The sequence below is a fragment of the Bacteroides ihuae genome (assembly GCF_900104585.1).
In the GTDB taxonomy this organism is placed as follows: domain Bacteria; phylum Bacteroidota; class Bacteroidia; order Bacteroidales; family Bacteroidaceae; genus Bacteroides; species Bacteroides ihuae.
Genome location: NZ_FNVX01000005.1, coordinates 922747 through 980417 on the forward strand (window position 1 = coordinate 922747; position 57671 = coordinate 980417).

Sequence of the window (57671 nt, forward strand, 5' to 3'; positions counted from 1 at the left end):
GTGATAAATGGTAGATCGAGTATTTTGTGATAGATTGGTAAAGATTTAATCCATGTTTGTTCACTCCATTTCATAGGGCTAATATTTATTTAATTCAGTTCTTAATATATGGGCAGCTTCAAATGGATTTGTTGCTGACATGATTTCGGATACTACGGCTATCCCGTCTGCTCCCGCATTGTAAATGGCGGCAGCATTATTGGCATGAATACCTCCGATGGCCACTGCTTTGTGTTTACATATTTGTTTAACTTGCTGGATACCTTCTATTCCAAAGGGTAGGAGAGTATCCGTTTTAGTGGGAGTACTAAATATTGGTGATATGCCGATGTAATCAACATCCAATGCATTGGCAAGCTTTGCCTGTTCCAGCGTTTCAATTGAAAGTCCAATGATCTTATCATAACCCAGCATTTGGCGGGCAACATCGTAAGGCATATCACTCTGGCCGATGTGTACTCCATCAGCATTACAGGCAATCGCAATGTCCAATCTGTCGTTAATAATCAGAGGTACTTTGTACGGAGCAAGTAATTGCTTCATGCGTACTGACAGTTGGTAAAAATCAAGAGTTGAACAATCTTTTTCTCGCAATTGCACCATGGTAACCCCACCTTTTACGGCTTCCTCTACCACTTCTTCGAGCGATCTGCCAAGCGACAGTCGTCGATCAGTAACCAAATATAGAGATAAATCGAATATCGGCATAGCTTATTGTTTTAGGTTTGTAGAAAGCACCTCCGTGTTGAGGTTACAAAGTTCATCCAAAAAGAACAGTTGCATGCTGCCATTGCCATGAGCTTTATCAGCAGCAATCTCTCCAGCTATACTCATCACTGCCATAGCGTGCGTTGCTGCTTCCAGGTAATTGCTGTTAATTGCAGCAAAGGCAGCTGTAATAGCTGTGGCTGTACATCCCATTCCCGTTACGCGAGCCATTAGCGGGCTACCATTGGTTACTACCTCGGTGTCTTTTCCATTGGTCATATAATCAGTAGGTCCACTTATAACAACTACTGCTCCGGTTTCTGTAGCAAGTTGGATGGCCGATTGCAGAGCACTATCCGACGAATCTCGGCTATCTACACCTTTGGTGCTGACAGTCTCATTTACCAAAGCCATAATCTCCGAAGCATTGCCTCTGATGATAGACGGTTTTACTATTTCAATGAGTTGCTTGCATACCCGTGTTCGATAAGAAGTAGCGCCAGCGCCAACCGGATCGAGTACAATAGGAATACCTTTTTGCTTGGCTGCTATCCCAGCCGTTATCATGCTTTCTACCCAATCGGCATTTAATGTGCCGATGTTAATGACTAATGCCGATGCTATTTGCACCATTTCTTCCACTTCCTCAATAGCGTGAGCCATTACAGGTGATGCTCCTATTGCCAATAATGCATTTGCCGTATTATTCATCACCACAAAGTTGGTTATGTTGTGTATCAGTGGAGATTGTTGCCGAACCAGGTCAAAATCTCTCTGTAAATTTTGAATGTTTATCATCTCATTGTTTTTTTTAATTATAAATAAAAAGGCCGTTTCGTGATTATACAACGAAACGGCCTATATCTTATCATACATTGATAACTTAACTATTACCGAATTCCTACGCTGTTATTACACATTTCAGGTTCAATGGGTATAATCTCAGCTCGCTGTAGCAACGAGCACCCCCACAGTATATTGCAAATGTACTTAATATTATCGGCAATGCGTCAAGTGAAAACATGAAATCTAGTACTATTTTTCCAGCATAAGATATGCGGGTTGATGAAAAACCAAATTAGACTCACAAATCGAGAAGAAATAATAATCTAGTTTGCTATTATTCAAGATTAATGAATAATTTTCAGATCTTTCTGTAATAATCTTATTTATATCACGACTATATTACAAAAGATATATATATGAAGTCAATTCAAGAAGATTTTCTTAAGATCGTATCCGATTATCAAGGAATCATACATAAAGTAAATTTGATCTACTTTAGAGTCATTGTCGATAGAGAAGATAATTTTCAGGAAATTCTCCTTCAACTTTGGAGATCATTTCCGCAGTTGAAAGATAGGACAAAGATCGGATCGTGGATATATACCGTTGCCATTAACACCTCCATATCAAAGATCAGAAAAGATAGCAAGCTCGTGTTTCAGGAGTTGACTGATTCAGCTCTTGAAATGAGTTTGATAGAGGATAATGCAGGTTCTTTTGAAGTCGATTTTAACTTTCAAAAGCTTATTGAGGCATTACATCAACTCAATCAAATAGATCGTTCTATCATGCTACTTTATTTAGAAGAGCTAGATTATAATGAGATAGCAGAGATTATGGGTATTACCAGCACAAATGTTGGTGTTAGAATAAATCGCTCAAAAAAACAATTAAAGAAATATTTAAATAAATAGAAACATGGAAAAAGATAACTTGAAACTCATCTGGAAAATGGGAGTTAATGAAGACATTAACTTGTATTCTGATCAAGAATTGAATAACATGATCATTAAATGTGCTAGAAAATCAATGCGAAAAATTCATCCTGGATGGATATTACGTACCATCGTTATATTAGTCGTAGCTTTGCTGCTTTGGCAGATAAGTACAGCAGATGGAAACATCCGTATAACTATTTTGCGGTTCATTATATTATTTATATTGATAGGCTCGATGGGAGCTATGGAGTGGTCAGCCCGAAAAATGAATAAATACCATTTTAATATGGGGGTAAAGGAATGGTTGAAATCACGTATAGACAAACTAGAAAAAAGCATTCAACTTCAACGTAAATATGACATTGCTATCTATATTGGTTCATTCCTATTAGGTTTCGGCACCTATTTTATGTACAATTATTTAATGAATGTATCATTCAATTTGCTGACCTATATTGCTATATTCTTTGGTTTTATTCTATACCTATTGGGATGCAGAATGATAGTAAGGAAACATCATCAGAAAGTACTTCGCCATCTACAAGAGTTATATAATAAATTGAGAGATTGAAACAATAAAATCTATATTAGCGGCACGGATAATGCCGCTAATATTATCGTGTAAGGTACCTATGAAGTGCAATCCTCTACTTAAAAGATGGAAAAAGAAATTATCTGAATGTGAGAAAGATTGCAAATTAGCTAACCCGCTAAAATGAAAAGGGCATAGATCTTCTGCTCTATTAAAATGGAATACTTAATGAGGTGATATGCTTTATTTCACCCAACACAAATGAGCTTTGCATTTTAACTATACCGTAAACCTTCGTTAGTTTTTCGAATGCAAAACGGTTATAGTCGTCAAGGTCTCTGAGCACAACTTTCAACAGGAAGTCATAGACTCCACCGGTAGAATAGCATTCCATTATTTCATCTATATCTTTTATCTCTTTCTGAAATCGTTGGATATGCTCATCGTCATGAACGGCTAAAGAGACGTTACAAAAGACGATTAAAGGTAATCCAACCTTTTTATTGTCAACCAAAGCCACATATCCCTTGATATACCCTTCGTTTTCGAGGCGTTTAATTCGTTCGTAAATAGGTGTTTTAGATATATGCAGCCTGTCAGACAGTTCTTTCATATTGATTTTTGCATCATTTTGTAACGCACTAAGAATATCTATATCTGTTTTATCCAACTTTGTCATGGTCTTTTTTCCTGTTTATAATGAATTAATATTCCAAGACTAGGAATATTGAATATATATACTTGCAAATATAGGATTATTTCCTGTTTTTCACAATGTATGCAGTAATAATTTCTATTATTCGTAACTTTGCAGAAATATAAATATTAAGAAGTATGGAAGATATAAAGACTATTGCCGAAACAAAAAAGTGTGTTCTAATAATAGACAAAGCACAGCCAATAGGCATTATTGCTAATACAGCAAGTGTATTATCGATTACATTGGGAAAACAAATTGAAGGAATTGTAAGCCACGACGTTTACGATAAACAAGGAGATAAACACCTTGGTATTACGCAAATGCCCATTCCTGTATTGGGAGCGTCTGATGATAAGATAAAGGAGATTCGACACAAGCTGCTTTCTCTTGATTTGGAGGAATTAGTGATGGTAGATTTCTCTAATATTGCCCAGCAATCTAAAACATACGACAACTATGAGAAGGTGATGCTTATGACGGAAGAAAATGACATTCGGTACATTGGCATTGGTATTTGTGGAGATAAAAAAGTGATAAATAAAGCTACAGGGAATTTGAGTTTGATACGATAATATGAATATGAAATAAAACGATATATAATAGTCTGTTTATAACTATTACAGAGATATAAACAGACTATACAAATTAAAACAGCGAGAGGTTAATTCCATGTGTCATTTTTTCGTCTCTTTTTCATCGGAGAAAAGGGGCACAAAAAAACCTATAAATCAAGGATTTATAGGTTTTTTCCTGTAGTTATCTGGTTTTGTTCATACCTTTTTGCGGAAAGAGTGGGATTCAAACCCACGGTACAGCAAAGCCGCACAACGGATTTCGAGTCCGTCCCGATCGATCACTCTGGCATCTTTCCTTTATTTCGTTGCAAATATACTTGTTTTTGAGATTCGTTGTTCTGCTTGCACACTGAAAAACAATAATATTTTGCATTTACAAACAAAATATGTATTATATTTGCAAAATGCGGCATAGACAAGCTGCGGCTATATTGGCCTAATTGAAGAATCAATTAAACTGAGAATAAAAAAAACGAAAATGAAGACTTTAAGCTATGTGAAGATTGTATTGCTACTTGTATTGACTATAAGTATTAGTTCTTGTGAAATAGATGATGGTTATAATAGCGATGAGCGGTTATGTAGCAAATACTGGACTGAAACGTATTACACACAAGGAGGCGAATTTTGCACGCATGAGTTAATCTTCTATTTAGATGGTGGTGGAGAGGAAAACTTTGTTTATCAACTCGATGACTCGTATGGTAAAGTACTAAGCGAAGTCAAACAAACTTTTACTTGGGACTGGACTTATACTATGAGAGGGTTGGTTCTAGAATATGCTCCTAATGATTTCCTTTATTTTGATAATGTTATCGTTGAAGACCATGAACTATCAGGCGTTTTTGATGGAACAGCAGTTACATTTTGGGATTAGTAATGATATTAAATAGAAAAGCTTCTCACTGACATTAAAGGCGGTGAGAAGCTTTTTTATTTAGGCTAATAATGTTGAGTTACCCTTCTATTGCAACTTTCTCCTCTTTTACTTTTAGCATAAGCTTCTTAAAAGCAGCAGGGTAGGGCGTTTCAAACTTCAGCAAGTCGCCCGTAATGGGATGGTGAAAATACAATCTAAATGCATGCAGTGCCAAGCGTCCTATTGGATCGATGCCGTTACCATACTTGATGTCGCCTAACACGGGGTGTTGCATATCTTGCATGTGCACACGTATTTGATTTTTCTTACCTGTCTCTAATTCTAATTCCACCAACGTATAATTGTTGGCTCGCTTAATGGTTTTGTAATGGGTGATAGCTTTTTCACCACCATTATTGGTCATGCTAGAGTAAGTTACATAAACTTTGTTGTCTTTTAACCATGAAGTGATGGTACCATTATCTTTTTCCAGTTCTCCAGACACAACAGCCACATAGCGACGGTCTTTAACGATCTCGTCCCAATAGTCTTGCAAGGTAAACTTCGTCTTTTCATCCTTAGCAAACACCATTAGCCCCGATGTATCTTTATCTAGTCGGTGCACGATGTACACCCGATTTTGCTTGCCCGATCGTTGCACATATTCGTTCAATATTGTGTGAGCCGTGCGATCTTTTTGCGAATCAGTGCCCATCGAAAGAAGACCTTCACGCTTGTTGACTACCAACAAATAAGCATCTTCATACACTATTTTTATTACACTACTGTTGAATTCCTTTTGCCCTTTTTCCTTGCTCACCTGCACTTTCATGCCCTGCTTCAGCATAAAGTTATATTGAGTAGTAATAACATTATCTACCAATACCTGTCTCTTCGATAACAAAGATTTCGCCGTCGTACGGCTAATGCCAGACATTATCTTCATCAGAAAATCCATCAACTCTCCTGCTTCTTTCACCGGGAATACCGTGAATTTTGATTTAGCACGAGCTACAGGTTTTTCTTTCTTCTCTTTTTTCTTGTTAGGGATCATATTTGCTTCCTTCAATTGCGCACGCATTCTATTGTTGACGTGCTTATTTTTTTTCTAATAATACCACGTTCTCTACGTGATGTGTATGTGGAAACATATCTACCGGTTGCACAGCGGTCACTCTATATTTCACGTCGAGTAGAGCAAGATCTCGTGCTTGTGTAGCCGGATTACAGCTCACGTAGACAATGCGTTTAGGTTCAGCAAATAGGATAACATCTATTACATCTTGGTGCATACCAGCTCGTGGAGGATCTGTGATGATTACATCCGGACGTCCATATTCGTTGATGAAATCTTGCGTCAGCATATCTTTCATATCTCCGGCAAAGAAAAGCGTATTCTTTATGCCATTGATGTCAGCATTCACTTTGGCGTCTTCTATCGCTTCAGGTACGTACTCTATCCCAATAACCTGACGAGCTTGTTTGGCTACAAAGTTGGCTATTGTGCCTGTACCTGTGTAAAGGTCATAAACCAATTCATTGCCTGACAACCCCGCAAAATTGCGCGTTATCTTATATAGATTGTAAGCTTGTTCCGAATTTGTCTGATAAAAAGATTTTGGTCCTATTTTGAAACGCAAACCTTCCATCTCTTCAAAGATATGATCGTTTCCTTTAAATACAAGCACATCCAAATCCGTAATAGTATCGTTGCGCTTGTTATTAATAATATATAAGAGCGAAGTAATTTCAGGGAACTTGTCGGCTATGTATTGCAGCAACTGCTTGAATAACCCCATTTCTTTTTCTTCATTCTCTTCCTCAATCTTGCAAATAAGGATGACCATCAACTCTCCCGTAGTGGATGTGCGAACAATCATGTTACGAAGCATTCCCTCTTGCGAGCGAAGATTGATGAAAGTATAATCGTGCTCGTAAGCATAATCGCGTACAGCATTGCGTATGCGATTAGATATATCATCTTGCAACCAGCATTTCTCAATAGCCAATACCTTGTCAAAAGCATTAGGGATGTGGAAACCAACAGCGTTCATCTGTTCATAAACCACATTTTCCTTCACCTCTTCGTTGGTTAACCAACGCTTATTTGAGAAAGTAAATTCTAATTTGTTGCGATAGAACTGTATTTTTTCCGAGCCCAGAATAGGAGATATTTCAGGCAACTCTATTTTTCCGATGCGGGTAAGATTGTCTGTAACCTGCTTTTGTTTGTATTTGATCTGTTCAGAGTAAGGAAGTACTTGCCATTTACATCCACCGCACACCCCATAGTGTTCGCAGAAAGGTACGGCTCGTACAGGAGAGTATTCGTGAAATTTCACGGCTTCTGCCTCTGCATATTTGTTTTTTTTCCTTTTAACTTGTAAGTCTACCACGTCGCCCGGTACCACATAGGGTACGAATACTACCAGGTCGTCAACTTTCGCAATGGCTTTCCCTTCGGCTGCCACATCTGTAATTGTTACCTTCTCCAATAAGGGAAGTTCTTTTTTATTTCGCGCCACTTTTATACCAATCTAATAAATTATTCTGCAAAAGTAAGCATTTTCGTGAGATTTCTTCCTATAAGCGAGGATATTAAATATTGCAAAGCATAAAATGCATTTTATGTGAACATTTATTCATAAAAAGTTTTGCGATTTCTAAAATATAATTAGTTTTGCGATATCGAAAACACACCTTTATAACTTTAAACAATATACTTATGAATAAAAAAAGAGTCTATACCTTTGGTAATGGTCAGGCTGAAGGCAAAGCCGACATGAAAAATCTACTAGGTGGTAAGGGGGCCAACCTTGCCGAAATGAATTTAATTGGTGTTCCTGTTCCTCCCGGATTCACCATTACAACAGAGGTCTGCATAGAATACTACGAATTAGGACAAGATAAAGTTGTTGCTTTATTAAAAGATGAAGTCGAAAAAGCCATAAAACTTATTGAAACATTGATGCGTTCCAAATTTGGTGACGTAGAAAATCCATTACTCGTTTCCGTTCGTTCCGGTGCCCGTGCTTCCATGCCAGGCATGATGGATACCATCTTAAATCTCGGATTGAATGACGAAGTGGTAGAAGGTCTGACCCGTAAGACCGGCAATGCTCGTTTTGCATGGGACTCATATCGTCGTTTTGTGCAGATGTATGGTGATGTGGTGCTAGGAATGAAGCCTACCAATAAAGAAGATATTGATCCGTTTGAAGCTATCATTGAAGAGATAAAGCATGCCAAAGGAGTCAAGTTGGACAACGAACTTGAAGTGGCAGATCTGAAAGAACTCGTACAGAAATTCAAGATTGCTGTTAAAGAACGTACAGGTAAAGACTTCCCGACTTCTGCTTACGAACAGTTATGGGGTGCTATTTGTGCCGTATTTAATTCATGGATGAATGAACGTGCCATTCTTTATCGTAAGATGGAAAGTATTCCTGATGAATGGGGAACGGCTGTTAGCGTACAAGCGATGGTCTTTGGCAATATGGGCGAGACTTCTGCTACCGGAGTTTGTTTCTCTCGAGATGCCGGAACGGGTGAAGACCTCTTCAATGGTGAATATTTAATCAATGCTCAGGGTGAAGATGTAGTGGCTGGTATTCGTACTCCGCAGCAGATCACAGAACTAGGTTCGCAACGTTGGGCTGCTCTTGCAGGAATAACTGAGGAAGTGCGTGCATCCAAATATCCATCGATGGAAGAAGCCATGCCCGAAATTTATCAAGAGTTAGATCGATTGCAGACAAAGCTTGAAAATCACTATAGAGATATGCAAGACATGGAGTTTACCGTTCAAGAAGGCAAACTCTGGTTTCTCCAAACACGTAATGGTAAGCGTACCGGTGGGGCAATGGTGAAGATTGCCATGGACTTACTTCATCAGGGTATGATTGATGAAAAGACAGCTTTACTCCGTGTGGAACCTAATAAGCTCGATGAGCTTCTTCATCCAGTGTTCGATACAGTAGCGCTTAGTCAGGCCACGGTCCTTACTCGCGGGCTACCAGCTTCTCCGGGAGCAGCAACGGGACAAATTGTTTTTTTTGCTGATGATGCCGCCCAGTGGCACGTTGATGGGAAGAAAGTTATCATGGTACGTATTGAGACTTCGCCCGAAGACCTTGCAGGCATGCAAGTTGCACAAGGTATACTGACGGCTCGTGGCGGAATGACTTCACACGCGGCTGTTGTAGCTCGTGGCATGGGCAAATGTTGTGTTTCCGGTGCCGGAGCACTGAATATCGATTATAAAGCCCGTACGGTAGAAATTGATGGAACAGTGTTGAAAGAAGGTGATTTTATATCGCTGAATGGTAGCACAGGAGAAGTTTATGAAGGTAAAGTAGAAACCATAGCTGCAGAACTCTCAGGAGATTTTGGTGAATTGATGTGCTTAGCAGATAAATACACGAAGCTTCAAGTGCGCACTAATGCTGATACTCCTCACGATGCAGAAGTAGCACGTAAGTTTGGTGCGATTGGTATCGGCCTGTGTCGCACGGAGCACATGTTTTTCGAAGGAGAGAAGATTAAAGCCATGCGCGAGATGATTTTAGCCAAAGATGCTGAAGGGCGTCGCAAAGCATTGGCAAAAATTCTGCCTTATCAGAAAGAAGATTTTAAAGGTATTTTCCGGGCAATGGATGGTTATCCCGTTACCGTTCGCCTGCTCGATCCTCCTTTGCATGAGTTCGTTCCGCACGATTTGAAAGGACAACAAGAGATGGCCGATGCCATGGGTGTTACTTTGGCTTACATACAGCAACGGGTGGAATCACTTTGCGAACACAACCCGATGCTTGGTCATCGTGGATGTCGTTTGGGTAATACTTATCCTGAAATCACACAGATGCAGACCCGTGCTATACTTGCTGCAGCTCTCGAGCTGAAGAAAGAAGGAATCGATACACATCCTGAAATAATGGTGCCACTCACCGGTATTCTTTATGAGTTTAAGGAACAAGAAAACGTGATTCGTGCAGAAGCTAAAGCTGTTTTTGCAGAAATGAACGATTCTATTGACTTCAAGGTAGGTACAATGATTGAGATTCCTCGTGCTGCATTAACAGCCGATCGTATTGCTTCTTCTGCCGAATTCTTCTCGTTCGGAACGAACGACCTCACGCAAATGACCTTTGGTTATTCGCGAGATGATATTGCATCCTTCCTTCCTATTTATCTGGAGAAGAAAATTCTGAAAGTAGATCCTTTCCAAGTGCTCGATCAAAAAGGAGTGGGGCAATTGATACGTATGGCTACTGAAAAAGGCCGCTCCATTCGTCCTGATTTGAAGTGTGGCATTTGTGGTGAACATGGTGGTGAACCTTCTTCCGTTAAGTTCTGCCATAAAGTGGGGCTTAATTACGTCAGCTGTTCCCCATTCAGAGTACCGATTGCCAGACTAGCAGCGGCACAAGCTGCTATAGAGGATTAACTGTTTAGGCATACTTTTTAAAAGTCAAAAGCGATAGAACTATTTTACAGTAGTTTTATCGCTTTTTTGCTGGCTTCAATTCTATCAAGTACAATTTGAATAATAATTTATCACTATAGTCATTGAAGATGTATGCGACCGCGCAATTGACGACCAATGGTTCAATTCCATAAGGTACAATTAAAGGATCGGATGTGAAAGAAAAACCGTATATCCGTGACGCAGTTTCAATTCCATAAGGTACAATTAAAGGCCCTATTAGCTCTTTATGTGCCCAAAATTTTCGGCGGTTTCAATTCCATAAGGTACAATTAAAGGAGTCCTGCTGCGTCGTCTCCTACTAACATTCCGAAGTTTCAATTCCATAAGGTACAATTAAAGGAAAAATAAAGGCAATGGCTCGAAAAGCTGGCCAGTAGTTTCAATTCCATAAGGTACAATTAAAGGTATGCAATTAATAAGCACGTTTTACTCCCGTATGAGTTTCAATTCCATAAGGTACAATTAAAGGATAAATTCTTTACGACCTTTTAAAATTGCTTCAAATGTTTCAATTCCATAAGGTACAATTAAAGGGAGATACAAGGGTTTGTTAAACGCTGAAGCTTTCAGTTTCAATTCCATAAGGTACAATTAAAGGAAGTATTATCAAATTTTACAGGTAGAATCGGAATAGAGTTTCAATTCCATAAGGTACAATTAAAGGCAGGATTAGCAACCTGCACTATTTGTTCATGAACACGTTTCAATTCCATAAGGTACAATTAAAGGACGAGTAAAACTCCATTTATAAATAATAATACAAATGTTTCAATTCCATAAGGTACAATTAAAGGACGGGCATAGCTCTGAACCTCTTCTCTATATATATCGTTTCAATTCCATAAGGTACAATTAAAGGTTATTTATTGGTTCATTACTATTAATCTCTATGTTCGTTTCAATTCCATAAGGTACAATTAAAGGTCTGCATTTGCACGGGCTGTGAACCGTCGTTTTATTGTTTCAATTCCATAAGGTACAATTAAAGGTTGATGTCTCAGCCAATCCAAGATGCATGTAGGGGCAGTTTCAATTCCATAAGGTACAATTAAAGGCAGCTCAATGTAGCACATCCATGTTCCAGGATCATGTTTCAATTCCATAAGGTACAATTAAAGGGCTATGTAGATGACAACAATACGTTCAGCTTCCAGAGTTTCAATTCCATAAGGTACAATTAAAGGGCCGTAAAAGCATCTGAGATCATAGCCAATACAGCCGGTTTCAATTCCATAAGGTACAATTAAAGGTCAATATAGATGCCGAGAACCTGCTACTCTACATAGAGTTTCAATTCCATAAGGTACAATTAAAGGTCTTTCAAGATAGTCACATAACCATCCATTACAGCCGGTTTCAATTCCATAAGGTACAATTAAAGGCTCTTCTATCTGAGATTCAAGATGGAGTTGTTCTTGTTTCAATTCCATAAGGTACAATTAAAGGGCGAATTATTGATGCTTGGTTTTTAAACGGATTCAAGTTTCAATTCCATAAGGTACAATTAAAGGATCACCCACGACGGGTGTCCCGGCTTCGTCAAGGTCGTTTCAATTCCATAAGGTACAATTAAAGGTTAGATTCAAATTTAAGTATTCAATACTTACAATTAGGTTTCAATTCCATAAGGTACAATTAAAGGTTTCTACGTTGTTGTATAACCAGAGCGTCATTATCGGTTTCAATTCCATAAGGTACAATTAAAGGTACATCGTGTTACAACGTAATACAAAGTAAGATAATGTTTCAATTCCATAAGGTACAATTAAAGGCTAACTCTTCTTATTCGAAGAGCACGGAAGATGTTGAGTTTCAATTCCATAAGGTACAATTAAAGGAAAAAGGCTTAGTTGCGTACGGTCAGGACAGTTTGTTGTCGTTTCAATTCCATAAGGTACAATTAAAGGCATAGAGCTGTTAGCTAAGTTATACTTAGAAAAAACGTTTCAATTCCATAAGGTACAATTAAAGGCCCGCCGTTGAGGCTTCAAAAACAGGGAAGAAATTCAGTTTCAATTCCATAAGGTACAATTAAAGGTACCATGCGGACGATCTGCTAATACTGAAGCTGGAGTTTCAATTCCATAAGGTACAATTAAAGGTCTCTTTAGCGCAACAAAGCGACCTCGTAGAAATTTGTTTCAATTCCATAAGGTACAATTAAAGGACCCTCCGACATAGCCAAATAAAACTCCTTTCCGTCGTTTCAATTCCATAAGGTACAATTAAAGGACAAAAAGTATTCATAAAGCGAGGGGGTGCAAGATTGTTTCAATTCCATAAGGTACAATTAAAGGACAACTATCTCAGAATACTCTATCGAAGTTCAGCAGGTTTCAATTCCATAAGGTACAATTAAAGGCTTAATTTCTTTGCTAAACGCACAAAGATCTACAGCAGTTTCAATTCCATAAGGTACAATTAAAGGACGTCGGCGGCATCTATGTTGAGAAATGAAAATTTATGTTTCAATTCCATAAGGTACAATTAAAGGACTACAAATAAATAGTGCAAAATATTTAAATATAGAGTTTCAATTCCATAAGGTACAATTAAAGGAGGAGAAGAATAAAAAAGTTTCTGGGGAGTTTGTCAGTTTCAATTCCATAAGGTACAATTAAAGGTTGCGGATGCTGGGGTAGATATAATTCGTGAGTTTCGTTTCAATTCCATAAGGTACAATTAAAGGTGACACGCTTTGTATCTCAACACCCTTGTTTCTAGTTTCAATTCCATAAGGTACAATTAAAGGAAAATAGAATCGCTAACGAGGAGTTAGCGAAAGAGGTTTCAATTCCATAAGGTACAATTAAAGGCGATAAGATCACATTCGATATGTCCGCCCCTGTTTAAGTTTCAATTCCATAAGGTACAATTAAAGGGAAGGGGCGACATCCATTACATTATCAAACACATTGTTTCAATTCCATAAGGTACAATTAAAGGCTCTCTGGTGTTTGGGGCGGCGCTGGTTTCTTGGGGTTTCAATTCCATAAGGTACAATTAAAGGACCAAGGACTTAAAGGCATCTTGCACACCCGTTCCTTGTTTCAATTCCATAAGGTACAATTAAAGGACTGACATATACGCTGTCATGTTTGATTGTCTCTAGTTTCAATTCCATAAGGTACAATTAAAGGAGCGCAAGGCACCTAAGAAGGCACCATGACATGAGCGTTTCAATTCCATAAGGTACAATTAAAGGTTTTAAGCGTTATTAGATACGTGTCTCTTCTATATTGGTTTCAATTCCATAAGGTACAATTAAAGGAGTAGAGTATAAATCAAATTGAGCGGCTTTAGATTTGTTTCAATTCCATAAGGTACAATTAAAGGCGACACTAGTGGAAGCTATCTAATTCAATTAGTATAGTTTCAATTCCATAAGGTACAATTAAAGGTCTGCATTAACACGGGCTTGTAACCGTCGTTTTGTTGTTTCAATTCCATAAGGTACAATTAAAGGAAAACAAAAGATATGGCTACGCTGAAAGAGATACTGTTTCAATTCCATAAGGTACAATTAAAGGTTCGATTGTCGGAGATGAAGCTTCATTCCATTGTTGGTTTCAATTCCATAAGGTACAATTAAAGGGGAGTAGTAAAAGGAGGGTTAGGGTGTAGTATCTCAGTTTCAATTCCATAAGGTACAATTAAAGGTTTTCTCCTCACCCACGCTTCTAGCGCAGCCACGGGGTTTCAATTCCATAAGGTACAATTAAAGGTTGTATTTTTATTCGCTCAGGCACTGGCCGTAATGGGTTTCAATTCCATAAGGTACAATTAAAGGATTGCGACCGAAAAGGCGAGGCTAGAAGGTATTGCGCGTTTCAATTCCATAAGGTACAATTAAAGGAAAAGAAAACAAAAGCGGAAGAGCTTTTTGCTATTGGTTTCAATTCCATAAGGTACAATTAAAGGAGGTTACGAGCATTAAAAGCACATCGGCAGAATAGTTTCAATTCCATAAGGTACAATTAAAGGATATTTGTTTATTATTCATATCAAAGTTTTTTAAAGTTTCAATTCCATAAGGTACAATTAAAGGTATGCTGGTATTAGCATGTCTGATATCGTTCCTGAGTTTCAATTCCATAAGGTACAATTAAAGGCCTCCAATTTCAAAACAGAGAATGCCTGTATATCAAATGGTTAGCGAAAACAAATATAGTGATATTCTTTCTGAAAAATGTCGATCATCAATTATATAAAAATGCCTGATGATCGACATCTATTGTAAGTAGCTGATTTTCAGTAAGTCAAAGAGCGAATATGAGCTATTTAGCATGTAGTGCAAGAAGATTCTAAAGAGATTGACAACTTGCACCAAGAAAATATTGATCTATTTCCTCTAATTTTGCTAAAATTATGAAATACACTTTAAATCCACAAATGTTGGTAGTAATGATTTTTTCATCAAGACTTATTTTAACTATTCCAGTTCAAACCATTGCGATATATTTCAGCCTAAATTTAACCAGAGCAAGGACTAACAATGGCGAACGAATGCTCTAATTCGTGAGAATAGCTCTGCTTGCAGAATGATATTTCGTGCAATCTGTCGATGAAGTCAATTCAGCCAGTTAGTCTCTGGACAGGGCTATGTAGCGGGGCAATAAGGGTTTTGTGCTCATAGACTGCCTCGTCTCGACAGCACACAGCAATAGCGTAAAACCTCTCCAGCAGGCCGTCGTAGTTGTGCGTTTTCATAGCGAAGGCATCGTCGGGAGGAAAAAAATAATCTTCCAATCGATCAACCCTCATCTTCTCGTTGCCTCCTCCGTTTTCGGAGGGGGTATGGGGGAGGTTTATTTCTGTTTTGTTTGCTTTCCCTTTTGTTTTGTTTTCTTTTGTTTGTGGCATTTCTGTAGGCAATAACTGAGTTTCTGTATGCATTAACTCCGTTTCTGTATGCATTAACTCTGATGTCTTTACCACCTTTACTTCTTCAAGAGTACTTGCTGTATGGCTTTTTACAGCTTCTTCAGGAGCTTTGATAGCCTCGGTAGTAGGTTTGTTCTCTTCTTGCTGTTGAGGACACTCTATCAGATTTAGTTCTGGCAATATCCGTGCGGAAGCTCTTCGGGCACAGCAAGCTTTGTAGCGACATTGCACTCCGTTGGAAGTCAGCACGTGTTGAACATTGTAAAGTCCGGCGTGAAAAAGTCCCACTTGCAGGCAAGAGTCCACAATGGTTTGTATCTGTTCCGGACTTTCAGTCCTCAAATCCTCGCAGATGTCGTAGCAAGTATCTTCATCCCACGACAAATAGTAGCCATTATCGTGATAAATTCTGCTATAAAGTTCGATGATGACGACTATTCCGAGAGCCCCATGCTTACGTTTGATGCGTCGCACTTTGATATCTCGCATAAAGTCCACGTCTAAGGGAAAATAATCTAATCCTCTTTTTTCAGGTCTTGCCATGACTATTAGTATCTTATTATTTACAAATCAGCTTCCTATAAGGTATCATATAACTTCAGCGTGGTGAATTAACTAGATCACCACGCTGAAGTAGTTAATTCACCACGCTGATCTAGTTAATTCACCGAAACCCTCTCACAAGGTCTGTAGGGGTAGGTACACTATTTTTACATCCTTATTTAATTCAACGGCAAATTTACATATAATATATCCTTTGTCACCCTACACAGATGTCGGAAAATGATGCTTTTAGGCAATTAATTACTCTTTTATATGGTATAAAGAAAATTAGGTAGAGGAATATCGAATCGATTATTGGTTTAACGAAATTGAATTCGACGAAAAAAGTATATGTAGACAAAGTATAAATGACTTATTTTAATAACAGTTATCCTCTTGCAAGTGAAATTTATTAAAATATTCAGAAAAATTCTTGTTTGTTTCTTCTATAATGTTTTAATTTACATCGAAATTCTATTTCTATTTACACAAATTCTAAAATATAATTGCTTAAAAAAAAAGTTCATGACTAGAACTAATTAATATTATTCATTTTAAAATTGAAAACATGAAAAAAATTGTTTTGTTATTTGCATTGGCTTTTGTCAGCACTCTCTCGTTTGCGCAGGTTAGTTGGAATGTTAAAGGTGGTATGAATATTAGCAATTGGACCAAAGATACCGGTGCTGATGCAAAAGTAGGATATAAGATTGGTGGTGGAATGGAATATGCTTTTGACCAAAGATGGGCCCTCCAAACATCGTTGTTTTTAAGTTCAAAAGGGGTAAAAGGCTCTGGCTATCTTGAGAACAATAGTAGTGCGGATGTTACCGTTAATCAAGTGTATTTGGAAATGCCAATTATGGCTGCATTACGCATACCGGTATGCCAACAGATGAACCTCGTTTTTAGTGCTGGTCCGTATTTAGCTTATGGCATAGCTGGTAAAATAAGTGCAGAAAGTGGCGGTGTAACAGGAAGTGTTGACACATTTGGTGATAGCAGTTTAGACCATTTTGATGCAGGTTTAGCTTATGGCGTTGCCGCAGAATTTGGTAAAATAGTAGTAGGTGCTGAAGGACAATTTGGTTTAGTTAAAATCATGGATGTTGATGGCGCTCCTAAAAATATAAACGTCTCATTAACTGTTGGTTACAAATTCTAATATTGCCACAATATAAAATTAAAAAGCCTGTCTTCTTTGATGAAAAGAAAACAGGCTTTTTAGTGTTATATTCAAAAAATAAGAATCTACTATAAATCTTTATAGTAGATTACTCTGCCATATCCTTTAGCTTTTTGAAGTGTTCAATGATAGAGGTATAATTTTGATCTTTGTAAGTATCAAATTTAGTCCATAAATCACCTAAAACAGCAGCACCACCAAAACCAAAATCTTTAATTTCTGTGAGATTGTCAGGTGTGATACCTCCTAAAGCAATTACTTTATTATCGATAATTTTCTCTTCAGCAGCTTTCCTCAGTTCTTCCGGAGTATAGGGCGAGTTGTATCCTTCTTTAGAAATAGAGTCATAAATAGGACTTAAGAAAACATAATCATATAGATGCTTCTTTATTTTTACTTCTTCTATCGAGTGGCAAGAATAACTTATATGTCCATGATAATCATGTGGCGCTTCCGGATTACGAGTATTCAGATGAATACCCATAAGATTGAATTCATTTTTCAGATAGAAATGTTCATGAGTAACAATTCGATGATGATATCTTTCAGGTATTAACGTTAGGAGCCTTTCAGAATACAAGGCTGGCATTTCAGGCTTTCGTAAGTGAAGAATGTTCAACCCTCCTTCAAAAAGAGCTGTGATAATTTTATCCTCTTCCACGAAAAAATGAGGAGTAGTTACAATGATTAGTTTCATTTCTATATTAAAAGATAAATTTAAGCAAAGTTAGCAGTTTACAGCCTCAGTAGCCAATATTTATAGTGAAAAGATGTTAGTTTGTAAACTCCTTAGGTCTATCGTCCAAAGTTTTCCCGATAAAACAGTATCATAATTATTTATTATCTTAATCACTTCTGTGGCCTCTATGCTTCCTGTGATGGCAGGTGTTACGCCTATTACTCCTTTGGGAGGAGGTGGCATGCTAAGCATTTCTTCTTCACTAGGATATAAATCTCTATAATTTTTGTTTGTACGATAATTAAATACAGCTACCTGTCCTTCAAAACCACAAATAGCACCATACACGTAAGGTTTGCCTAGTTCAACACATACATCATTAATAAGATAACGGGTAGAAAAGTTATCACAACCGTCTACCACAATATCATATTGGCTGATAAGTTCACGCACATTCTTTTCTGTCAATCGTTTCGGATAAGCATTTACACGGATGTCACTGTTAAGCGCTTTTAGTCTCATCGATGCACAAAGAGCTTTCAATTCTCCAGTCTGTGCTTCGGAATACAATATTTGTCGATGCAGATTGGAGATACTCACCACATCATCATCTATCAAACCAATAGTGCCCACTCCGGCACCGGCCAGATAAAGTGCGATGGGAGAACCCAACCCACCTACACCTACTATGAGAACTTTGGCTGCCTTCAGTTTGGCTTGCCCTTCTTCACCTATCTCGAGCAGCATCATTTGCCTGTTATATCTTTCCATCATACTCTAATCGTCTGATCAAACGTTTGGTCCCAATCTTTATAGACTGGTATACGTCCTAGTATGCGTAGCGCAGCATCTACTTCAACCGCTTTGCGTTCATCACTAACATGAAATTGTTCCAACGCTTGCGGATAGCTAAAATAGCCTCCCGGTTCCGTTTTACTTTCAGCACTCATGGTTGTTACCCCAAGCGTAGCCATGTGGTTGCGGAGTTCTGCCGATTCACGGGTAGAATAGGAGATGTCTACATCGTGATCGAAGATACGCATCGCAAAAGTGACTTGTGCTAATTCACGGTCGGTCATCACCACGTTTGGTTGAAAGCCTCCATTTTCCGACGGACGCATACGGGGGAAGTTAACACTATACTTTGTCTTCCAATAATGCTTTTGCAGGTATCGCAAATGATGAGCCATCATCGTTACATCCGTACGCCATTCTTCCAGTCCGATGAGTACACCCATACCGATTTTGTGTACACCAGCTTGCCCCATACGATCAAATCCATTGACACGCCAATCGAATTTAGATTTCATTCCTCTGGGATGATAGAGGTTATAATTTGCTTTATTATATGTCTCTTGAAAACAGATGACTCCATTTAGTCCGGCATGCGTAAGCTGCTCATATTCTCCCGCTTTAAGTGGCATTACCTCTATTTGAAGATTAGAGAAATATGGCTTTGCCAATTGCAGTGCTCTCTCTATATAATCAACGCCTGCTTTGGCCGGATTCTCTCCTGTTACCAGTAACAAATTCTCAAATGGAGCAAGCTTCTTAATCGCTTTGTATTCATTCACCATTTCCTCTTCGGTAAGGATGGTGCGCTTCATCGGGTTGCTATGGTTAAAGCCGCAATAGATGCACGAATTGGTGCATGAGTTCGTGATATAGAGTGGCACAAACATGGAGATTGTTTTGCCAAAACGCTCCAGTGTGTATTTCTGGCTTAATTGAGCCATCACCTCCAGATAAGGCAACGCCGCTGGAGAGATTAAGGCTTTAAAATCTTCTACATCGAGATGCCTTTTGCCTAAAGCGCGACGAACATCTTCGTCCGTTTTGGCATAGATCTCTCGGGTCGTTTCTTCCCAAGAGATCTTTTCTAATTCTTCTGAAAACAACATACTTTATTCTTTTTCTGATTTCATGCAATCTTTCAACTCCCTACTTAACTTCATCGCACAAAAGTTCGGTCCACACATTGTGCAATATTCGCCATCTTCATGATGTCCCTCCTTGAAATACTCCAACGCACGTTCGGGGTCGAGTGATAGGTTAAATTGATCTTTCCAACGAAATTCGTAGCGAGCTTTAGACAAAGCATCGTCTCTTACTTGTGCTCCCGGATGTCCTTTAGCCAAATCGGCTGCATGAGCGGCTATCTTATACGTAATTACTCCTGTGCGTACATCTTCCTGGTTGGGTAGTCCGAGGTGTTCTTTAGGGGTAACATAGCAAAGCATAGCTGTTCCCAGCCAACCAATTTGTGCTGCGCCGATTGCCGAAGTGATATGATCATATCCCGGTGCAATATCCGTTACCAAGGGGCCTAGCGTGTAGAAAGGAGCATCGTGACACGCTTTGATTTGTCTTTCCATATTCTCCTTAATCTTGTGCATAGGCACATGACCTGGTCCTTCAATAAATGCTTGTACGTCTTTTGCCCAAGCACGTTCCACCAGCTCGCCCAGTGTGTCAAGCTCGGCAAACTGCGCTTCATCGTTTGCGTCGTGAATGGAACCCGGACGTAATCCGTCGCCCAACGACACTGCAACATCATACTGAGCTAGTACATCGCAGATATCATCAAAATGCTCATAAAGAAAACTTTCCCTGTTGTGCATCAAACACCATTTGGACATGATACTTCCTCCGCGAGACACAATACCCGTAACCCGCTTGTTGGCCAGATGTACGTTTTTCAGGCGGATGCCGGCATGGATGGTAAAGTAATCTACTCCCTGTTCGCACTGCTCCACCAACGTATCCCGATAGATTTCCCAAGTAAGGTCTTCCACCTTTCCATCCACCTTTTCTAAAGCTTGATAAATAGGCACAGTGCCCACGGGAACGGGACAATTACGGATAATCCACTCACGCGTTTCGTGAATGTTAGGGCCGGTAGATAAATCCATCAGTGTATCTCCACCCCAACGACAGCTCCACACAGCCTTCTCCACTTCTTCTTCAATACTTGATGAAGTAGCTGAATTGCCAATATTTGTATTGATCTTCACCAAGAAGTTACGTCCAATAATCATCGGTTCTGCTTCCGGATGGTTAATGTTAGCCGGGATCACTGCGCGGCCTGCTGCAATTTCATCGCATACAAACTGTGGTGTGATGTGTGTATCTATCCCCAATTGTTCACAACTAGTATTTTCACGAATAGCTACATATTCCATTTCAGGGGTGATAATCCCTTTTTTGGCATAAGCCAATTGGGTAATTCGCTTGCCTTTGATAGCTACGTATGGCGGCGCAATATGCTCAAAACGCAGATGCTTCAATGAATTATCTTGTTGGCGCATGAGGCCGTATTCAGATGTTATATCTTTTAGCTGAACGATTTCAGGGTTGTTTCGGGTAAACAGTTCGCGTGCTCGAGGTAATCCTTTTTTTAGATCAATTTCTACTTCCAAATCAGTGTATGGTCCGCTTGTATCATAGATATAAACGTCTGGATTAGGGGTAAGCACTTTCTGTCCATCTTCGATGCTCACTGTAGGCATCTGATTTACTCTGCGCATCGCTACTTGCAAAGAAGGAAATATGGTTCCGGGAATATATATTTTCTCCGAATTAGGAAAAGGTGTTCGGGTTATTTTATTATTCATCTTTATTTTCAATTAATCATTTAAAAAAGCGGTGAGAGGAGAACTTGCAGCTGCAACCAGGCTCATGCTACCCAGTCCGGCTTCATAAGCACGACGGCCGGCAATTGTTGCTTCGCGGAAGGCAATAGCCATCTCTGCAGGATTGACTGCCACTGCAATGGCTGTATTTACCAAAACGGCTGAAGCGCCCATTTCCATTGCTTCTGCTGCATGGCTGGGAGCACCAATGCCTGCATCTACCACCACAGGAATGTTTGCCTGCTCAATGATAATACGTAAGAAATCCCTTGTCTGCAATCCTTTATTGGTGCCAATTGGAGCACCTAGCGGCATTACTGCAGCAGCACCGGCCTCTTCCAATCGTTTACATAAAACCGGATCGGCCTGACAATAGGGGAGTACCACAAAACCGAGTTTTACCAACTTCTCTGTAGCCTTGAGTGTTTCTATTGAATCGGGTAACAAATAACGAGGATCGGGGTGGATTTCCAATTTTAGCCAATTGGTGCCAAAGGCCTCGCGAGCCATTTGTGCAGCAAATACAGCCTCTTCGGCATTGCGCACGCCCGATGTGTTGGGTAGTAATTGAATGTTGGGATGTACGATATGTTTCAGCATATCATCTTCTTTGTCGTCCATGCTTACACGTTTCATGGCTACGGTAACCATCTCTGTACCCGAAGTCAATATCGCTTGTTCCATCAGTTCGTTCGAACTGAACTTTCCTGTGCCCAAGAATAGGCGAGAGCAAAATTCTTTGCCCGCAATAATAAGTTGTTCCATTATTCTTTAATTTCTGAATTAAGATCTTTTTAAATGGCTAGTTTCTTGAGGTTATATGATACGGTGAATAACAATATATGTAACGAGGCATTACATATATTGTTATCGTGATAACATATTACCATAATTTAGAGAGTAAGAATCTTCTTCACCTCTTCCACCGGATTTTCAGCTTGCAGAATAGCTCCCGAGAGAGCGATACCATTAATTCCGGTCGCCAAAATGCCAGGAATATCCTCGTATGCAATGCCGCCTATCGCTACGGTAGGCAGAAGAATATTGGCCTGCTTCATTTGTTGGATGATTGAGTGATATCCATCTAGACCTAAAACCGGACTTAACTTTTTCTTTGTGGTGGTGAAGCGAAATGGGCCAATACCCACATAATCTGCTCCGGTAAGGTAGAGTGCCTGAACATCTTCAAACGTATTAGCCGTACCTCCAATGATGAATCCTTCGCCAAGTAGCTTTCGTGCTTCCGCTACCGGCATATCCATCTTACCCAGATGTACACCGTCTACTTCCAGCTCTTTAGCCAACTCTACATAGTCATCGATTATCAGTATTGCTTCATGCTCTTTGCAGAATGGTTTTAATTCTAAGGCAATAGTCTTCACTTGGTCAGGAGTAGCTTCTTTCATTCGCAACTGAATCCATTTACATCCTCCCTCCAAAGCAATACAAGCTGATTGGAGGTAAGAATACTTCTCTGTTTGATGAGTGATAAATTGTAGACTGATCATAGTGTTATCCTCCGCAAGCAGCTTTAATGACGACTATGTTATCATTCTCTTGTAGCATGGAGAGATTCCATCCTGTGCGTGGAAGCATTTGATTATTCACTGCAATAGCTACGCCTGCAGAAGGAAGTTCGAGCATGTTTGCTAGTTGAGCGACTGTAGAAGAAACGTTGATCTCCATTTCTTTGTTGTTTACCTGTACTTTCATTTTTTCTGTTTTAAAAATTAAAGTGGTGTAAATACAAAGAGGAGTGCTGTATAAGCAGTAGGCAATGGAAGAAGCAACAATCCCTGCGTCAGTATTAACTGCATCAGGTTCGTAGGGTATAATCTCAGCCTTCTTAGGGCACCCCTTTGTCTTTACGGAAGGCAAAGGAAAGGAAAAATATTCAGAAACAACAAAGAAATAATGATTTTTACTTAGTTAATTAAGTTTGAAACTTGATGTATTGCCTTTGGAGAATTAAGCAATCTCTTTAGTAATAGGATGTGAGAAGACAAACCGCGCGCCGTTTTTATAATCTTTATCTACCCAAATCTGCCCCCCCATGTGCTTTATGGTTAGCTTGCAAATAGCAAGTCCTAGTCCAGTACCTTGTACAAATTCGTTTAGTTTCTCAAAGCGGGTAAATACTTGCTCTTGTTTATCTTCCGGTATGCCACATCCTGTGTCTGTTACTGAGAACAAAACCACTGAATTCTGTTCATCTATTTCGAAAGCCAACGTGATTATTCCTCCATCTGGAGTAAACTTTAATGCATTATTGAGTAAATTCATTACTATCTGCTGCAAACGTAATGGATCTGTATACAGCATATATGATTCGGATGGAAATCTAGAACAAATCTCCACATCAGTAGCTTTACTTTGGTTGGTAAGCGCTATCATTCCCTCGCAGGAGGCAACTAGATCGCACCATTCGTAGTTAAATTGTAACCGGCCGGATTCCAACCTAGAGACATCAAGTACATCACTAATCAACTGAAGGAGTAAATCTGAATTTTTTTGAATAATTTTAGCATATTCTTTTTGTTCTTCAGTAGCATTTATTCCCTCTATTAACAAGCTTGAAAATCCTACAATTGCATTTAGTGGAGTGCGTATTTCATGGCTCATATTTGAAACAAAAGCACTCTTTACTTGATTGGCTTCTTCAGCACGTTCTTTGGCTTTTCGAAGTTCTGATTCAGATTGTTCTAATTTCTTTTTATCATTGCTCAATGAGTCAGTAGAGATTAATAATTTATCTTTTAGCCTTCTCATTTTATAATAATAATATAATGATATTATTAAACCAGTAATTAAACTAATGAAAACTAAAAAGAGTGTTTCTATTTCATTTTTATATACAGAAAGAAAAGGAGGAACATGGTTGACATAAATGGCATTGCTAGGAAGTTTATTTTTGTCAAGTTTGAGTTCTTTCAATTTTTGTGCGTCAAACTTATATTCATTTCTGATCGTATATAAATCGGGTTTACTTTTTTGCTTTAAATCCAATATTTCGTATGCTTTGAGACCAAGTCTCCTGCCAACACCTTGATAAGTGGGTACATATCCTCCAATGGCCCAATAACCTATTCCAGTCGAAGTAAGACTAAATACCGGAATGGAAGGATTAACACTTTTGAATGCGTAGACAGAATTGTTTATGTAAGATATTTCCAGACTATCTATTTTCCAGATGCCTAGTAGCATAACTGTCTCTTTAGGAACATTATGGAGTTTTTCAACAGCTTCGTCCAGAGTAAGCTTACGTCCATCAATAAAAATAGGATTAATATTAGGATATTTTTTTAGTTCTTTTTGAAGCAAAGTGTAGTGGGAAATTCCATTATAAGTATTGTCGGTAAGAATCGCCAAATTCTTCATCTTTGGATAAAAAGATTTTATCAATTCAATCTCTTTTGAGACATCATAATTATAAGATAAAGCCAGTTTGACATCATATCCCTTCATGATTTTGAGCATATCAAGAATTTCAGGCTCATATGAAGACATATTCACCGTATCAGTCGGTATACGAATTCCATAGCGGCCAGCCATAGCACACATTACCGGAATATTTTTATATTTATTGTCTTTCAGATGAAAATAAGTATTCCAAGCTTCTCCGCCCAGAAGGATAATCATTTTAACATCAGGGTGTTTTTCTAAAATGACTTTCATTCTATTTTGCCACAGATTAGCTTCTTTTAGGCTCATGGCATTCATGTTCTCTATAACTACCGAATATTTCCCTCCTAACTTACTATACGTATCTATAAACGAACTTATATTATCCGAAGTATACTTAGTATCTGAATTATAAGAACTGATAAATAGAATCTCATGTTTAGCTAATTTCTCTATTCCTAGAAAATCATGTGCTTCTATACTAATGCTGAAAGACAGTAAAAATACTAACAGTGTAATGAGGCGACTTTTATGACTTATAATTGATTGGAGTCTCATATAGTGGTAATTAGGCCGCAAAGTTACTGTTTTTTTTAAGAAAAATAAAAAACACAGATATTTCTATTAGATATATCTGTGTTTGTATATGGGTATAAACCCTTAGTAGATTGCTACTTTATGTAGAAAAGCTTCATTTTAGAGGCGGCTATCAACTACAGCCCAGTCTATAATGCTCCATAAAGCTGCTATGTGATCAGCACGACGATTCTGGTAATCCAGATAATAAGAATGTTCCCATACGTCAAAACCTAATAAAGGTTTTAATCCTGCACGTAGAGGGTTGCTTCCGTTTGTCTCTTTGGTAATGTGTAGCTTTCCGCTCTTGTCTACGGATAACCATGCCCATCCTGAACCAAACAGACCTACTGCTGCAGCAGTGAATTCTTTTTTAAAGTTGTCGAAACTGCCAAAGTCTTTAACAATAGCTTCTGCTAGTTTGCCTGATGGCTCGCTTTGAGAAGGTTTGCCTGCAAACTGAGTAAAATATAATGTATGATTTAGTACTTGTCCGGCGTTGTTAAAAATAGCACCGTCCGGAGCTGTAGAAACAATTTGTTCTACGGTCTTGCCCTCAAATTCTGTTCCGGGAACAAGGCTATTTAGATTATTTACATAGGCTTGCAAGTGTTTTCCATAATGAAACTCAATTGTTTGCTGGCTAATTACTGGAGCCAACGCATCAGTTGCGTATGGCAATTTAGGCATATCATAACTCATAGTCATAAATATTAAAGACATTAATAATGTATTCATAAGTTCAATGTATTATTGTTATTGAAACTTTGGTTATATAACGCCATATCCAAAAGAAATGTTCGCACGTCTCCAACTTTTCTTCTATCTTTGCACAAATTAACCCCTATTTATAAAGAAACAATCTCTGATGTCAACAGACTATATAGAAGAACTCAACGAAAGCCAACGCGCCGCCGTGCTCTACAATGAAGGACCTGCATTAGTTATTGCTGGTGCCGGATCGGGTAAAACACGTGTGCTTACCTATAAGATTGCTTATTTGCTAGAGAATGGATACCAACCATGGAACATATTAGCACTCACTTTTACCAACAAAGCTGCCCGTGAAATGAAAGAACGTATTGCTCGCCAAGTGGGTGATCAACTGGCTCGTTATCTCTGGATGGGTACTTTTCATTCTGTCTTTTCACGTATTCTTCGTGTTGAAGCCGAGAAGATTGGTTTTACTTCGCAGTTCACAATCTATGATTCGGCTGATAGCAAAAGTCTACTTCGTTCTATTATTAAAGAGATGGGACTTGATGAAAAGACTTATAAGCCGGGGTTTGTGCAGAATCGTATCTCTAATGCTAAAAATCATCTTGTTTCTCCGTCTGGTTATGCTGCCAACAAGGAGGCCTATGAAGGTGACTCTGCTGCGAAAATGCCTGCCATCCGTGACATTTATCGTCGTTATTGGGAGCGCTGCCGACAAGCCGGAGCTATGGATTTTGATGACCTGTTGTTTTATACCTATATCCTTTTTCATGAGCACCCTGATGTACTGGCTCACTATCGTGATCAGTTCCGTTATCTGCTGGTGGATGAGTATCAGGATACGAACTATGCGCAACATAGCATTGTACTGCAATTGGCAGGTGAGCATCAACACATCTGTGTGGTGGGCGACGATGCTCAGAGCATTTATTCTTTTCGTGGGGCAGATATTGATAATATCCTTCATTTTACAAAAATCTATAAGAATACACAAGTCTTTAAACTAGAGCAAAACTACCGATCCACGCAAACCATTGTTTCTGCGGCTAACAGCCTGATTGAGAAGAATGAACGGCAGATTCGCAAAGAGGTTTTTTCTGAAAAGGAGCGGGGAGAATCTATTGGTGTGTTTCAAGCTTACTCTGATGTAGAAGAGGGAGAAATCGTTGTTAATAAGATTGCGGAACTTCGACGTAGCAGGGATTATGGTTATGCTTCTTTTGCTATTCTCTATCGTACGAATGCTCAGAGTCGAATTTTTGAGGAAGCCATGCGTAAACGAGGTATGCCTTATAAAATTTATGGAGGACTTTCTTTTTATCAACGCAAAGAAATAAAAGATGTGGTGGCTTATTTTCGTTTGGTAGTAAATCCAAATGATGAAGAGGCCTTCAAACGTATTATCAATTATCCTGCTCGTGGCATTGGTGATACTACAGTGGGTAAAATCATTGCTGCAGCTACCGAACAGGGAGTGAGCTTGTGGACAGTGCTATGCGAACCGCTTACTTATAATCTAAACATTAACAAAGGTACGCATACTAAGTTGCAGGGATTTCGTGAACTACTTGAGGAGTTTATTTCACTAGTTGCCCAGCAGAATGCTTATCAGATAGGAACAGAGATTATCCGTCGATCAGGTATTTTGAATGACATACATGCCGATAACTCTCCGGAGAATCTCAGTAGACAGGAAAATATAGAAGAGCTTGTTAATGGTATGCAAGACTTTTGTGCTCTGCGCATGGAAGAAGGGAACCCGGAGATCTCGTTGTCAGATTACTTATCTGATATTGCTTTACTCACCGATCAGGATTCAGATAAGAATGATGATGGGGAGAAGATCACCTTGATGACTGTTCATTCAGCCAAAGGGCTTGAGTTTTGTAATGTCTTTGTAGTAGGTATGGAAGAAAATCTTTTTCCAAGCAGTATGGTGGGCGACTCTCAACGTGGCATGGAAGAGGAACGACGCCTGTTTTACGTAGCCATCACACGTGCTGAAGAGCATTGTTTTCTCTCGTACGCTCGTACCCGTTTTCGCTATGGAAAGATGGACTTTGGTACCCCCAGTCGTTTCCTGAAAGATATTGATACTCGCTTTCTTCAACTCCCCCAAGAAGCCACAATACGTCGTGAGGTGGATGAAGAAGCCGGATACTTCCGACGAGAGCAAAAAGAGAAAGCGTCACATTCGCTCTTTGCCCACAAAGCTACTTCTGAGCGTGAACGCCCCAAAGCACAAGTGATAGCTCCTACTGTGCCACGTAACCTCAAGAGAGTAAACAATATTCCTGTTTCTACCCCTTCAGCTACATCAGGAAACTCTGTTGAAGGATTAGCAGTAGGTCAACAGATTGAGCATGAACGTTTCGGAATTGGTGAGGTCATTCGGTTAGATGGGGCAGGAGATAATGCCAAAGCAGTTATCCGCTTCCGCAATGCAGGCGAGAAGCAGCTATTATTACGTTTTGCCCGATTCAAAATTGTGAAATAATAGCTTATTTGGGTAAAAAAAGTGGATTTTGTTTGGTTTATAATCAGATTATTTAAATCTTTGAATATTGAAAAAAATACAAGAGGCAAAATGTTTTTAAAAAGAGCAACATTAGATGCAAGACAAGTAGCTTGGGACTCAGCTGTTGTTGTTGACGAATACAATCCTGACAGAATTCGTCAAGACGCCTGTGGTGCATGGATTGCTTATGATGACTTTAATAATAAAAACAGTCTTTTTGGTTGGGAAATAGACTATATTTTCCCTCTATCAAGGTTGCAACAGCTCGGCGTACCTCAAGAGTTGTGGAACCATCCTCTCAATATCCGGGCTTTACATTGGAAAAATCGTTTTAGTAAGGGTAATTCCTATCCACGATATACCTCTACGGTTGTTGACGGAGGCGCTACGAATATGGAACAACACGTTGTTTTTTGGGTCTCAGACCCTCTTCAGTATAAGCTCCAAAAGGTTTTTAAGTTGAAGAACTCTCTTTTATATTAATACATATACATGAATATTGCAATAGTAGGTACCGGCTATGTCGGTTTGGTTTCGGGAGCTTGTTTCTCCGAGATGGGTATCAACGTTACCTGTGTAGATATAGATGAAAACAAAGTTCGTAAATTACTGGATGGTGTGATGCCTATCTATGAACCCGGACTTGATGAATTGGTTGATCGAAATGTAAAAGCAGGACGATTGCACTTCACTACAGATCTAACGACCTGTTTGGATAGTGTGGAAGTAATATTTAGTGCTGTGGGCACACCGCCGGATGAGGATGGAAGTGCTGACTTAAAATATGTACTTGAAGTGGCTCGTACCGTAGGGCGACATATCAAAAAGCATGTTGTATTGGTTACGAAGAGCACTGTTCCTGTAGGTACTGCGAAGAAAGTACGCGCTGCCGTACAGGAGGAACTTGATAAACGTGGTGTAAAAATCAAATTTGATGTAGCTTCCAATCCTGAATTCTTAAAAGAAGGTGCTGCTATCAAAGACTTTATGGCACCGGATCGCGTAGTAGTTGGTGTAGAAAGTGAAACGGCCCGCAAATTGATGGAAAGACTTTATCGTCCTTTTACACTCAATGGTTACCCTATTCTTATTATGGATGTACCTTCTGCTGAGATGACTAAATATGCGGCCAATGCGATGTTGGCTACTCGTATTAGTTTTATGAACGATATAGCCAACCTTTGTGAACTTGTTGGCGCAAATGTAGATTATGTGCGTAAAGGTATGGGCTCTGATTCACGCATTGGTAGTCGCTTTCTCTATGCAGGCTGTGGCTATGGCGGTTCTTGCTTCCCCAAAGATGTAAAAGCTCTTGCCCATACCGGTATTGAACATGGATATCACATGAGGGTTGTTGAAGCTGTCGAAGCTGTTAATGAAAATCAAAAAAGTATTGTTTTTGATAAGCTGCTGAATGCTTTCAATGGTGATTTGAAAGATCGAATCATAGCTATCTGGGGGCTATCATTCAAACCTGAAACAGATGATATGCGCGAGGCACCCGCATTGGTTGTTATCGAGAAACTATTACAAGCAGGCGCTGTAGTGAAGGTGTACGATCCCATTGCTATGGAGGAAACGAAACGTAGGATAGGTAACACAGTAATCTATTGCAAGGATATGTATGAAGCAGTGATTGACGCTGATGCCATTGCGTTACTTACGGAATGGAAACAGTTTCGTATGCCTAGTTGGTCTATTATTCGCAAGGCTATGAAGAGTTGTGTGGTAGTGGATGGTCGTAATATATATGATAACGATGAAATGAAAGAGCTAGGATTTACTTATTCTAAGATTGGCCTAAAATAAAAAATGCAGAAAAAATCTATGAAAAGAATCTTGGTAACAGGCGGAGCCGGCTTTATTGGCTCACATCTTTGCGAGCGTTTATTAAGCGAAGGCAATGATGTGATTTGCGTGGACAATTATTTCACAGGAAGCAAAGATAATATTCGCCACTTGCTCAATAATCACAATTTTGAACTTGTACGACACGATGTTACCTCGCCTTATTCTGCCGAAGTAGATGAAATATATAATCTGGCCTGCCCTGCTTCTCCGCCTTATTATCAGTACAACCCTATCAAAACGATGAAAACCTCCATTTATGGAGCAATGAACATGTTAGGGCTTGCTAAACGCGTAAAAGCAAAAATACTTCAAGCTTCTACCAGTGAAGTATATGGAGATCCTGCTGTTCATCCTCAGGTGGAATCTTACTGGGGTAATGTCAATCCTATCGGTATCCGTTCTTGCTATGATGAGGGTAAGCGTGCCGCTGAAACCTTATTCATGGATTACCATCGACAGAATAACGTACGTATCAAGATTATCCGTATATTCAACACATATGGCCCTCGGATGAATTCGAATGACGGTCGAGTTGTTTCCAACTTCATTGTTCAGGCTCTTCATGGTGAAGATATTACGATTTATGGTACAGGTACTCAAACTCGTAGTTTTCAGTATGTAGACGATCTTATTGAAGCTATGCTCCGAATGATGGCTACCGAAGATAGCTTCATTGGACCGGTTAACGTCGGTAACCCGGGAGAGTTTACCATGTTGGAGTTAGCACAAAAGATCATTGATCTAACTAATTCTCGTTCCAAAATAGTCTTTTTGCCCTTACCCGGTGATGATCCCAAACAACGACAGCCTGATATTACTCTTGCCAAGGAGAAATTAGGTGGATGGGAGCCAAGCATTAAACTCGAAGAAGGCTTAAAGAAAACAATCGAATATTTTAAAACGCTATAATTATAACGTATGTAGATAACGAATAAAAGCGTGATTAAAACTAATGCAATATTAGTCAGTAATCACGCTTTTGTTCGTTATCTGGTATAAGAATCTTTAAATTTTAAACTTTAGAATATACTAATAAAAAAGATGAAAACTAGAATAATTTATTGGGTGCTTGCATCGTGCATCTTATGCAGTTGCCATGACCAGATGCAATACTATGAGGTAACTGGAACTGATCTATATACTCCATACCATATTAAACTTGAATATAATGAACCACTTGATAGTGCTATCGAGAAAGAATTTCATCAGTGTTATCATTCGATAAATCCGTTCGATTCGTTGTCGATCATTTCTATGATTAACCGGAATGAAGACATGCATACTGACAGTTTATTCAGGGCAGTGTTTAATAAAGCAATAGAGGTAGGTAACAAAACGGATGGAATGCTTGATGTGACTTGTGCCCCCTTCATCAATCTTTGGGGATTTGGATTTAAAAAGATGAATAATCCTACTCCAGAAGCGATTGATAGTATCCGTTCATTTGTTGGTTTTCATAAAGTGAAAATTGAGAATGATATAGTGGTAAAAGAAGATCCCCGTACTTTGCTCAACTTTTCGGCTCTTGGAGATGGAACGATGTGCGATGTGGTGGCCAATTTATTCGAGAAGAAAGGCATTAAAAACTACATGATTGAGATTGGAGGAGAGATTATGGCTAAAGGGGTAAACCCGAAAGGAGATTGCTGGCATGTGGGAATCGTTAAGCCGACTTATGATTCTCTTGGTGTGCATCAGGAGCTACAACAAGTGGTGCGCTTGTGCGGAAAAAAAGGGTTGGCTACTTCGGGAAACTATCGCAATTATCATGAAAAGAACGGGGTGAAATATGGACACACCATTAATCCGAAAACCGGTTATCCTGCTCAGCAAGATATATTGAGTGCTACCATTATTGCCGATAATTGTATGACAGCTGATGCTTATGCTACTGCATTTATGGCTATGGGGAGAGAAAAGGCTAAATTGCTTAAAAAGAAAACTCCGGGTATAGAATATTTTATTATATACGCCGACAAGAAAGGTAAATTCTGTACTGAATATTCCAAAGGGTTTACTCAATATCTAGTTGAAAAATAAATAGGAATCCCTTCCATGCTAATCTATCGAGAAGTGTGGAAGGGAATCTATCGTTGCTGCATTATCACAGCTTTTTTAGTCGTTATGCTATTCCGTGTGCTTCTACACTTGGCTCAATTTTTTTGATCAAACCTTGAAGTACTGCACCAGGACCACATTCTGTAAAGTCTGTTGCACCATCTGCAACCATATTTTTCACTGTTTGAGTCCAGCGAACAGAAGCAGTAAGCTGTGCCACAAGGTTTTTCTTTATCTCAGCTGGGTCAGTATGAGGAAGAGCGTCTACATTCTGATAAACAGGGCATTTAGGAGCATGGATTTCTGTAGCAGTGATAGCCGCTTCGAGTTCTACTTTTGCAGGGTTCATTAATGGAGAATGGAATGCACCACCTACCTTCAATGGAAGAGCACGTTTTGCTCCGGCAGCCTTCATCAGTTCGCAAGCCTTCTCAATGCCGGCCATAGAACCGGAAATAACAATTTGTCCCGGACAGTTATAGTTGGCAGGTACACAAACTTCACCTTCAATGGAGGCACAGATTTCTTCTACCTTTTCGTCAGCCAAAGCAATAATGGCAGCCATGGTAGATGGAGTAGCTTCACATGCTTTTTGCATAGCCATGGCACGCGCATAAACCAGTTTTAGTCCATCTTCGAAAGACAGTGCACCGGCAGTAACTAGAGCAGAGAATTCGCCCAAAGAGTGGCCTGCAGTCATTTCCGGTTTGAAGTCATCACCCATACAGAAAGCAGAGATGACAGAATGCAAGAATACAGCCGGCTGAGTTACCTTTGTTTGGCGCAGGTCTTCGTCAGTACCGCTGAACATAATATCTGTAATACGATATCCCAGGATATCATTTGCTTTTTCAAACAGTTCTTTGGCTAAAGCCGAGCTTTCATACAAGTCTTTACCCATCCCTACGAACTGAGCTCCTTGACCGGGAAATACAAATGCTTTCATATCTTCTTGATTTTTAAAGTGTTTTTATAAATAAAATATGGCCGCAAAGGTAAGGAATTTAATAATACAACGGTTCTCTTGAGAGAAAGAATGTGTTTAAATACAATAAGCACTCTCGGTAAACAAGAATACAGATCAAACTAAAATACTTGATAATCAGGTCTTAAATTCTTCTTGTACTCTATACAATTACCCTAATTGTAAATTGCTAAAAATACATATTGTTTGATAGATGATAACAATCAATAGTCATATTGTATATTATATGATATGTATCTATCTGAAAAAGAATGTTTTATATCATATAAAAATAATCTTTTATATATTTGATTAAATGAAAATACTCTTTATATTTGCAGTGATAAAATTAATCTTATGCAAAACATGCAGAATGAAACTCCATTGGCCAACAATCATATCTCTGTAGATTGTGTAGTAATTGGTTTTGATGGTGAACAGCTCAAAGTCTTACTAGTAAAACGTGTGGGTGAGGAAGCAGGAGATATCTATAATGATATGAAGCTCCCGGGTAGTTTGATATACATGGATGAAGATCTGGATGAAGCAGCACAACGGGTATTATCCGAGCTTACAGGAGTGAAGAGCGTTAACCTCATACAATTTAAAACTTTTGGATCAAAAAACAGAACGAGCAATCCGAAAGATGTCCGTTGGCTGGAACGAGCTACAAAGCTTAAAGTAGAGCGTATCGTTACTGTTGCTTATATGGCTATGGTAAAGATAGATCGCACGCAAAACCAGTCTCTTGAAATTTTTCAAGCTTGTTGGATTCCCTTAGATGATGTGAAAACACTAGCATTCGATCATAATCTTATTATTAAAGAAGCATTGATATATATACGTCAATTTGTAGAGTTTAATCCTTCTATTTTATTCGATCTGCTTCCGCGCAAATTTACTGCCGCACAGTTACGAATACTCTTCGAATTAGTTTATGACAAACCTTTGGATGTGCGTAATTTTCATAAGAAGATAGCTCTGATGGAATATGTAGTACCCCTCGAAGAGCGCCAAAAGGGAGTGCCTCACCGTGCAGCACGTTATTATAAATTCGATAAGAAAATTTATAATAAGATAAGGAGATAAACCGAATTAATTGCAAAAAAATAATCTAACACAAAAAAAATCAAATCTATGTTTTTATTAGGATATGACATTGGTAGCTCTTCCGTTAAGGCGAGCTTGGTAAATGCGGAGACAGGTAAGTGTGTAGCATCGGCTTTCTTCCCAAAAACAGAGGCAAACATTATTGCTGTAAATCCCGGGTGGGCCGAACAAAATCCTGAAAGCTGGTGGGAAAACTTAAAACTAGCTACGCAAGCTATTTTAACTGAATCAGGAGCAAGTGCACCCGAAATAAAAGCAATTGGTATCTCTTATCAGATGCACGGTTTGGTATGTGTGGACAAAGATCAACAGGTGTTGCGCCCTTCTATTATCTGGTGCGATTCTCGCGCAGTACCTTATGGACATAAAGCTTTCGAAACGCTGGGCGAACAACAATGCTTGTCGCACTTGCTTAATTCTCCAGGCAATTTCACCGCCTCTAAACTAGCATGGATAAAGGAAAATGAACCTGCTATCTATGAACGCATTTATAAAATTATGCTGCCAGGCGATTACATTGCCATGAAGTTGAGCGGAGAGATATGTACCACTGTTTCCGGGCTATCCGAAGGAATGCTTTGGGATTTCAAAAACAATTCGCTTGCTACATTCTTAATGGATTATTATGGTTTTGATTCTTCTTTAATAGCTAATATAAAACCAACCTTCTCGGAACAAGGACGTGTAAATGCAGCAACTGCCAAGGAGCTTGGTTTGAAAGAAGGAACACCTATCACCTATCGTGCGGGTGACCAACCCAATAATGCACTTTCACTGAATGTATTCAACCCCGGCGAGATAGCTTCTACGGCTGGTACATCAGGTGTGGTCTATGGTGTGAATGGTGAGGTAAACTACGATCCACAATCTCGTGTCAACACTTTTGCGCACGTAAACCATACTGAAGAACAGAATCGTTTAGGTGTATTGCTTTGTATCAACGGTACAGGTATTCTTAATTCTTGGGTGAAACGAAATATTGCTCCCGAAGGCCTGTCATACAACGAAATGAATGTTCTTGCTTCTAAAGCGCCTATTGGTAGCGCTGGTATCAGCATTCTTCCTTTTGGTAATGGTGCCGAGCGTATGCTCAATAACAAGGAGATAGGCTGTAGTATTCGCGGAATAGATTTTAATACGCATGGTAAGCACCATATCATTCGTGCTGCACAGGAAGGTATCGTCTTCTCCTTTAAATATGGCATTGACATCATGGAACAAATGGGTATTCCGGTGAAGAAAATACATGCCGGACATGCTAATATGTTTCTTAGCTCTATCTTTCGTGATACATTGGCTGGAGTTTCGGGAGCCGTTATAGAACTTTATGACACGGATGGTTCTGTGGGCGCTGCCAAAGGTGCGGGTATTGGCGCAGGTATCTACAAAGATAACAACGAGGCTTTTGCCACGCTCGATAAACTGGATGTAATAGAACCTAACGTAGCCAAACGACAAGAATATGCTGATGCTTATGCACGGTGGAAACATCGGTTGGAAAAATCTATGAGCAAATAGAAAACTAGAATATAAAATTTCATTAATAAAAATCAGGCTTTATCTCTTTACTGCTGAAAAGCGTAAAATGGATAAGCCGCAAAACAAAAAAAAGATTATGGCAACAAAAGAATTTTTTCCGGGAATAGGAAAAATTAAATTTGAAGGTAAAGAAAGTAAGAACCCAATGGCATTCCGTTACTATGATGCTGAAAAGGTTATCAATGGTAAGAAAATGAAGGATTGGTTGCGATTTGCTATGGCTTGGTGGCACACACTTTGTGCAGAAGGTGGCGATCCATTCGGTGGTGGAACAAAAGAATTCCCATGGAATGGTGATGCTGACAAATTGCAAGCTGCTAAGAATAAAATGGATGCCGGATTTGAATTCATGCAGAAGATTGGTATTGGTTTTTATTGTTTTCATGATATTGACTTGATTAGTGAAGCCGATACGATTGAAGAATATGAAGCTAATCTGAAAGCTATTGTGGCATACGCAAAGCAAAAACAACAAGAAACAGGAATCAAGTTGCTTTGGGGTACAGCCAATGTGTTCAGTCATGCTCGCTACATGAATGGTGCCGCTACTAATCCCGATTTTGATGTAGTGGCTCGTGCTGCTGTTCAGATCAAGAATGCTATTGATGCTACTATCGAACTAGGTGGATCTAACTATGTATTCTGGGGAGGCCGTGAAGGTTATATGTCATTGCTTAACACAAATCAGAAACGCGAAAAGGACCATTTGGCTAAAATGCTAACTATGGCTCGTGACTATGCTCGTGCTAAAGGTTTCAAAGGTACCTTCCTTATTGAACCTAAACCTATGGAACCGATGAAACATCAATATGATGTGGATACTGAAACAGTGATCGGTTTCTTGAAAGCACATGGTTTGGAAAATGATTTCAAAGTAAACATTGAAGTAAACCATGCTACATTAGCCGGACATACCTTTGAACACGAACTAGCTGTAGCTGTAGACAATAACATGTTAGGCTCTATTGATGCCAACCGTGGTGATTATCAGAACGGATGGGATACAGACCAATTCCCTATCGATCAATTTGAATTGATTCAGGCTATGGTACAGATTATCCGTAATGGTGGTTTAGGTAACGGAGGAACAAACTTTGATGCGAAGACTCGTCGTAACTCTACTGATTTGGACGATATCTTCATAGCACATATTGCCGGTATGGACGTAATGGCTCGCGCTTTGGAAAATGCTGCTGCGTTGTTGAACGAATCTCCTTATTCTAAAATGCTTGCAGATCGTTATGCTTCGTTTGACGAGGGCAAAGGCAAGTCATTTGAAGAAGGCAATCTAACACTGGAAGAGATTGTAGCTCATGCTAAGGCAAACGGCGAACCGAAACAAACCAGCGGCAAGCAAGAATTGTATGAAGCAATTCTGAACATGTATTGTTAACACCTAATCTATACCATGAATTATACAAACAACGGTAGTAAACTCTACCTTTATTCTATCACAACAGTAGCCATCCTTGGAGGGCTACTGTTTGGTTATGACACGGCAGTGATCTCCGGTGCTGAAAAAGGACTTGAAGCCTTTTTCTTAACGGCAACTGATTTCCAGTACGATAAAGTGATGCATGGCATTACTTCTTCCAGTGCCTTAATAGGTTGCGTTATTGGTGGAGCTATGTCTGGTGTGTTTGCTTCTCGTCTGGGGCGTCGAAATTCGCTCCGTTTGGCTGCAATTTTTTTCTTTCTTTCCGCATTAGGCTCATACTACCCTGAATTTTTATTCTTTGAGTATGGCAAGCCTAATATGGAATTGCTCATTGCTTTCAATCTTTATCGTGTTTTAGGAGGACTAGGAGTTGGTTTAGCTTCGGCTATATGCCCCATGTACATTGCCGAGATTGCTCCTTCTAACATTCGCGGAACTTTAGTATCTTGTAATCAATTTGCCATTATTTTTGGTATGTTAATTGTTTATTTTGTCAATTTTATAATATTAGGTGGCCATGAGAATCCTATATTAATAAAGGATGGTGTAACAGGTGTACTAACTGTTAGCAGCGAATCGGATATGTGGTCTGTTATGGAAGGCTGGAGATATATGTTTGGCTCTGAGACATTTCCGGCTGCTTTATTTGGTCTACTACTCTTTTTTGTACCCAAAAGCCCTCGCTATCTAGTGATGATGCAGCAGGAAAATAAAGCATATTCAATACTAGAAAAAGTAAACGGAACATTAAAGGCCAAAGAAATATTATCAGAAATTAAAGCTACAGCTCACGAGAAAACTGAAAAATTACTTAGCTATGGCCTTACGGTTATTGTGATTGGCATACTTCTATCTGTGTTTCAACAAGCTATTGGAATTAATGCAGTGCTCTATTATGCACCCCGTATATTTGAAAATGCTGGTGCTGAAGGTGGAGGAATGATGCAAACGGTAATTATGGGTGTGGTCAACATCCTATTTACCTTAGTGGCTATCTTTACTGTAGATAAGTTTGGACGTAAGCCTTTGCTTATTATTGGTTCTATAGGCATGGCCATAGGCGCTTTGGCGGTGGCATTGTGCGATGGAATGGGTGTAAAAGGTATTTTGCCAGTTTTCTCCGTTATCATGTATGCAGCTTTCTTCATGATGTCATGGGGGCCGATCTGCTGGGTGTTGATAGCTGAGATATTCCCGAATACTATCCGTGGCAAGGCTGTGGCTCTGGCTGTGGCTTTCCAATGGATATTCAATTACATTGTATCATCAACTTTCCCCGCACTCTATGATTTTAGCCCAATGTTTGCCTATGGTCTTTACAGCGCCATCTGCATTCTTGCAGCAATCTTTGTATGGCGATGGGTACCTGAAACGAAAGGTAAAACGCTAGAAGAGATGAGCAAACTCTGGAAAAAATAGCCTTTTTACTTTTCTGAATTGATTAATTATAACTGGTTTGAAAATCCCCTTGTTTAGAATATTCTCAAGAAGAATACTCTGAACTAAGGGTTTTTCTTAATCACTTTATAATGTTCTAATATTTATCACAAGTAGAGTTCATTTATGGTACAAGCATTTTTTCAACCCGCTGAAACTGGCCATCGGTATTTTCGGGTATTATACCTAGTAAATGAGATAGAAGAGGATAGATATCGACATTACTAAAACTATTGGAACGATAACCTTTTCTAAAATCAGGCCCGCAAGCCCTGAACACAACTTGCATGTCTTTACTTTGCGGAAAATATCCGTGAGCACCTTTCAAATTACGCCCTTTATCAGTGAATTGCCAACCCAATTCCGGTGCAACAACAATATCTCCTATGCGATCACTGCTTCCATAATTTAATTCAGTAGGAATTTCTTCTTTTTTCCAGACAAAAATGTGTGCAACTTTTTTGAGTGCATTATATACCGAGTCTCGGCATTCTGGTTTTGTAAATATTGAGGTAGGAGTAGTGCCATCAATCATTTCACACCATTCAGGATTCAAATACAAGTTCATATCAACCACACGATTTTTGCTGATTTCTGTCATGCCATGATCGGAGGTTATAATCAGATTTACCTTTTGAGCAATGGGTAACGACTTAATCTTAGTAAGCAGTACACCTATCAAGCTATCTAAATATTGCACTTCATTTTTTATTTCCTTGCTTTTCGGACCGAAATGATGACCTACGCCGTCGGGTTCTTCAAAGTAGAGCATGATCAGTTGAGGACACTCTACCTTAGGCTTTTGCAACCATGAAATAACGGTATCAATGCGTTGCTCAAAGCTTAGTCGCGGCTTCTCCGAGAAAAACTTGTGATAGGTAGGATATGTTCCCTTAATAGCTATATCAGATCCAACCCAGTATACATTACCAGTCTTTACACCTTGTTTTTGAGCGGTAACCCAGATAGGCTCTCCTAGATAGTAATCCGAATTGTTTCTTGTTGCGGAATCTCCCATAGAGTATTGCTTCTTAGCTTTTACATCCCAAAATGTATTGTTAATGATACCGTGATGGTCGGGTACTAATCCGGTAGCCAATGTATAATGGTTAGGAAAAGTTGATGCAGGGAAGGAGGGGAGCATTATCGCCTTTACGCCATGAGCAGCTATTTTATCTAAATTAGGCGTGCTGTACATTTCAGGATAATCCCAGCGAAAACCATCAAGCGAAATGATAATGGTATAGTTCGGTTCTTTTTGCTTTGCTTGAAGGTAGAATATAATATTTACTAAAAATAGAAGTGTTATGAGTCTTTTCATCTTGAAGTGTGTTATGTTATTAATCACGTTGCAAAAGTATTCTTTTTATGAACATAAATAGATGTACATAGCTCAAAAATTCGTCTATCATAGATAAAGTCTATGAGGCAATAGATATTATGCATGTTTTTTTCTTGGTTAAAAGAAGCTATTGAGATAGCTTTGCCAACAGAAGAAATTATTAATAACTTTATTAAATAAAACATTATGAGATCATTAATTGGAAAACAAGCACCGAAGTTCAGTGCAGCTGCTGTAGTAAATGGTAATGAAATAGTTGCAGATTTTTCATTGGAACAATATAAAGGGAAGAAAGCAGTGGTATTTTTCTTCTATCCAATGGACTTTACTTTTGTTTGCCCTACAGAACTTCATGCTTTTCAGGAGAAACTGGCCGAATTTGAAAAAAGAAATGTAGCTGTAGTAGGTTGTTCTGTAGACTCTGAGTATTCTCACTTAGCATGGCTAGAGAGACCTAAGAATGAAGGTGGAATCCATGGGGTAACTTATCCAGTAGTAGCAGACTTTTCCAAGTCTATTTCAGAAAGTTTTGGCGTATTGGCAGGTGCTTATACTCCCGATGAAAACGGAAATTGGGTATGTACAGGTGCTCCGGTGGCATATCGTGGTTTATTCCTTATTGATAAAGAAGGAACTGTACGGCACTCTGTAATCAATGACTTACCATTAGGGCGTAGCGTAGATGAAGCATTGCGTATGGTAGATGCTTTACAGCATTTTGAAGAATTTGGTGAAGTTTGTCCCGCAAACTGGACAAAAGGTAAAGATGCCCTCAAAGCTACAGAATCTGGCGTGGCCGATTATTTAAGCAACCACTAATATCCTGGTAGATATTCTTCTCTCTTGTATTTTTTTGTAGCCATAGATTAATAAGTAGTTTCTGAGAGAAGAGTTTTGAATAATATATAGTGTTTGATAATTGCAAAGAATGCATTTTTCTATTCTTTTATAGATAGAAACATTGCATTCTTTGCTTTTTTGTTTATTTCTTATGTGATTGCGTGCTTCTTTATTGATTTTTTGGTCATTATGGTCTAAAAAACGACCTTCATAGGTCATAATTCAAAATAAATGCTTTACTTTGTAACCGTAAACAATAGATTGTTTCATATCGTTCTTTTTTCTTCTCTCCAGTTGAATCCAGATCTATTTCAAACTTCCGTTGTTTCTCATTTTATTTATCAATTTTTTATTTTTATTTTTTATGAACATTTACATTGGAAACCTAAGCTACCGCGTTAGGGAATCAGATTTGAGACAAGTTATGGAAGAATACGGAACTGTAGATTCAGTGAAACTGATCGTTGACCGTGATACAAAAAAATCTAAAGGATTTGCATTTGTTGAAATGTCTGATGACAACGAAGCTAACCAAGTTATCAAAGAACTGAACGGTGCTGAATACGAAGGCCGTCAAATGGTAGTGAAAGAGGCTTTGCCTCGCAAATAATCCTTTGTTTTAGGATATTTATTTATTAAAGAGGGTGCCTACAAAAGCATTCTCTTTATTTTTAAGTCTAAGCTTTTTCAAGCTCAGACTTTTTTTTATTAGCTCTAAATTTAGAGTCTTAGAGTTATAAGATTTGAATACAATATTGGCAATAGACATTCTTTTAATTAGAGGACTCCGGTATGAAAGTCAGATGAGCCTAGACAAACAAAGAAGTGGAAGGAGCATATCTTCTGTGCAGTAAATATTATAAAGTAAGAGTGAAGTCTGAATCAAAAATTGGATGAATATAAGCGTTTGGCGATAAAATCCGACTTTATTAATATTATATGATGAGCTTATGAATAAAATAAATGAGGTTAGCCAATTAAAAATTGAACTAACCTCATTTATGATATAACGTACGTAAATTGTGCTTAGATAATATTCAATGCTTTAAAGCATTTGTAGAGTTTATCAATAGCAATGTCAATTTGCTCCTGACTATGAGTAGCCATTAACGAGAAGCGGATTAATGTGTCATTGGGAGAACATGCGGGAGGAACCACTGGATTCACAAATACACCTTCATCAAATAACATCTTGGTTACCATAAACGTCTTATCCATATCACGCACATAAAGAGGAATAATAGGAGTAGCAGTATGGCCTATTTCGAATCCTAGGTCACGGAAACGCTTCAATGAGTAGTGAGTCATATCCCATAAGTGCTGAATACGTTCAGGCTCTGTCTTCATGATTTGAAGTGCGGCACGAGCAGCAGCAGTAGCAGCAGGGGTATTACTGGCACTAAAAATGTATGAACGTGAGTTATGTCTTAAGTAATTGATTACCGCTTCATCTGAAGCAATAAATCCTCCAATAGAAGCTAGCGACTTACTGAAAGTACCCATAATAAGATCTACATCGTTTGTTAGACCAAAATGATTGCAGGTGCCACGTCCTTGTCTGCCTAAAACGCCTAAACCATGCGCTTCATCAACCATGATGCTGGCATTGTACTTCTTAGCTAAACGAACAATTTCGGGTAGGTTGGCGATATCACCTTCCATACTGAAGACTCCATCTACTACAATCAACTTCACTGATTCTGGTTTGCACTTTTGTAGTTCCTTCTCTAATGACTCCATGTCATTATGCTTGAACTTCAAAGCAGTTGAGAAAGAAAGGCGACGCCCTTCTACTATAGAAGCATGATCGAGTTCGTCACAGATGACATAGTCTTCTCGGCCTGTAACACACGATACAACCCCCAAATTTACCTGAAATCCGGTAGAATAAATGATCGCATCTTCTTTTCCTACGAATTCAGCCAGTTCTTTCTCTAATTGAAGATGAAGATCTAATGTTCCGTTAAGAAAGCGTGAGCCTGCACATCCTGTACCGTATTTACGGGTAGCTTCAATAGCAGCTTCAATTACTTTTGGATGATTTGTTAAACCTAGGTAGGAATTAGAGCCAAACATCAACACTTTTTTGCCGCTCATGATTACTTCTGTGTCTTGTTCACTTTCGATGCATCGAAAGTAAGGATATACGCCTTTTGCCTTCACTTGTTGGGGCAGATCGTACTTTGCTAACTTCTCTTGTAATAATCCCATGAATTTTTTATTAAATAAGTCCGCTTTTTGAGCCATTAGTCAAAACGGCTGCTAGCTCTGATTTTATCACTAATGCGATATTCAAACAGGGGGCAAAGATAATAAAAATATGAAATGAATGTGTCACAACTAAAAATATTTATATTACTTTTGCCAGACAACAAAAGAATGATACGCATCGAGAGCCATTTTATTCGGATGTTAATCAGCTTTATGAATAAAAAAAGACGGCTTATCAGTATATGAATTAGTATGATGAAAAAAATACTTTTTATTATCAACCCTGCTTCAGGGACTCAAGGCAAAGAAGATATTCTAAACCAATTGGGTGATGTGATAGATAAAGATAGGTATGCTTGGGAGGTCGTGAAAACTGAAAGGGCAGGGCATGCTGTTGATATAGCTGCTCAGGCTGTACGCGATGGGGTAGATGAAGTGGTTGCTATTGGAGGTGACGGTACTGTGAACGAAATAGCTCGTTCGCTTATTCATACTCAGACGGCTTTGGGTATTGTACCCTGCGGTTCGGGCAATGGATTGGCTAGGCATCTACAAATACCAATGGACACAAAGAAAGCCCTTGAAGTCATTAATGAGGGTTTACTTGATATTATTGATTATGGTAAGATTAATAATATTCCTTTTTTCTGCACTTGCGGAGTAGGATTTGATGCCTTTGTGAGCTTGAAGTTTGCTACTGCAGGTAAGAGAGGATTACTCACTTATTTAGAAAAGACCCTTCAACAGAGCCTGACATATCAAAATCAAACGTATGAATTAGAAACAGAAGATGGCACAAAGAAATATAAAGCCTTTCTGATTGCCTGTGGCAATGCTTCTCAGTACGGCAACAATGCGTATATCACTCCACAAGCAACACTGACAGACGGATTGATGGATGTAACCATCCTTGAGCCTTTCACAGTGCTAGATGTTCCTTCGTTAGCTTATCAACTTTTTAATAAAACAATTGATCAGAATAGCCGAATAAAAACGTTCCGGTGCCAGAATTTACGAATTAATCGCAGTAAATCAGGAGTGGTACATTTCGATGGAGATCCCATGATGATGGGTGAATCTATAAATGTGGAAATAATAAAAAGAGGATTGAATGTAGTTGTGCCTCGCGAAAAAGATAAAGACACTCGCAATGTACTTCAAAAAGCACAAGAGTATGTCAACGGATTGCAACGCCTAAATGAATTGTTTGTTGAAGACATCGCCAATAAGAATCGCGTGATGATGAATAAAAATAGGGCATTACTAAAGAAGCTGACTAAAAGAGATTGACATTTTAGGAATTAATATGTATTTTTGCACTTTCTAAAAAACTAATATATTATAATATAGGTATGTTCAGAACATATACGTGTGGAGAATTACGTATCTCCGATGTTAATAAGCAGGTGACACTGGCCGGATGGGTGCAGCGCTCACGTAGAATGGGGGGAATGACATTTGTTGATCTCCGCGACCGTTACGGAATCACACAGTTGGTCTTTAATGAAGAAGTGGATACGCCGTTGTGCGAAAGAGCTAATAAATTGGGACGAGAGTTTGTCGTTCAGATAAAAGGCACCGTTAGCGAACGCTTTAGTAAAAATGGGAACATGCCTACAGGCGATGTGGAGATTATCGTTTCAGAATTGAATATACTCAATGCTTCCGTAACACCACCTTTTACAATCGAAGATAATACAGATGGAGGAGACGACATCCGCATGAAGTATCGCTATTTGGATTTAAGAAGAAACGTTGTTCGTGCTAATCTGGAGTTACGTCATAAAATGACGATGGAAATACGTCGTTATCTTGATAATATGGGTTTTTTGGAAGTGGAAACGCCAGTACTCATCGGTTCTACTCCTGAAGGCGCAAGAGATTTTGTAGTGCCATCGCGCATGAACCCGGGACAGTTTTATGCTCTTCCACAATCACCACAGCTATTCAAACAGTTGTTAATGGTGTCTGGATTCGATCGTTATTTTCAAATTGTAAAATGCTTCCGCGACGAAGACTTGCGCGCCGATCGTCAGCCCGAGTTTACACAGATTGACTGTGAAATGAGTTTTGTGGAGCAGGAGGATGTAATTTCTACGTTCGAAGGAATGGCCAAACATTTGTTTAAGACCATTCGTGGGGTAGAACTGACGGGACCTTTCTTGCGCATGCCGTGGAGTGAAGCTATGAAATATTATGGTAGCGACAAACCTGATCTTCGTTTCGGAATGAAATTTGTGGAGTTGATGGATATACTCAAAGGCCATGGTTTCTCTGTATTTGATGATGCTACTTACATTGGCGGTATCTGTGCAGAGGGTGCGGCTGTCTACACTCGCAAGCAACTTGATGCGCTGACTGACTTTGTAAAGAAATCTCAGATTGGTGCCAAAGGAATGGTTTATGCTCGAATAGAAGCTGATGGAAATGTAAAATCGAGTGTGGATAAGTTCTACTCACAAGAAGTTCTGCAGCAGATGAAAGAAGCTTTCGGGGCTAAGCCAGGCGATTTGATACTTATCCTCTCGGGGGACGATGCGATGAAAACGCGTAAACAGTTATGCGAGCTTCGTTTAGAGATGGGTAACCAACTGGGATTAAGAGATAAGAACAGTTTTGCTTGCTTGTGGGTTATCGATTTTCCTCTTTTTGAATGGGATGAAGAACAAAAGCGATTCATGGCTATGCACCATCCGTTCACTTCGCCAAAACTGGAAGACGTTCATTTGCTCGATAGTGACACAGGCGCTGTACGTGCCAACGCTTACGATATGGTAGTGAATGGTGTTGAAGTAGGCGGTGGATCTATTCGTATTCATGATAGCGAATTGCAGAACAAAATGTTTGGCTTACTAGGCTTTACAAGTAAACGTGCTCACGAACAATTTGGCTACTTGATGGATGCATTTAAATATGGCGCCCCCCCTCATGGTGGATTAGCTTACGGACTTGATCGTTGGGTGTCACTTTTTGCCGGTCTTGATTCTATTCGCGATTGTATTGCATTTCCAAAGAATAATTCAGGTCGTGATGTAATGATTGATGCTCCTGCTACTTTGGAATCTGCCCAATTAGAAGAACTTAATCTTATTATAGATTTAAAAGATCATAAATAACTATTATTAAACTATTTAGGTAGCTACAAACTTAGTTTATCGATAGCCACAGACTATACCTCAAATGCAGGAGATGATACCTGCATTTGAGGTATAATCTGTGGCTATTCTATTTTATTAAAATGAAGGATATAATACCGTTGATCGTTTCTTATAATAATTTGCCATCTGACCTGTGGAAAATTATTATAGGTAAATTATAATGGATGAGTCTCTAAGTATTCTTTTAATCGGTAGAGCCGAGTGATTGCGGCGTTATATAGTGGGTCAGGATAGTGTTGTTGAATGTCATAAACGTTGGCCACAATATATCTATTTACATTGTAGATATCTTCATAGTTAGTAAGTTGCACACTCTGAGGAAATTGTGTGTTTTGTGCCCAAGTTACTATCTTTTGTACACTCAGTTCATCGAAGTTATATTCCATGTTTTTTTTGCAAAGATATAAAAAAGAGAGCCTATTCATAGTCGTTGATAAAAAATCATTTTTCTTTTGTGAACAATTTATTCTTCTCATCTGTTTAATTTATGTGTTTTTCATAGTATTAGATATAAAATTAATAGAAAAAGATTGTGCTAGCTTGGGATGAGTAAGTACGTCGGAAACGGAAGAGTCTGTTTTTTTGATAAATGTGTTATAAGCATCGGTTCTTTAGAGCCGATGCTTTTTTTGCCCTGTTTTTCTTTAGTTTTTATAGCAAGTTACAAATAAATTTCGTACGTTTGCGAGGTAAATACTAAAGGAAAGACGATGAATACACCTGTTATCTTTCAATATTTAAAAGAACTTGCACAGAATAACAATCGTGAATGGTTTAATGAGCATCGCGATAAATATGAAAAAGCTCGTGTGGAGTTTGATAACTTCCTGGCAGCATTCATTTCGCACATATCGTTATTCGATGAAAGTATAAAAGGAATACAAACGAAGGATTGTACATATCGCATCTATCGTGATACTCGCTTTTCGGCAGATAAAACACCTTATAAGAACCATTTGGGTGGATATATCAATGCCAAAGGAAAGAAATCAGAACATTGTGGTTATTACATACACTTACAGCCCGGCAATTGTTTAATTGCTGGCGGTAGCTGGTGTCCACCACCTAAGATATTGAAAGCTCTTCGGCAAGCTATATATGATAATATTGAGGAATATCTATCCATTGTGGAAGATCCTGAATTTAAGAAATATTTTCCTGTCATAGGAGAGACTTTTCTTAAAACAGCTCCCAAAGGGTTTCCGAAAGACTTTAAGTATATTGATTACCTTAAATGCAAAGAGATTAGTTGCACGTATTCTGTTCCAGACAGTTTTTTTATGATGCCTGATGCCGCTGAACAGGCAGAGAGTGCTCTTCGTCAACTAAAACGTTTTATCGACTTTGTCAATTATACTGTCGATGAATTTGAATAATGTCTTATAATAAATCAACAATAAAAACATCAGACTCATGGTAGTAGACACTTTAGAAAATTTGGAGAAATACGCATCGTTGAACCCTTTGTTTGCTCAAGCTATAGACTATTTAAAATCTCATGATCTACACTCTTTGGAAGTTGGTAAAGTCGAACTTAAAGGGAAAGATCTTGTAGTGAACGTAGCACAAACAAATCCGAAAACAAAAGAACAAGCTAAGTTAGAAACTCATAATGAATTTATTGATATTCAAATTCCACTTTCAGGAACAGAGGTGATGGGATATACTCCTGCAAAGGATTGCCTACCAGTGAATTCAACCTATAATACAGAAAAAGATATTACTTTTTTTGATGGATTGGCAGAAAGTTACATTACTGTAAAACCAGGTATGTTTGCCATCTTCTTCCCCCAGGATGGACATGCACCCGGTGTTACTGCCAATGGAGTAAAGAAAGTTATCGTAAAAGTAAAAGCATAAGTACTGAAAAACCAAAATTCATCCTAATAATGGAAAGAACTCTTAATTTAATCAAAAATGACCCATGGCTTGAGCCTTTCAAAGACGCTATAACAGGGCGTTATCAGTATGCTATGGATAAGAAGTCCAAATTGACAGACGGAGGGAAGCAAACGTTGTCAGATTTTGCTTCGGGATATCTTTATTTTGGTCTGCACCCTACTGCTACAGGATGGACTTTTCGCGAATGGGCACCCAATGCTACGCATATCTATCTAGTGGGGACTTTCAATGATTGGACGGAAAAAGAAGAATTCTCATTAACACGTCTCGAAGGTGGCAATTGGGAACTCAATCTGCCTGAGAAAGCTATTCATCATGGCGATTTGTACAAATTGATTGTATGTTGGGATGGAGGTAAGGGAGAACGTATCCCTGCATGGGCCACAAGAGTTGTACAGGATGAAAAAACAGCCATATTCAGTGCGCAGGTCTGGAGACCCGAAGCACCATTTGCTTTTAAACAAAAGACATTTAAACCCACTACCGATCCGTTGCTCATTTATGAATGCCATATTGGCATGGCTCAGGAAGAAGAGAAAGTGGGAACATATAACGAATTTCGCGAAAACGTTTTGCCACGTATAGCCAAGGGAGGATATAACTGTATTCAGATTATGGCCATTCAAGAACATCCGTATTATGGCAGTTTTGGTTATCATGTGTCTAATTTCTTTGCTCCTTCTTCTCGTTTTGGTACACCCGACGAACTGAAAGAACTCATTGATGCAGCTCACGCACTAGGTATTGCAGTCATTATCGATATTGTTCACTCACATTCAGTGAAGAATGAACTGGAAGGTTTGGCCAATTTTGCAGGAGATCCTTGCCAATATTTCTATGAAGGTGCTCGCCGGGAACATCCGGCATGGGATTCACTTTGCTTTGATTATGGAAAAGATGAGGTGGTTCACTTTCTCTTATCAAACTGCAAGTATTGGTTAGAAGAATATCAGATTGATGGTTTCCGCTTTGATGGAGTTACTTCTATGCTCTATTATAGCCATGGGTTAGGAGAGGCCTTCGTTGATTATTCCGATTACTTTAATGGATACCAGGATGGCGATGCTATTTGCTATCTAACACTAGCTAATGAGATGATTCATCAGGTTAACCCCACTGCTATAACGGTTGCTGAAGAGGTTTCCGGTATGCCCGGACTTGCTGTCAAAGTAGAAGATGGTGGTTATGGATTCGATTACCGTATGGCCATGAATATTCCCGATTATTGGATTAAGACTATCAGAGAAAAGATAGACGAAGACTGGAAGCCGTCGAGCATGTTCTGGGAAGTGACTAATCGTCGCAAGGACGAGAAAACAATCTCTTATGCTGAAAGCCATGATCAGGCTTTGGTTGGCGATAAGACTATTATCTTCCGTCTGATAGATGCCGATATGTATTGGCACATGCAGAAAGGAGACGAAAATTACATTGTGAACCGTGGTATCGCCTTGCACAAGATGATTCGCTTGCTTACCTCATCTACCATTAATGGTGGTTATTTAAACTTCATGGGCAATGAATTCGGACATCCGGAATGGATTGATTTTCCTCGCGAAGGAAACGGATGGTCATGCAAATATGCTCGTCGCCAATGGAATTTGGTAGACAATAAAAATCTGGATTATCACTATATGGCTGATTTTGATGTTGACATGCTCAAGACCATCAAGAGTGTGAGAAACTTTCAATCTACCCCTGTACAAGAGATATGGCACAATGACGAAGATCAAATATTGGCTTATCAACGCAAAGACTTGGTTTTTGTATTCAATTTCAATCCAATGAAATCGTTCACTGATTACGGTTTCTTAGTATCTCCCGGCACTTACGAAGTGGTTCTGGATACTGACAATTCCGCATATGGTGGTCAGGGGCTATCAGACAATAGTGTGAAGCATTTTACTCTTCCCGACCCACTTTACGCATCGGAGAATAAGGAATGGATGAGACTTTATATACCTGCTCGTACAGCAATGGTACTCAGAAAAACAAAATAAAATCTAGCTATTCGTATAGACCAAATACAAACGGAAAAAGGGAGGTGAAAGCTTCCCTTTTTTTAGTACCCAAAAATTCTGCTAAGCTTCTATTAGATTACCGCAAACTCTTCAATCTGAATTAATGATTGATGCTAAATTGTTAGTAAGTTATTCTCAAGAGTAAGAGACGAAAAGAACTTTTCGCAAAAAAAACAAATCTTTTGGAGGTATTATGTTTTATTTGTAATAAATTTGTAGATCAAAATCTCAAAAGATGACTAAACAGGTTAATGCAAAAGCTAAAAAACGATTTATCTAATTATTCAAATATCTTTGTTATGAAAAACAAACACTATTGTCTTTTTTTCGGGCTAATGATACAGGCTGTATCTCTCTTTGCCCAAGATGCATCGATAGGAAAATATATGTTTTCCTTCCATGCTGGTCCATCTCAGTATATGGGAAAATTTATGGGAATCACGGACTACTCTGATCATTATCGCGATGGTTTGCGAGATGGTATTGCGTGGAACGTCAACTACTATTATTTGACGGACAAACATATCTTCCATTCATGGAAATTTGCACCGGGCTTCATTTATGAAGGATCACGATACAAAAACTCTCATCGCGATGGTTCTGATAAGATTCGAATGAACTATATCGCACCTCAATTGGCCTTATTTATGGTGAAGCGGAAATATAACCTATCTCTATCTGCAGGTCTAGGCTACCAATTCTATAAAGATAAAAGCACCGTGTATGATACTCCTCGAGAAGTGTCAATGAATAAGATTGCTTCTAATCTATCAGCAGCAGCAGAATATCTTTTCTCTTCTCAATGGGGTGTTTCCGGGAAACTAAACTGGATTACGAGTAGTTCAGATAGTTATTCGGTCAGATATCACGGTCAAACATGGAAAGTCGAAAGTCCTGAGTCAAGTGACGGAGGAGGAGATTTCTCTCATTTATCTTTATTAATTGGTCTAAATTATCATTTTTAACAAGAACTACACTATGAAATATTTATTATTTATCTGTGCATTATTTCTCTGCATCGCCTGCGAAGAGGATAAATCTGTTGATCCTACCATCATGCCTCAAGAGACAACGACCGGTGAAAATACTTTTGGCTGTTTGATGGACGGTTGGGTATATGTAAGTGGAAGATGGGGAACGCCAACTACTAACTATTATAAACAAGACAACAACACATACAAAATGGAGATATCTGCAGAAGTCGATTTGAAATCTTATATAAAATTCACCATCCTCAATCCGGAGCAAGGGAAAACAGTAGACTATACCGAGGCATATTTCGATACTCAATCACTTGAAGATGGAAAAGTTCACATCACTCGTATGAGCAATGGCATCATCAGTGGCACTTTCGAAGGGACTCGTATAACTAAAGGACGTTTTGACTTGAAATATAGGGAATTGAATTAATACACATCTATTTAATTAAGCGTTATAACTTTATTTTCAAAATCTTACCGCCATATGCTCCAACGAATGTTTCAGTAGCTTTGTAAGGAAGCAAGCTTATCGTCTCTTTCTTGCCTGTGAGCAAATCTGTAGCTTGGCATGATTCTACCTGAGGTATTTGTAAATAATCGAAGGCATGTGACGGAAGATTTATCGATACCTCCGCAGAGATGCAATCAAAGTTGACCAAAATAAGGAGTAGTTCGTGCTCATGCTTACGCAAAAATACGTACTGCTTGTGTTCGTTAAATCGCCAACCATTTTGGTTCACGTACATCAGATCAAAGAATACCCCTTCGGATATAGCACGCTCTTTGTTACACAAGTTTAGTATATGGCGGTAAGTCTTTTGCAAGTATTTCTGTTCTTCCGTCATTTTCTTTTCATCGAACTGTCCGCCGTTTCTCCACCGACGAATGCTATCCACACTCCAATAATCAAAGATCGTTGTTCTTCCGTCTCTTCCACTGAAACCCTCTGAATCCATGCCCTGTTCGCCAAGTTCCTGCCCAAAATAGATCATCATTGGATTTGTGTTCATACATGCAGAAACAATAAGAGCAGGAATACCTTTGCGAGGATCGCCAACAAAGAAATCCGAAGCAATACGTTGTTCATCATGGTTCTCCAAGAAGTTCAGCATTTTCTTTTCGATACCTCCCAAACTTTGCCAACTGCGACTAATTGCATTGGCGGAGTCGTATCCACAGGTAACATTACGAAGCGTGTCATACAAACCCACTTTGTCGTACAGGTAATCGAACTTACCGCGTTGCAAATAATTGCGATATTCAGCAGGATTGTACACTTCAGCAATGAATAAGAGTTGTGGATGTTTCTTCTTTACTTGTGGAATAACCCACTCCCAAAACTCCACGGGTACCATCTCTGCCATGTCGCAACGGAAACCGTCAATGTCTTTTGCTGCCCAAAAGAGAAGAATATCCAGCATTTTGGTCCATGTGTCAGGGATGGGAGAGAAGCAGCAAGTAGAACCATTTGAGTAATCAATACCATAGTTGAGCTTCACCGTTTCGTACCAATCGTTTATGTTTGGTGTCGCATCGAAACGATTATTTCCCGTAGCCTTTGCCGGCGATTCGCGGTAGGGTTCGTTAGTACCGGCTTTGAGATCGAATTGCCCCCGAAATTCTGATTGCGGAATGTAATAAAAGTTATTATACGGGCTGAATGATTGATTTACATCATCATTGGCACCTAGCTCCTCAGTTCCTTCAGGCTGCACATCAGAGTGATATTGACGCGCCACATGATTAGGTACGAAATCAATAATCATCTTTAGATCACTTGCATGCGTACGCTCAACAAGTTTTTCAAACTCAATCATTCGTTGCTGAACATCTTGAGCCAAGTCAGGATCCACGTCATAATAATCCTTTATAGCATACGGCGAACCCGCTTTACCTTTCACCACAGCCGGATGATCGAGGCGAATATTATACCGCCTGTAATCCGTTTGAGTGGCATGTTCAATGATACCCGTGTACCATATATGCGTGATACCAAGCTTTTTTATCTCTTCAAAGGCTTTTGGAGTAAAATCTGCAAATTTGCCACAACCATTGGCTACTATGTCATTATTGTTGATGCAGTGATTGTTGTCATTGCCAAACAAGCGTGGCAACACCTGATAAATGATGATTTTCTTCTTGCTGTTCATTTCTTGTTGGTGTTTAATGGTTTCTGATTACTTCCATATTTTCCCCTTTTCTGCGATAAGCTGAGTTAACTGCTCACTTCCCGTCTTGTAACCTAATTCAAAGATTTCTTCAGCCTTTTGCAATTCACGATTACTAAATCCATTCAGATTATAAGGTTCAATCAATAAGTCACAATGTTCAAATTCTTTAAAAGTATTGGCTCTGAACATTAAGTGATAAGAGCGCAAAGCAATACCCACAATGTTCATTTTATACTTCTCCATATTCAGAGGGCTTACGTTGATAGCTACCACCTTATCACATTCTTGGCGAATGATGGTGGCAGGCAGATTCATAAATAATCCTCCATCAACATAGTGCACACCATTGATTTTGACCGGAGCAAAAAGTACAGGCATACAGCACGAAGCTGCAACACGCTCGGCAATATTTCCTTTGCGAAACTGAATACTCCTGCCATGGTCCAAATCAGTTGCCGTCACAATAAGAGGTATCTTCAGTTCTTCCAGCTTCTGAGCTTTCAGGTTGCTTCTCAGAAACTCCTGAAACTCTCCCAGCTCAAATAACCCCACTTTAGGAATAACCATTTTCGTGAGGTCCTGAAATTTGTGTCCGGAAAAATAGTCGAGTACTTTGTAAGGTTCATTCCCATCAGCATAGAAAACTCCGGCTAAAGCACCCGCACTCACTCCTGAAATGATATCCGGACGAATGCCATGTTCCAATAAAGCCTGCATGACGCCTAAATGTGCAAATCCCTTTATAAAGCCACCGCTTAGGGCATAGCCTATATTATATGAACGACTCGTAATTTCCATTTGTATATTGTCTCTGAATAGTTGGCCACGAAGTTAATAATATTTCCTAAGGTTTAGATTGACTTAAAACAAAAAACTGTTAATCAAATCAATGTTTATCTTTCTTTAGGAATTTATTTTACAAGTAGCCTTTATAATGCAATGCACATAACTTCAGCGTGGTGAACTAGTTACTTCAGCGTGGTGAATTAACTAGTTCACCACGCTGAAGTAACTAGTTCAAGAAACCCCACTCACAAGGCTTTGCAGAGGGGGTCTTGCTAGGTATTAAATATTAACACAATAATGAAAATTACATTCTAAAAGTCAAAATCCGAAGTTATCAATCTCAATCTTTTCTTTTTTTTCTTCTTTAAATGGCTTAGCGGCTATCTGCACAGGATTACCTTCAATGTGAACAGCTCTGTAGGGACGGGCAGGGCAAACATACTCGCAACCGCCACAACCTACGCAAATATCTCTGTCTACTTTAGGAATAGTCAGCCCATCTTTATAGGGTACCATAGCAATAGCTTGAGTGGGACAGTGTTCAGAACAAGCTCCGCAACTAGTATTGTCTGTGTGAACGATACAATTCTCTAGTATGAAAACCACATAGCCCATTTGGGTTACATGTTTTTGCTTCACTGTCAGGGGTTTGATAGCTGCTGTGGGACATACGTCACCGCACACCGTGCAGTCAAAATTACAGAACCCTTTTTCGAAATCTACCGTAGGTTGCATCATTCCCTCTAAACCGTATTCCATAAATGCCGGTTTCAATACATGAGAGGGACATTTGCTTACGCACAGATGGCATGAGGTACAGTTTTCCTGAAAGTGTTCGAGGCTAACTGATCCCGGAGGAGTCAACGGGTTTTTCTTTTTATAAGCTTTACCCGTGCTTAGTAGGGTAGATTGTGCATGTAGCAAAGCTTGAGGTGCCACAAGTGCGGTAGTGATTCCGGCAGTCATAAAGCGACGTTTAGAAGCATCTACTCCTTGACGGGTGATGGCAGCAGAAGGAGTGAAATTTATAGCTTCTTGCCTGCAATCTTTCAAACAGTCGAAACAATCAACGCAGCGGCTGTAGTCTATAGAATGGGTCGATACGCTGATGCACGAAGCCTTACACTTGGTGGCGCATATACCGCAACTGGTACACTTATTTAGGTCAATACGAATTTTGAATACAGAGAAGCGACTAAGAAACCCTAACACAGTGCCTACGGGGCATATTGTGTTACACCACGTACGTCCATTTCTCCATGCCAGAAAGCCGATCAGTAAAAAAGTGACGACTCCTATCACGAGAGACAAGACGCTGCGAATGGCTATATCTACTTTGTAAAAAGTATAATTCTCTTGACTAGAAAAGATGCTCTCCAATAGATTATTGCATAGCATGTATGCCGGCTTAAAGATGCCTGTGATCATTCTGCCATATGCACTGTAAGGGTCTAATAATCCAACTACGAAAGATATTCCAAAGACGAAAGCCAAAATACTAATAGCCAATATGATCCAACGCAATAAGGTTTTTGGCTTGCTATAAGCAAACTTCTTTTTTTTCTTGGCAAAGAGGCGAGAAATGCGGTTCGTCACATCTTGAAAAACACCCATGGGGCAAATCACTGAGCAGTAGATACGGCCCATAAGCAAAGTGAGTACAATCAAGACAACCAGTATGATAGCGCTCAATGAAAGTAGCGCAGGTACGAATTGTACTTTCGCTAACCAATGAGCACCTTCGGGCAATATGCCTGCAAAGTCCAGAAAGTAAAAGGTAATTAATACAAAAAATAAAGTCGCTACAATTATTCGTGTTATTCTAAGCATAGTTATGTTACATCTTTATTCGCTTGATATTCAGTTTATCTAAATCCATCGTTCCTATTTTCAATGCCTGTCCATTGGCCAGATGCCCTACGGTTTCCAGCGGCATTTCACGTATCTGATTGAAGAACTTAGCTGCAGCAGTGTCTACCGCCACAATATCCTGTGACATAAAAAGTCCTTTAGCCAGTACCACATCAGAGGTGGAACGTCCGCGTGGACCATTTGTCTTCATCACCCGATAGGCGTCGACTACATTCAACACTGCTTTCTTTTGCAACGTGCACATATCTGCAATGCATTGCTGAAGGTCGTTTTGATGAAAGAATCCACGGTCCCACACGATACCCATATGATTCTTCATTGACATAGTGAGGTTGGCACCACCGTGATTTTTCAGCACAGGAACATTGATCCACACATCACAATTCAAAATAGCCTCATGTATTTTTGCTTGCTTCATAATTTTTCCGGCAGGCAGGGGAGCAGTACGATAGTACGACTCCAAATGAGCAGGCATCACCTTTGCTCCGGCAGCTTTTGCTGCTGCTTCTATACCACTGTTCTTATAGCACTTCTGCCAATCATCGCACGTATGGTCAAATACAGTCACCTCTTTGGCTCCGGCTGCAAAACATTGCTTTACAATTTCGCCCACAAGTTTCGGGTTTGTATTTCCGGCTAGTTCAGGTACTTTATCCCAACCAATATTAGGTTTCACCACCACCTTTTGTCCCGGTTTCACAAACTTTTTCATACCTCCCATTTCAGTAATGGCTCGGCGAAACATCGCTTCAGGTTCACCACCCATCACCGCCACAAGGTCTACTTTGCCTCCTCCTAGTTTACTAACCGACTGTGTCAGTATTTCCATGGCTTCAGAATGCTGTATCGTCATGGCAGCACCGGTTATAGCCACTGTTCTCAGAAAATTTCTTCTATCCATAGCCTACATATAAATTAAGGTTATACTATCCAGGGAAATTTGAAACATGCTTCATCATATAACGCATAATCAGCATTCCCGTTTACTGCAAATGTCTTTATCAGTTTTGCCTCTTTCAGTAGTTCGCGGGCAAACAAAATGGTACTTCCTGTTTTAATCCGGTCATCTACAAGCAAGATCCGTTTATCATGAAAATCAAAGTCAATGGGTGCCACCAACTGGGGATGGTCGTATTTCGGTCGCTGATTTTCATCTCTGAGATTAATCTTTAGCAAGTGTATCTCTTTCTGTAACCGTTGGTTGATGATTGCTGCCGGAACGATACCACCGTTGGCAATAGCCACAATCAGATCAAATTCTTCTTCTA

Annotated in this window: 49 protein-coding genes, 1 tRNA gene, 1 CRISPR repeat array and 2 riboswitches (2 of these 53 only partly in view); of the genes, 24 read left to right on the top strand and 26 right to left on the bottom strand. The window is 39.2% G+C overall.

The genetic code is table 11. The features are described 5' to 3' along the window. The 3 genes in view from tenA to thiM are tightly spaced (at most 4 nt apart) and all read right to left on the bottom strand, a layout consistent with a single transcriptional unit that may run on beyond the window. Positions 1-74, bottom strand: partial view of a thiaminase II gene (gene tenA / locus BQ5338_RS09260; protein WP_071146511.1) — the 5' end (the start) only. 583 nt of this gene lie to the left of the window's left edge; the window shows 74 of its 657 coding nt (coding positions 1-74); it begins with the start codon at positions 72-74; its stop codon lies beyond the left edge, outside the window. Positions 75-78: 4 nt separating this feature from the next. Beyond that, positions 79-708, bottom strand: a complete 630-nt coding sequence (thiE, locus tag BQ5338_RS09265) for a thiamine phosphate synthase (protein WP_071146512.1) — start codon at positions 706-708, stop codon at positions 79-81. 3 nt (positions 709-711) lie between these two features. Next, the gene (gene thiM, locus BQ5338_RS09270; protein WP_071146513.1) at positions 712-1506 is read right to left on the bottom strand and encodes a hydroxyethylthiazole kinase; all 795 of its coding nucleotides are present in this window, start codon (positions 1504-1506) and stop codon (positions 712-714) included. Between the two features lie 82 nt (positions 1507-1588). Beyond that, positions 1589-1688, bottom strand: a riboswitch (TPP riboswitch). A 222-nt stretch (positions 1689-1910) separates the two neighbouring features. Here thiM and BQ5338_RS09275 point away from each other — a divergent pair. Together BQ5338_RS09275 and BQ5338_RS09280 are read left to right on the top strand one after the other, a co-directional pair. Beyond that, positions 1911-2408, top strand: a complete 498-nt coding sequence (locus BQ5338_RS09275) for an RNA polymerase sigma factor (RefSeq protein WP_071146514.1) — start codon at positions 1911-1913, stop codon at positions 2406-2408. 4 nt (positions 2409-2412) lie between these two features. Next, positions 2413-3003: a hypothetical protein gene (locus tag BQ5338_RS09280; RefSeq protein WP_071146515.1), complete on the top strand. Its 591-nt coding sequence runs from the start codon at positions 2413-2415 to the stop codon at positions 3001-3003. Positions 3004-3175: 172 nt separating this feature from the next. On the opposite strand, the gene BQ5338_RS09285 is transcribed toward BQ5338_RS09280, so the two are convergent. After that, on the bottom strand, positions 3176-3643 hold the full coding sequence (locus BQ5338_RS09285; protein ID WP_071146516.1) for an Lrp/AsnC family transcriptional regulator: 468 nt from the start codon (positions 3641-3643) through the stop codon (positions 3176-3178). Positions 3644-3798: 155 nt separating this feature from the next. Here BQ5338_RS09285 and BQ5338_RS09290 point away from each other — a divergent pair, with 155 nt between their 5' ends. Beyond that, the gene (locus BQ5338_RS09290; RefSeq protein WP_071146517.1) at positions 3799-4236 is read left to right on the top strand and encodes a DUF2000 domain-containing protein; all 438 of its coding nucleotides are present in this window, start codon (positions 3799-3801) and stop codon (positions 4234-4236) included. A gap of 211 nt (positions 4237-4447) precedes the next feature. Here BQ5338_RS09290 and BQ5338_RS16860 read toward each other — a convergent pair. Next, positions 4448-4535, bottom strand: a tRNA-Ser gene (locus BQ5338_RS16860). A 182-nt stretch (positions 4536-4717) separates the two neighbouring features. On the opposite strand from BQ5338_RS16860, the gene BQ5338_RS09295 reads away from it, so the two are divergent. Beyond that, complete coding sequence (locus BQ5338_RS09295; protein ID WP_071146518.1) at positions 4718-5116, top strand: hypothetical protein; 399 nt, start codon at positions 4718-4720, stop codon at positions 5114-5116. A 79-nt stretch (positions 5117-5195) separates the two neighbouring features. Here the strand turns inward: BQ5338_RS09295 and BQ5338_RS09300 are convergent, their stop codons facing one another. Both BQ5338_RS09300 and rlmD read right to left on the bottom strand, forming a co-directional pair. After that, positions 5196-6152: an RluA family pseudouridine synthase gene (locus BQ5338_RS09300; protein ID WP_071146868.1), complete on the bottom strand. Its 957-nt coding sequence runs from the start codon at positions 6150-6152 to the stop codon at positions 5196-5198. A 43-nt stretch (positions 6153-6195) separates the two neighbouring features. Beyond that, on the bottom strand, positions 6196-7623 hold the full coding sequence (rlmD, locus tag BQ5338_RS09305; RefSeq protein ID WP_071146519.1) for a 23S rRNA (uracil(1939)-C(5))-methyltransferase RlmD: 1428 nt from the start codon (positions 7621-7623) through the stop codon (positions 6196-6198). 200 nt (positions 7624-7823) lie between these two features. Between rlmD and ppdK the strand changes: the two genes are divergently transcribed. Further along, positions 7824-10544 (top strand): pyruvate, phosphate dikinase, encoded by a 2721-nt coding sequence (gene ppdK / locus BQ5338_RS09310; RefSeq protein ID WP_071146520.1) that lies wholly within the window; start codon positions 7824-7826, stop codon positions 10542-10544. A gap of 158 nt (positions 10545-10702) precedes the next feature. Continuing rightward, a CRISPR array of direct repeats spans positions 10703-14698; the repeat unit is 29 nt; unit sequence GTTTCAATTCCATAAGGTACAATTAAAGG. 463 nt (positions 14699-15161) lie between these two features. Here ppdK and BQ5338_RS09315 read toward each other — a convergent pair. Continuing rightward, on the bottom strand, positions 15162-16013 hold the full coding sequence (locus tag BQ5338_RS09315; protein ID WP_071146521.1) for a DUF4373 domain-containing protein: 852 nt from the start codon (positions 16011-16013) through the stop codon (positions 15162-15164). A gap of 568 nt (positions 16014-16581) precedes the next feature. On the opposite strand from BQ5338_RS09315, the gene BQ5338_RS09320 reads away from it, so the two are divergent. Then, positions 16582-17178: a porin family protein gene (locus BQ5338_RS09320; protein ID WP_071146522.1), complete on the top strand. Its 597-nt coding sequence runs from the start codon at positions 16582-16584 to the stop codon at positions 17176-17178. Positions 17179-17287: 109 nt separating this feature from the next. On the opposite strand, the gene BQ5338_RS09325 is transcribed toward BQ5338_RS09320, so the two are convergent. The 9 genes from BQ5338_RS09325 to BQ5338_RS09365 all read right to left on the bottom strand — a co-directional run bounded on the left by BQ5338_RS09325 (position 17288) and on the right by BQ5338_RS09365 (position 26226). Then, a complete protein-coding gene (locus tag BQ5338_RS09325) occupies positions 17288-17896 on the bottom strand; it encodes a thiamine phosphate synthase (protein WP_071146523.1) in 609 nt (202 codons plus the stop codon). 60 nt (positions 17897-17956) lie between these two features. Beyond that, positions 17957-18649, bottom strand: coding sequence for a HesA/MoeB/ThiF family protein (locus BQ5338_RS09330; protein ID WP_071146524.1), 693 nt, complete (start codon positions 18647-18649; stop codon positions 17957-17959). Then, positions 18649-19776 (bottom strand): 2-iminoacetate synthase ThiH, encoded by a 1128-nt coding sequence (gene thiH, locus BQ5338_RS09335; protein ID WP_071146869.1) that lies wholly within the window; start codon positions 19774-19776, stop codon positions 18649-18651. Before thiH ends, BQ5338_RS09330 begins: the two co-directional genes overlap by 1 nt. Positions 19777-19782: 6 nt before the next feature. Further along, positions 19783-21492 carry a phosphomethylpyrimidine synthase ThiC gene (gene thiC / locus BQ5338_RS09340; RefSeq protein WP_071146525.1) on the bottom strand — a complete coding sequence of 570 codons (1710 nt, stop codon included), beginning with the start codon at positions 21490-21492 and terminating at the stop codon, positions 19783-19785. A gap of 12 nt (positions 21493-21504) precedes the next feature. Next, the gene (locus BQ5338_RS09345) at positions 21505-22275 is read right to left on the bottom strand and encodes a thiazole synthase (protein ID WP_071146526.1); all 771 of its coding nucleotides are present in this window, start codon (positions 22273-22275) and stop codon (positions 21505-21507) included. 128 nt (positions 22276-22403) lie between these two features. Beyond that, positions 22404-23018, bottom strand: a complete 615-nt coding sequence (locus BQ5338_RS09350; RefSeq protein WP_071146527.1) for a thiamine phosphate synthase — start codon at positions 23016-23018, stop codon at positions 22404-22406. Between the two features lie 4 nt (positions 23019-23022). Then, the gene (gene thiS, locus BQ5338_RS09355) at positions 23023-23223 is read right to left on the bottom strand and encodes a sulfur carrier protein ThiS (RefSeq protein WP_071146528.1); all 201 of its coding nucleotides are present in this window, start codon (positions 23221-23223) and stop codon (positions 23023-23025) included. A gap of 63 nt (positions 23224-23286) precedes the next feature. After that, a riboswitch (TPP riboswitch) is annotated at positions 23287-23379 on the bottom strand. 99 nt (positions 23380-23478) lie between these two features. Further along, complete coding sequence (locus tag BQ5338_RS09360) at positions 23479-25470, bottom strand: sensor histidine kinase (protein ID WP_071146529.1); 1992 nt, start codon at positions 25468-25470, stop codon at positions 23479-23481. Between the two features lie 138 nt (positions 25471-25608). Further along, on the bottom strand, positions 25609-26226 hold the full coding sequence (locus BQ5338_RS09365) for a superoxide dismutase (protein ID WP_071146530.1): 618 nt from the start codon (positions 26224-26226) through the stop codon (positions 25609-25611). Between the two features lie 130 nt (positions 26227-26356). Between BQ5338_RS09365 and BQ5338_RS09370 the strand changes: the two genes are divergently transcribed. The 5 genes from BQ5338_RS09370 (at position 26357) to BQ5338_RS09390 (ending at position 32614) form a co-directional block, all read left to right on the top strand. After that, a complete protein-coding gene (locus tag BQ5338_RS09370; RefSeq protein ID WP_071146531.1) occupies positions 26357-28702 on the top strand; it encodes an ATP-dependent helicase in 2346 nt (781 codons plus the stop codon). A 90-nt stretch (positions 28703-28792) separates the two neighbouring features. Then, a complete protein-coding gene (locus BQ5338_RS09375) occupies positions 28793-29206 on the top strand; it encodes a hypothetical protein (protein ID WP_071146870.1) in 414 nt (137 codons plus the stop codon). Between the two features lie 9 nt (positions 29207-29215). Then, complete coding sequence (locus BQ5338_RS09380) at positions 29216-30532, top strand: UDP-glucose dehydrogenase family protein (RefSeq protein WP_071146532.1); 1317 nt, start codon at positions 29216-29218, stop codon at positions 30530-30532. 18 nt (positions 30533-30550) lie between these two features. After that, entirely contained in the window at positions 30551-31483 is a 933-nt protein-coding gene (locus BQ5338_RS09385) for a UDP-glucuronic acid decarboxylase family protein (protein WP_071146871.1), read from the top strand. Positions 31484-31615: 132 nt separating this feature from the next. Next, on the top strand, positions 31616-32614 hold the full coding sequence (locus BQ5338_RS09390) for an FAD:protein FMN transferase (protein WP_071146533.1): 999 nt from the start codon (positions 31616-31618) through the stop codon (positions 32612-32614). 82 nt (positions 32615-32696) lie between these two features. On the opposite strand, the gene fabD is transcribed toward BQ5338_RS09390, so the two are convergent. Continuing rightward, a complete protein-coding gene (gene fabD, locus BQ5338_RS09395; RefSeq protein ID WP_071146534.1) occupies positions 32697-33578 on the bottom strand; it encodes an ACP S-malonyltransferase in 882 nt (293 codons plus the stop codon). Positions 33579-33953: 375 nt separating this feature from the next. Here fabD and BQ5338_RS09400 point away from each other — a divergent pair, with 375 nt between their 5' ends. The 4 genes from BQ5338_RS09400 (at position 33954) to xylE (ending at position 39102) form a co-directional block, all read left to right on the top strand. Beyond that, complete coding sequence (locus BQ5338_RS09400; protein WP_071146535.1) at positions 33954-34685, top strand: NUDIX hydrolase; 732 nt, start codon at positions 33954-33956, stop codon at positions 34683-34685. A 48-nt stretch (positions 34686-34733) separates the two neighbouring features. Beyond that, positions 34734-36224 (top strand): xylulokinase, encoded by a 1491-nt coding sequence (locus tag BQ5338_RS09405; protein WP_071146536.1) that lies wholly within the window; start codon positions 34734-34736, stop codon positions 36222-36224. A gap of 97 nt (positions 36225-36321) precedes the next feature. Next, complete coding sequence (xylA, locus tag BQ5338_RS09410; protein WP_071146872.1) at positions 36322-37638, top strand: xylose isomerase; 1317 nt, start codon at positions 36322-36324, stop codon at positions 37636-37638. Between the two features lie 15 nt (positions 37639-37653). Beyond that, a complete protein-coding gene (xylE, locus tag BQ5338_RS09415) occupies positions 37654-39102 on the top strand; it encodes a D-xylose transporter XylE (protein ID WP_071146537.1) in 1449 nt (482 codons plus the stop codon). A 142-nt stretch (positions 39103-39244) separates the two neighbouring features. Here xylE and BQ5338_RS09420 read toward each other — a convergent pair whose 3' ends face one another. Further along, on the bottom strand, positions 39245-40441 hold the full coding sequence (locus BQ5338_RS09420) for an alkaline phosphatase family protein (protein ID WP_071146538.1): 1197 nt from the start codon (positions 40439-40441) through the stop codon (positions 39245-39247). A 207-nt stretch (positions 40442-40648) separates the two neighbouring features. Between BQ5338_RS09420 and BQ5338_RS09430 the strand changes: the two genes are divergently transcribed. Together BQ5338_RS09430 and BQ5338_RS09440 are read left to right on the top strand one after the other, a co-directional pair. Continuing rightward, a complete protein-coding gene (locus tag BQ5338_RS09430) occupies positions 40649-41281 on the top strand; it encodes a peroxiredoxin (RefSeq protein WP_071146540.1) in 633 nt (210 codons plus the stop codon). 385 nt (positions 41282-41666) lie between these two features. Continuing rightward, positions 41667-41912: an RNA recognition motif domain-containing protein gene (locus BQ5338_RS09440; RefSeq protein ID WP_071146542.1), complete on the top strand. Its 246-nt coding sequence runs from the start codon at positions 41667-41669 to the stop codon at positions 41910-41912. 416 nt (positions 41913-42328) lie between these two features. On the opposite strand, the gene spt is transcribed toward BQ5338_RS09440, so the two are convergent. Continuing rightward, positions 42329-43513 carry a serine palmitoyltransferase gene (gene spt, locus BQ5338_RS09445; RefSeq protein ID WP_071146873.1) on the bottom strand — a complete coding sequence of 395 codons (1185 nt, stop codon included), beginning with the start codon at positions 43511-43513 and terminating at the stop codon, positions 42329-42331. 252 nt (positions 43514-43765) lie between these two features. Between spt and BQ5338_RS09450 the strand changes: the two genes are divergently transcribed. Next, positions 43766-44803 (top strand): diacylglycerol/lipid kinase family protein, encoded by a 1038-nt coding sequence (locus tag BQ5338_RS09450; protein WP_071146543.1) that lies wholly within the window; start codon positions 43766-43768, stop codon positions 44801-44803. Positions 44804-44865: 62 nt separating this feature from the next. Next, positions 44866-46629, top strand: coding sequence for an aspartate--tRNA ligase (aspS, locus tag BQ5338_RS09455; protein WP_071146544.1), 1764 nt, complete (start codon positions 44866-44868; stop codon positions 46627-46629). A 197-nt stretch (positions 46630-46826) separates the two neighbouring features. On the opposite strand, the gene BQ5338_RS09460 is transcribed toward aspS, so the two are convergent. Beyond that, positions 46827-47057 carry a DUF6965 family protein gene (locus BQ5338_RS09460; protein WP_071146545.1) on the bottom strand — a complete coding sequence of 77 codons (231 nt, stop codon included), beginning with the start codon at positions 47055-47057 and terminating at the stop codon, positions 46827-46829. A gap of 324 nt (positions 47058-47381) precedes the next feature. On the opposite strand from BQ5338_RS09460, the gene BQ5338_RS09465 reads away from it, so the two are divergent. The 5 genes from BQ5338_RS09465 (at position 47382) to BQ5338_RS09485 (ending at position 52004) form a co-directional block, all read left to right on the top strand. Then, positions 47382-48047: a DUF2461 domain-containing protein gene (locus BQ5338_RS09465; protein WP_071146546.1), complete on the top strand. Its 666-nt coding sequence runs from the start codon at positions 47382-47384 to the stop codon at positions 48045-48047. Between the two features lie 37 nt (positions 48048-48084). Next, positions 48085-48531 carry a NanQ anomerase/TabA/YiaL family protein gene (locus BQ5338_RS09470; protein WP_071146547.1) on the top strand — a complete coding sequence of 149 codons (447 nt, stop codon included), beginning with the start codon at positions 48085-48087 and terminating at the stop codon, positions 48529-48531. Positions 48532-48560: 29 nt separating this feature from the next. Continuing rightward, on the top strand, positions 48561-50573 hold the full coding sequence (locus tag BQ5338_RS09475; protein ID WP_071146548.1) for an alpha amylase C-terminal domain-containing protein: 2013 nt from the start codon (positions 48561-48563) through the stop codon (positions 50571-50573). 320 nt (positions 50574-50893) lie between these two features. Continuing rightward, the gene (locus BQ5338_RS09480) at positions 50894-51559 is read left to right on the top strand and encodes a hypothetical protein (RefSeq protein WP_071146874.1); all 666 of its coding nucleotides are present in this window, start codon (positions 50894-50896) and stop codon (positions 51557-51559) included. 13 nt (positions 51560-51572) lie between these two features. Further along, positions 51573-52004: a Riean_0653 family protein gene (locus tag BQ5338_RS09485; protein ID WP_071146549.1), complete on the top strand. Its 432-nt coding sequence runs from the start codon at positions 51573-51575 to the stop codon at positions 52002-52004. 22 nt (positions 52005-52026) lie between these two features. On the opposite strand, the gene BQ5338_RS09490 is transcribed toward BQ5338_RS09485, so the two are convergent. The 5 genes from BQ5338_RS09490 to BQ5338_RS09510 all read right to left on the bottom strand — a co-directional run. Next, positions 52027-53724 carry an alpha-amylase family protein gene (locus BQ5338_RS09490; RefSeq protein WP_071146550.1) on the bottom strand — a complete coding sequence of 566 codons (1698 nt, stop codon included), beginning with the start codon at positions 53722-53724 and terminating at the stop codon, positions 52027-52029. 27 nt (positions 53725-53751) lie between these two features. Continuing rightward, a complete protein-coding gene (locus BQ5338_RS09495; RefSeq protein ID WP_071146551.1) occupies positions 53752-54543 on the bottom strand; it encodes a patatin-like phospholipase family protein in 792 nt (263 codons plus the stop codon). Between the two features lie 306 nt (positions 54544-54849). Next, a complete protein-coding gene (locus tag BQ5338_RS09500) occupies positions 54850-56361 on the bottom strand; it encodes a 4Fe-4S dicluster domain-containing protein (protein ID WP_071146552.1) in 1512 nt (503 codons plus the stop codon). Between the two features lie 7 nt (positions 56362-56368). Next, positions 56369-57304 (bottom strand): DUF362 domain-containing protein, encoded by a 936-nt coding sequence (locus BQ5338_RS09505; protein WP_071146553.1) that lies wholly within the window; start codon positions 57302-57304, stop codon positions 56369-56371. Positions 57305-57324: 20 nt separating this feature from the next. After that, a protein-coding gene (locus tag BQ5338_RS09510) for a phosphoribosyltransferase (RefSeq protein WP_071146875.1) crosses the window boundary here: on the bottom strand, positions 57325-57671 show its 3' portion. 52 nt of this gene lie beyond the right edge of the window; the window shows 347 of its 399 coding nt (coding positions 53-399); its start codon lies beyond the right edge, outside the window — the gene reads right to left on this strand; the stop codon is at positions 57325-57327.

Coding starts and splice junctions, on each gene's coding strand:
- thiE (WP_071146512.1), bottom strand. CDS start 708: ATGCCGATATTCGATTTATCTCTATATTTGGTTACTGATCGACGACTG.
- thiM (WP_071146513.1), bottom strand. CDS start 1,506: ATGATAAACATTCAAAATTTACAGAGAGATTTTGACCTGGTTCGGCAA.
- BQ5338_RS09275 (WP_071146514.1), top strand. CDS start 1,911: ATGAAGTCAATTCAAGAAGATTTTCTTAAGATCGTATCCGATTATCAA.
- BQ5338_RS09280 (WP_071146515.1), top strand. CDS start 2,413: ATGGAAAAAGATAACTTGAAACTCATCTGGAAAATGGGAGTTAATGAA.
- BQ5338_RS09285 (WP_071146516.1), bottom strand. CDS start 3,643: ATGACAAAGTTGGATAAAACAGATATAGATATTCTTAGTGCGTTACAA.
- BQ5338_RS09290 (WP_071146517.1), top strand. CDS start 3,799: ATGGAAGATATAAAGACTATTGCCGAAACAAAAAAGTGTGTTCTAATA.
- BQ5338_RS09295 (WP_071146518.1), top strand. CDS start 4,718: ATGAAGACTTTAAGCTATGTGAAGATTGTATTGCTACTTGTATTGACT.
- BQ5338_RS09300 (WP_071146868.1), bottom strand. CDS start 6,152: ATGATCCCTAACAAGAAAAAAGAGAAGAAAGAAAAACCTGTAGCTCGT.
- ppdK (WP_071146520.1), top strand. CDS start 7,824: ATGAATAAAAAAAGAGTCTATACCTTTGGTAATGGTCAGGCTGAAGGC.
- BQ5338_RS09315 (WP_071146521.1), bottom strand. CDS start 16,013: ATGGCAAGACCTGAAAAAAGAGGATTAGATTATTTTCCCTTAGACGTG.
- BQ5338_RS09320 (WP_071146522.1), top strand. CDS start 16,582: ATGAAAAAAATTGTTTTGTTATTTGCATTGGCTTTTGTCAGCACTCTC.
- BQ5338_RS09325 (WP_071146523.1), bottom strand. CDS start 17,896: ATGAAACTAATCATTGTAACTACTCCTCATTTTTTCGTGGAAGAGGAT.
- BQ5338_RS09330 (WP_071146524.1), bottom strand. CDS start 18,649: ATGGAAAGATATAACAGGCAAATGATGCTGCTCGAGATAGGTGAAGAA.
- thiC (WP_071146525.1), bottom strand. CDS start 21,492: ATGAATAATAAAATAACCCGAACACCTTTTCCTAATTCGGAGAAAATA.
- BQ5338_RS09345 (WP_071146526.1), bottom strand. CDS start 22,275: ATGGAACAACTTATTATTGCGGGCAAAGAATTTTGCTCTCGCCTATTC.
- BQ5338_RS09350 (WP_071146527.1), bottom strand. CDS start 23,018: ATGATCAGTCTACAATTTATCACTCATCAAACAGAGAAGTATTCTTAC.
- thiS (WP_071146528.1), bottom strand. CDS start 23,223: ATGAAAGTACAGGTAAACAACAAAGAAATGGAGATCAACGTTTCTTCT.
- BQ5338_RS09360 (WP_071146529.1), bottom strand. CDS start 25,470: ATGAGACTCCAATCAATTATAAGTCATAAAAGTCGCCTCATTACACTG.
- BQ5338_RS09365 (WP_071146530.1), bottom strand. CDS start 26,226: ATGAATACATTATTAATGTCTTTAATATTTATGACTATGAGTTATGAT.
- BQ5338_RS09370 (WP_071146531.1), top strand. CDS start 26,357: ATGTCAACAGACTATATAGAAGAACTCAACGAAAGCCAACGCGCCGCC.
- BQ5338_RS09375 (WP_071146870.1), top strand. CDS start 28,793: ATGTTTTTAAAAAGAGCAACATTAGATGCAAGACAAGTAGCTTGGGAC.
- BQ5338_RS09380 (WP_071146532.1), top strand. CDS start 29,216: ATGAATATTGCAATAGTAGGTACCGGCTATGTCGGTTTGGTTTCGGGA.
- BQ5338_RS09385 (WP_071146871.1), top strand. CDS start 30,551: ATGAAAAGAATCTTGGTAACAGGCGGAGCCGGCTTTATTGGCTCACAT.
- BQ5338_RS09390 (WP_071146533.1), top strand. CDS start 31,616: ATGAAAACTAGAATAATTTATTGGGTGCTTGCATCGTGCATCTTATGC.
- fabD (WP_071146534.1), bottom strand. CDS start 33,578: ATGAAAGCATTTGTATTTCCCGGTCAAGGAGCTCAGTTCGTAGGGATG.
- BQ5338_RS09400 (WP_071146535.1), top strand. CDS start 33,954: ATGCAAAACATGCAGAATGAAACTCCATTGGCCAACAATCATATCTCT.
- BQ5338_RS09405 (WP_071146536.1), top strand. CDS start 34,734: ATGTTTTTATTAGGATATGACATTGGTAGCTCTTCCGTTAAGGCGAGC.
- xylA (WP_071146872.1), top strand. CDS start 36,322: ATGGCAACAAAAGAATTTTTTCCGGGAATAGGAAAAATTAAATTTGAA.
- xylE (WP_071146537.1), top strand. CDS start 37,654: ATGAATTATACAAACAACGGTAGTAAACTCTACCTTTATTCTATCACA.
- BQ5338_RS09420 (WP_071146538.1), bottom strand. CDS start 40,441: ATGAAAAGACTCATAACACTTCTATTTTTAGTAAATATTATATTCTAC.
- BQ5338_RS09430 (WP_071146540.1), top strand. CDS start 40,649: ATGAGATCATTAATTGGAAAACAAGCACCGAAGTTCAGTGCAGCTGCT.
- BQ5338_RS09440 (WP_071146542.1), top strand. CDS start 41,667: ATGAACATTTACATTGGAAACCTAAGCTACCGCGTTAGGGAATCAGAT.
- spt (WP_071146873.1), bottom strand. CDS start 43,513: ATGGGATTATTACAAGAGAAGTTAGCAAAGTACGATCTGCCCCAACAA.
- BQ5338_RS09450 (WP_071146543.1), top strand. CDS start 43,766: ATGATGAAAAAAATACTTTTTATTATCAACCCTGCTTCAGGGACTCAA.
- aspS (WP_071146544.1), top strand. CDS start 44,866: ATGTTCAGAACATATACGTGTGGAGAATTACGTATCTCCGATGTTAAT.
- BQ5338_RS09460 (WP_071146545.1), bottom strand. CDS start 47,057: ATGGAATATAACTTCGATGAACTGAGTGTACAAAAGATAGTAACTTGG.
- BQ5338_RS09465 (WP_071146546.1), top strand. CDS start 47,382: ATGAATACACCTGTTATCTTTCAATATTTAAAAGAACTTGCACAGAAT.
- BQ5338_RS09470 (WP_071146547.1), top strand. CDS start 48,085: ATGGTAGTAGACACTTTAGAAAATTTGGAGAAATACGCATCGTTGAAC.
- BQ5338_RS09475 (WP_071146548.1), top strand. CDS start 48,561: ATGGAAAGAACTCTTAATTTAATCAAAAATGACCCATGGCTTGAGCCT.
- BQ5338_RS09480 (WP_071146874.1), top strand. CDS start 50,894: ATGAAAAACAAACACTATTGTCTTTTTTTCGGGCTAATGATACAGGCT.
- BQ5338_RS09485 (WP_071146549.1), top strand. CDS start 51,573: ATGAAATATTTATTATTTATCTGTGCATTATTTCTCTGCATCGCCTGC.
- BQ5338_RS09490 (WP_071146550.1), bottom strand. CDS start 53,724: ATGAACAGCAAGAAGAAAATCATCATTTATCAGGTGTTGCCACGCTTG.
- BQ5338_RS09495 (WP_071146551.1), bottom strand. CDS start 54,543: ATGGAAATTACGAGTCGTTCATATAATATAGGCTATGCCCTAAGCGGT.
- BQ5338_RS09500 (WP_071146552.1), bottom strand. CDS start 56,361: ATGCTTAGAATAACACGAATAATTGTAGCGACTTTATTTTTTGTATTA.
- BQ5338_RS09505 (WP_071146553.1), bottom strand. CDS start 57,304: ATGGATAGAAGAAATTTTCTGAGAACAGTGGCTATAACCGGTGCTGCC.